Here is a 51,901-nt window from a genome sequence, read left to right as displayed (position 1 = left end):
GATCTACACGAGCCTTATCGTCGGCAGCGTCAGCTGTGTATAAGAGACAGCATGCGCAGCTGGTCCACCACGGCGGTGCGGGCGCCTCGGTCGAGTATCGACCGCCGAACCAGCGGCGCAAGTTTTCTCGGCTGCCTGCGAGAATGCGGGAGACCGATAAGGAGACGCTCATGGCCCGACCGCGGCGGCCGCTACTGACCCGCGATCGCATCATCGAGACCGCGCTCGCCCTCGTCGACGCCGAGGGCCTCGCCGCCGTCTCCACGCGGCGGCTGGCCACCGAACTCGGCGTGCAGGGACCGTCGCTGTACAACCATGTGCGCACCAAGGACGACCTCATCGACGCCGTGGTCGACGCCGTACTCGGCGAGGTCGACATCTCGATGTTCGACCGGCTCTCGGCGGAGAACCCGCGATGGCGCTCATCGCTGGGTGCTTGGGCACGCTCCTACCGGACCGCGATGGCCGCGCACCCGCACATCGTCCCCGCCCTGGCAGGCGGTCCCCGTCATCGGCCCAACGCGCTGCGCATGGCCGACGCCGTCTTCGGCGGCCTCGTCGCGGCGGGCTGGCCGCGGCGCGAGGCCACGACGGTCGGCACGACCATGCGGTACTTCCTCACCGGAGCGTCGCTGGGCTCGTTCGCCGGGGGCTTCCCCGCCGATGTCGCGGTGTACGCCGACGTCTATCCGCATCTGAACGAGGCGCACCTGCTGGCCGAGCGGCAGCAGCGGATCGATCGGGACGCCTTCGAAGTCGGCCTGGAATCGCTGCTCGACGGGCTGGAGAGCCGTTACCGGCTACTCGTCGGTGGCGTGTAGCTCGCGCGATCACCCGTCACGACCGGGCCGGGCGGGTCCGGCCTCCGTCAGCCGACACCGACCGTCCACACACGAACGCCGCAGCCGCCCTCGGGAGACGGTCTGCATCAGGCCGATCACCCAGCAGGTCGGGCACCCGCGCAGCGCGAGCAGGCCCGCCGGTGCGAGCAGCAAGCTGAACGCGCCGAGCACCGGCAGGAACGCGATCGCACCGATCAGCGCGCCGAAGCCGACGACGCCGCGGACCAGGTGCCGGGGCACCGAGGCGCTGGCGAAGCTCCGATCGTCAGTCATTGATTCCGTTCCTCTCCTGCGTCGGGCGCGGTGGATTGCGCAGCTGGTGCTGCACCGTCGCCCTGGCGCGGTGCAGCCGTGACTTCATCGCCGCCAGGCTGAGGCCGAGCCTGCCCGCGACCATCCGGCCGCTGTACCCCTGCACGTCGCGCATGATCAGCACCCGTCGCTGGTCGGCGGGCAGCGCGGCGATCACCGCCGCCACCCGGCTCGCTTCCAGCCGCAGCACGGCCTCGTCCTCGGCCGAGGCCACGGCGGAATCCGGTATCGGTTCGGGTCGCCGTGTCATCGTTCGCCACTGCCGCAGACACTCGTTGCGGACGATGCGGAACATCCACGACGCCAGCGCGCCGGAGGCCCGCAATGTCCCGATCTTGCGGTAGAGGATGATCAGCGCTTCCTGTGCGGCGTCCTCCGCGTCTTCGGCGGAGGCGCACAGTGTGTGCGCGAACCGGCGCACATGCGGGTAGGAGCCCGAGACCAGGGCGGTGATCGCCGCGGCGTCGCCTTCCCGCGCGGCGGTCACCAATTTCTCGTCCGGCCAGGTCCGGTCAGTCACGGGAGCGGCTCCGGCGGCGAAGCAGGGTCACGCTACACAAGCAGACCAGCACGGCGGCGACAGCCACGGCGGCAATGATCACAACGACCTCCTCGATACGTGCCGACCCGGTTGCCTGCACGACTATGAGAGGACCGAACATCATCAAAGGATTCACCGAATGACGGATTGTCGGCGCCGTACCGAATCCGGACGAGTGCTACCGCCGATCGACCCGAGTCCGCACAGCGACAGAGCGGCCGCGCCGGACCCGGCTCACCCTCGAACGCGCACCGCCGCCGCGCTGCGCAGCCGGCGTGCCGCGGAGATCCGCCGCCCGATCACGCCCTGCCGGGGCGCGAACAGGTACACGGCCGTGAAAGCAAGCCCTTGCACGACCACGACCATGCCGCCGGGCGCCGTGTCGAGGTGGTAGCTCAGGTACAAGCCCGTCACCGCGCAGGTCACCGATACGGCGGGGGCGACGATCAGCATCCGGCCGAACCGGTCGGTGAGCAGGTAGGCCGTCGCACCCGGGATGATCAGCATGGCGACCACGAGGACGACGCCCACCGCTTGCAGGGCGACTACGGCGGTGAGGGCCAGCAGGCCGAGCAATGCGGTGCCGAGTAAGCGGGGACTGAGACCTATCGCGTGCGCGTGGGTGGGGTCGAAGGCGTAGAGGGTGAAGTCGCGGCGCTTGAGGACGAGCGCGGCGAGGGTGATCGCGGCCAGGATCACGACCTGGACCAGCTCGCCTCGGCTGACGCCGAGCAGGTTGCCGAAGACGATGTGGTTGAGGTCGGTCTGGCTGGGTGTCACGGAGACCAGCACCAAGCCGAAGGCGAACAACGTCGTGAAGACGATGCCGATGGCGGCGTCCTCCTTGATCCGGCTGGTGTCCCGGACCACGCCGATCAGCGCCACCGCCAGGAACCCGAAGACGATCGCACCCACCGCGAACGGCAGCCCGACGATGTAGGCCAGCACCACACCGGGCAGCACCGCGTGCGAGACGGCGTCGCCCATCAGCGACCACCCGATCAGCACCAGCCAGCAGGACAGCACCGCGCACACCAGCGCCGCGGTCACGGTGGTGGCCAGCGCGCGCACCATGAACTCGTAACGCAGCGGGTCGACGAAGATTTCGATCAAGCTCATACGCCTGTCTCACACTCGGCCGGGGTTCACACCCGGTTCATCACGTCCAGGCCGAACGCCCTGGCCAGGTTCTCCGGCCGCAGGACCGCATCGGGATCGCCGTGGGCCAGCACCGTGCGCATCAGCAACACCGCCTCGTCGGCCAGGCCGGGCAAGGCGTGCAGATCGTGCGTCGAGACCAGGATCGTGGCGCCGTCCCCAGCCAGTTCACGCAGCAGCGCCGTGATCGTGGCCTCCGACCGCTTGTCGACGCCCGCGAACGGCTCGTCGAGCAGCAGGACGGTCGCGCCCTGCGCCAGCCCGCGCGCGACGAAGGCGCGTTTGCGTTGCCCGCCGGACAACTGGCCGATCTGCCGGTCGGCCAGGTCGGTCAGTTCCACGCGTTCCAAGGCGTGCGCGACCGCGTCGCGATCGGCCTTACGCGCGCGACGGGTGAAGCCGAGTCGGCCGTAGCGGCCGGTCATCACCACCTCGCGCACCGAGAGCGGGAAGCTCCAGTCGACGTCCTCGCTCTGCGGAACATAGCCGAGGATGCCCGCTTTGCGCGCCGCCACTGGTGCGCCGCCGTTGATCCGCACCGTGCCCCGCTCGGGCTGGGCCAGACCCATGATCGTCTTGAACAACGTCGACTTGCCCGAACCGTTCATCCCGATGAGACCGCAGACCCGTCCGGGGTGCACGGTCAGATCGACGTCCTCGAGCGCCGGTGTTTCGTCGTAGGCGACGGTGACCCCTCGCACCTCGATCGCGGGCGCGTTCACGGCCTGCGACCCGTCAGCGCGTTGCCGATCGTCCGGGCGTCGTGCCGGAGCAGGGCCAGGTAGGTCGGCACCGGTCCGTCGGCCTCCGACAGCGAATCGACGTACAGCACGCCGCCGAACGCCGCGCCGGTGGCCTCGACCACCTGGCGCATCGGCGCGTCCGACACCGTCGACTCGCAGAACACCGCAGGCACCCGTTGTTGACGCACGAAATCGATGGCCGAGGCGATCTGCTGGGGCGTGGCCTGCTGCTCGGCATTGACCGCCCAGATGTACTTCTCGGTGAGGCCGGCGTCTCGGGCCAGGTAAGAGAACGCGCCCTCGCAGGTCACCAAGGCGCGCTCGTTCGGCGGCAGCGCGTGCAAGGCGCGGGTCAGCTCGTCCTGCACCTGGCGCAGTTCGGTCTTGTACCGCTCCCCGTTGGCACGGAAATCGGCCGCGTGAGCGGGAGCGAGATCGCTGAACGCGCGGACCATGTTGTCCACGTAGATCTGCGCGTTCTGCGGCGACATCCACGCGTGCGGGTTCGGTTTGCCCTGGTAGGCGTCCTCGCGAATGGGCAAGGGGGCCACGCCCTCGCTGACCACGACGTGCGGCACCCGTACGTCGGAGACGAACTGGGCGAACCACGCCTCCAGGTTCAGGCCGTTGTCCACGATCAGATCGGCCTTGGCCGCTTTCTTGATGTCGCCGGGCGTCGGCTCGTAGCCGTGGATCTCCGCTCCGGCCTTGGTGATCGACTCCACGGTCAGATGCTCACCGGCTACGTTCCTGGCGATATCCGCCAGCACCGTGAACGTGGTGAGCACCACCGGGCGATCGCGGGATTCTGCCCCGCTTCCGGCGCAGGCGGTGAGGATGAATGCCAGCACGACCACGGCTATTGCCGCCGCCCATCGGCGTGGAGACAGGGCGAGCGCACGGTGGAGCCGAACCTTCATACATGGAGATGATAAGTTCGCCTACCCGAACTTTCAAGTTCGAGTCATTGAAGTAGGTGCCGTCCGCTACCTGCGGCCCGCGCGGGACGGCCGCGCCTTACAGCAGCGGCAGCGGCGGCGACTCCGGGAAGACCACCGGGAGGGCGGTCAGCGCTCGATGGAACGCGCCGGGACGCCAGGTCAATTCCTCGGCCGGTACCGCGAGGCGCAGTTCCGGAAGGGCGTCGAGCAGCTGGTCGATGGCGTCCTGCGCGATCAGGTAGGCCAGTGAACTCGCGGGGCACACGTGCGGCCCGCCGCCGAAGGCGAGATGGGCGCGGTTGCCCGCGTACTGGTCGGTGCTGATCGCGGGATCGGTGTTGCAGGCCGCGATGCTGATCACCACCGGCTGGTGGGCGGGCAACCAGACGTCATCGATCAGGATCGGCTGCTTCGGGAAGCTGAAGCAGAAATTCGCCATCGGCGGATCGTTGAACAGCACCTCGTCCAGCGCGTCCCGGGTGGACAAGCTGCCGCCGAGCACACTGCCGCCGAACCGCTCGTCGGTGAGGATCAGCAGCAGAGTGTTGACGATCAGATTCTGCTGCGGCTCGATCCCCGCGCCGTACAGCGTGCCCAGCTGGTGCACCATCTCGGTGTCGCTCAGCCCGGCCGGGTGCGCGAGCATCCGGCTCGCGATGTCCTCGCCCGGTTCGGCTCGCTTCAGCAGTGTCAGCTCTCCCAGCGAATCGATGAGCATCTTGTTCCCGCGTTCGGCGTCGACACCCTCGAAGATCGCCGCCATGCCGGTCGCGGCGCGCTGCGCGATCTCCGCCGGACAACCCAGCAGAGCGTTCAGCACCGCGAACGCGAGCGGAAAGGCGTACTGGCGCACCACATCCGCCGACCCGTCCGCGCAGAACGAGTTGATCAGCGGTACCGCCAGCTGCGCGACCGTATCGCGCAGGCGGTAAAGATCGACCTTCTCCAGACCCGCGACGTTGGCTTGCCGATAGCGGGCATGCTCGGCTCCGGCATTGCGCAACGCGTTCGGCCGCCACTGCATCATCGGCAGCACCGGGCAGTCGGCGGGAATGCTCTGCTGCCACGTGCGCGGATCGGCCGGAAAGTGGTCGGGATCGTTCACGATCCGCACGGCGGTGTGGTACCCGATCACCAGGGTGGCCGGGACGCCGGGCGCGAGTTCCACCGGCGCCAGCGAGCCGTACCTGGCACGCATCCGCCGATAGGCGCTGTGCGGATCCGCCGCGAATTCCGCTGCGTACAGCGGAATCCGCGGGCCGGCGGTATCGATCGGCGAACCGTGCGGTGCACGGCTGTGCGCGGAGGACGGGGTCGTCGTCATCGGAGCGGCTCCAGGCGGTCGGTAACAAGCTCCGTGAGCCTAGGCAGCTTGCCGAGCGTGCGTACCGGAAACGGCCGCAGCTGCCCGGCAAACGGTATTCGCTATAGAATTGCTGTTGATTCGACGCGTAGACCTGATCGAAGGTTGTCCGCACCCGCTGTGTCGAGGTGCGCCGATCGAGCGCAGGTCGCACGGCGGCCGTGCGCGGTACTGCAACACGAGGACGGCACGCTATGACAGACGTCGACTTTTGCGTAATCGGCGGGGGATTCGCGGGATTGACGGCGGCGCTGCGACTGAAACAAATGGGTCGATCCGTCGCACTGCTGGAAGCCAGAGACCGGCTCGGCGGGCGCACGTTCACCGAGATACGCGACGACGGATCGTGGATCGATCGGGGCGGCGCCTGGATCGGACCGGGTCAGGACCGGATCCAGGCACTCATGACCGAATTCGGGGTAACGAGTTACAAGCAGTACACCGACGGCGAAGCAATGATGGTGGTCGACGGCAAGCAGCACCGCTATACGGGCACGATCCCGTGGACCATGAGTCCCTGGGCGGCGATGAACCTCGGCGCGGTGTTCCTGGAGCTGGGACACATGTGCAAGTCGGTTCCGTTGGAAGCGCCGTGGGCGGCGAAGAAGGCCGACAAGTGGGATCAGGTCAGTCTGGCGCACTGGCTGGAGGGCAATATCCTGTCCAAGCCCGCGCACGATTTGCTCGAGACGGCCATCGCCGGTTGCTACACCAGCGCGGCTTCGGAGGTGTCGCTGCTGTTCGCGCTGTACCAGATGGCCTCCGGTGGCGGCCCGAGCTTCGTTCTCGGCGTCAGAGACGCCGCCCAGGATGCCCGGCCGGTCGGGGGCATGGGCGCGATCTACCGGCCGATGGCGGCCGAACTCGGCGACTCGATCCACCTCGACCAGCCGGTGCGGTGCATCCATCAGGACGCCGGCGGGGTGCGGGTCCGCGCGGCCGATCTGACGGTGCGCGCCCGGCGCGCGATCGTCGCCGTTCCCCTGGCGATCGCCGACAAGATCTCCTACATGCCGATGTTGCCGGTCGATCGCTCGTTTCTCCATCAGCGGATGCCGAGCGGGTCGGTCATCAAGATCTCCGTCGTCTACGACGAGCCGTTCTGGCGCGGCGACGGGCTGTCGGGCCAGTCGGCCGCCCCGGGTTCCCCGGCCACGATCACCATCGACGCGTGCACGGATACCGGGCGCCCCGGCGTGCTGTGCGTGATCATCGAGGGACCCATCGCACGGCGAGTAGGCCGACTCGACGACGCGGAGCGCCGAGAACTGGTTCTCGGCGCACTCGCCGAGCGATTCGGCCGAAAAGCGGGCTCGCCCGTCGATTTCGTCGAGCAGGACTGGAGCACCGAGCGGTATTCCGGCGGCGGGATGCTCAGCCACGCGCCGACCGGGGTGCTCACCCAATTCGGCCGTGCGCTGCGCGAGCCGTGCGGTCGCATCCATTGGGCGGGCACCGAGAGCTCCGCGGTGATGTGCGGCTGGATCGATGGGGCCATCCGCTCGGGCGAACGCGCGGCCAGCGAAGTGCTGGAGCACGAGACCGCCGTGGTGGGCTGAGCACGCGCGCGATGTGCCGACGGACCCTACATCTTGGCGCTGCGGGCCATGACGAAGCTGTAGAGCCCGTAGGTGATGATCCCCAGCCCGGCGACGAGCAACAGCGCCACGCCGAACGGTTGCGCGCCGAGCGTCTTCAAGGCGCCGTCGAGTCCGGCGGACTTGTTCGGATCGGATCGGGTGGCAGCCAGAATCACCAGCAGCCCGACGGCGGCGATCGCCAGCCCCTTCGCGAGGTATCCCACGGTGCCCAGGCGCCGCACGAAGGCACTCGGGCTCCCGCGCAGGTCGTCGAGGAAGTTCTGGCTCGCGCCCTTGTACATGTGGTAGCAGCCGACCGCGATGATGATCAGCCCGCCCACGACGAGGGCGATCGTTCCCGCCGTGTTCTGCATCAGGCGTGCGGTGAGCCCGACACTCTGGCTACTGCTCGACTGTCCGCTGCCCTGCGCGAAACGGAAGGCGGAGAAAGCCAGCGCGAGATAGACCGCGAACAGCGAGAACGCTTTGACGCGGTCGAACGCTTCGGACTTCTTGCTATCGGAATACGGTTTGGACGAGCTGCCCAGGATGGCTTCCACCAGCCGCCACAGCGCCATCAGCAGGAACGCGACCACGCCCACCCAGAGCGTGACCGCACCGCCCGGCTTGTCGGCCAGTTCCGCCATGGCGCCGGACTGATCGGCGCTGCCCCCGCCACCCAGTGCGAGGCGGATGGCGATGTAGCCGACGAGCAGATGCACGATGCCGGACATGACGAAGCCCGCGCGGGCGAATCGCTCGAACACACCGTTCTGGACGACTCGTCCCGCGGTGTCGGAAAGGTTCGTGTGAGCCATGCTGCTTCTCCATACGAGTACTGCGGCCCGGGGCGGCTCGCAGAGCAACGACCGGATACCCACGTCCGCGAGAAAAGCACGCTCGATCTCGGTATCTGTTCACGCCTGCCGCGCGGTGTGTGCCACCCGATCGCCGTCTGCCGTCCAGCGCGGTGCCCGGCGCCTTGCGTGGCATCAGGTGGGAGCGCGAGCCGGGCGTCGGCCCGATGGCTCTTCGGGGTGCGGGCGTACCCCGCCCTCAGCAGGCAGAACAGGCGGCAGCGGGCATTCGCGCTGGTTTTCTGCGAGGGTGTCTATGTGAAGGTACTGAGCAGACACCATGTGACCGTGCGTGGCGAAACCGGCGGACCGGTGGTGGTGCTGGCCCACGGGTTCGGTTGCGACCAGCACATGTGGCGCCTGGTGGTACCGATCCTGGAGCGGGATTTCACCGTCGTGCTGTTCGATCACGTGGGCGCGGGCCGGTCGGATCTGTCGGCGTGGAGTCCGCAGCGGCACTCCAGCATGGACGGCTATGTCGAGGACGTGCTGGCGGTCCTGCGGGAACTGGAGATGGGGCCGGTGATCTTCGTCGGGCACTCGGTGAGCGCGACGATGGGCGTGCTCGCCGCCGCTCGCGAGCCAGCCGCCTTCGCCGGGCTGGTGTTGCTGGCTCCCTCGCCGTGCTTCATCGATGATCCGTCCACCGGCTACCGGGGTGGTTTCAGCGCCGCCGACATCCAGGAACTCCTGGAGGCGCTCGATGCGAACTATCTGGGCTGGTCGGGTGCGATGGCGCCGGTCATCATGGGCAACCCGGACCGTCCGGAGCTGGCCGAGGAACTCACCACCAGTTTCTGCAGCACCGATCCGGAAATAGCGCGCGTCTTCGCCCGCGTCACGTTCCTGTCCGACAACCGGGCCGACCTCGGCGCGGTGTGCGTGCCCACGCTGGTGCTGCAGTGCTCCGACGACGCTATCGCCCCACCCGAGGTCGGAGCCTTCGTCCACGCACAGATCCCCGGCAGCCGACTGGTCACCCTCACGGCCACCGGCCACTGCCCCCAGCTCAGCGCTCCGGCGGAGACCGCGGCCGCCATCGCCGCCTTCGCCCGCGGGACCGGATGACGAGCGCGGCGGACGACCGCGACGCCGGTTGTGGCCTCGGAGCCGAGCCGGACGATCATGCGGCGTTCGCCGCGCTCCTCGAGGACAGTGCCGAGGACCTGTACGAGCACGCACCCTGCGGATACCTCTCCACTTCGCTCGACGGCCGCATCGCCAAGGTGAATGCCACGCTGCTCGACTGGCTCGGCTACCGGCGCGAAGAACTGGTCGGCCGCAAGCACTTCTCCGAACTGCTCACCGTGGGCGGCCGCCTCTATCACGAGACCCACTTCGCTCCCCTGCTCCGCATGCAGGGCGAAGTCCGCGGCATCGCCTTGGAGATGAAGACCACCGACGGTCGCCGACTACCCGTCCTGGTGACCTCCCTCGTCAAAACGGGCAGCCAGGGCCAACCACTACTGATCCGCACAACGGTCTTCGACGCCCGTGAACGCCGCGCCTACGAGACCGAGCTGCTACGGGCACGGCGGGAAGCCGAGCAGGAACGCGAACGCCTGCAACGCCTGAACGCCACGTTGCAGACCACCTTGCTACCCCCCGAACTACCCGAGGTCCCCGGGCTCGAGGTCGCCGCGCATTACCACATCGCCTCGGCCGACGAGGTCGGCGGCGACTTCTACGACCTGTTCCCCATCACCGGCGACACCTGGGGGATGTTCCTGGGCGACGTCTGCGGCAAAGGCGCTCCCGCCGCGGTACTCACTTCACTGGCCCGCTACACACTGCGTACGGCCACCGCCTACACCCGCGATCCCGCCGCCGTACTCGACACGCTCAACACCGCTCTCACGGAGCGCTATCACGGCCACAACCCACGGTTCTGCACGATCATCTTCGGGCTGATCACACCCACTCCCCTGCGCGGCGGCTGCGACATCATCCTGGCCGGGGGCGGCCACCCGCCGGCCCTGCTCTTACATCCCGACGGCAACGTCGAGGAGATGCACACCCGGGGTGGTCAGCTCATCGGGGCGATCCGGCACGCCCGAATCGTCACCACGAGCTTCCGGCTCGAGGCCGGGGACACCTTGCTCCTCTACACCGACGGACTCACCGAAGCTCGCACCACCGCGAACGGCGGTCGCTACGGCGACCGGGCCCTCCTCGATTTCGTTCGCGCCCTGGCTCCGGCCACGGCCGCCCACACCATCGAAGCCCTCCGAGAACTGCTCGACTCCTTCGGATCCGGGTTGGAAGACGACACGGCCATCCTCGCCCTCCACGCCTTGCCTCCCAACGGCACCACACGCTGAGCATCCACCTCAGGCGCCGGACCGCTGCGGACAGCGGTGACTCGCTGACCGCTGCTCGGCCACGCCGATGAAGCTACGTTGATTCGTACGGGACACCATGCCGCGACCAACGCATCCAGAGCACGCGATCGGATTGCCGGCTTGAAAACGCAGAGCGTGACGGAATCGAGGCCGGTGTGGGCGGCCGTGGTGGGTGATATTCGACCGATATTGACACGCTCACGATTCCGGTCGAAGCTGGAGGCTGGTTGTGAGCAGCAGTGCCGTACGACGCGGAGCGTTGTGCGCAGCGGATCCAACGACAGCGTGGCGCGATGGTTCGTGCCGAGGCGATTTTCCTCGGCTGGTTCACACGATGCGAAGCCTTGACGCCGAGGGCGAAGAATGCCGACGCGCTGCTATGGGCTCGGCATCGAAGCTGGTGAAACCCCTTCATTTCGGTTGCCTTGAAGCTGCCCGTCGGAAGGAGATTCATGAGCAAGCCGCCGATCGTGCTGATTTACGGGCTGTGGATGCCGCCCCCGCAGATCCCCGAATCCCCGACGACATCGCCCGCCTGATGCCGATCTCGACGGAATGGAAGTTGGTCGAATGATCGGTCGTCACGGGAAGGTCCATGGTTTGCGCGATATCGCCGAGGCCGGACCGGATCCGGCCTGATCGACATCGCATGCACACAGCGAAAGGTAGAGCACGCCATGAGCATTGTTCGATTCGTTCGAGCCGCACTGGTCGCGATCGCCCTCGTTGTCGCCCTGGCCGCGGCGCTGATCGGTCCGGCCGCCGCCCGACCACTGCCGACGGTGGTCTTGGTGCACGGCGCCTTCGCCGACACCACCAGCTGGGACGCGGTCGCCGCCGAGCTACGCGGCCGCGGTTACACCGTGGTCGTCCCCGCCAACCCGCTGCGCGGACCCGCCTACGACGCGGCCGCGATCGAGAAGACCCTCGCAGGCATTTCCGGCCCCGTGGTGCTTGTCGGCCATTCCTACGGCGGCGCGGTCATCACCAACACCCACAACTCGAACGTGGAGGCGCTCGTCTACGTCGCGGCCTTCGCCCCGGCGCAGGGCGAACCCGTCCAGCTGGGGCTGGATCCGATCCGATTCCCCGGCAGTCAGCTGCTCCCGCCCGTCCTACAGGTCGGGGTCGTCGACGACGCCCAAGGGATCGGCGGCAAGAACCTCGACGGCTACATCGCCGCCGACGCCTTCCACCGGGTGTTCGCACCGGATGTCGACGCCGCGACGGCCGCGATCATGCTCGCCCACCAACGCTCGATCGCCGTATGGGCGAACCTCGAACCGTCCGGGCCGCCCTCCTGGTCGAACACGCCGAGCTGGTCAGTGATCCCCACCGGCGACAACATCATCCCGCCCGCCTCCCAGCGCTTCATGGCCGGCCGCATCGGCGCGCAAACCACGGAGGTCACCGCCTCACACGCCGTGCTCGTCTCCCAGCCCGTCACCGTCGCCGACATCATCGCCGCCGCCGGCAGCTGACCCGGCGAGGTCGAACCCGTGAACCTGTCCACCCCGTACGGCCCCAGTCCCGCGTCGAGACGGCGACCGTCCGCGGAGGCATCGCAGCGCTCGGTCATTTCGCGGGAGGTTGCCGGCCTCCGGGTCGTGCATGGCGGCGCCTGCAAGCGGTGTGCCGGTGAAGCGGTCCGATCACTGGCGTTCCGCTGTTCCCGCGCCGCTGTCACGGGTTTCGATAGCCTTGACGGTCTTGTCGAGCGCCTGTCGCAGGACGCGTTTGCCGACGGTCCCGACCACGACGCCGAGCACCCGGCCCTTGAAGTTCTTGCCCTCGCGCACGATGACGACATCCAGATCGGTCTTCCCGTCCGGCCGGCGGTTGAAGGTGTAGGTGTGACCCGAGTGGCCGCCCCACACGTTCGAGTCGGTGGTCGTCATGACGACACGCTCCGGGTTCGACCAGTCGTAGTGCAGACGTTCCCAGATGCCGTGCGAGCCTTCCGTGACGTCGGCCTCACGGCGGCCTTGGTTGTGCACCTCGAGGTATCGGTCGGCGCTGTTGCCGAACACCTGCGAGCGGCCCGGCCCGAAATCGGTGAGCGCCGCTACGAACTGCTCCGGTGTCGAGTTCGTCGTCTCCTTGAAGTGGATGGTGGACATTGCTTGTTCCTTCAACGTTCGGATGATTACCTCAGGAATGATGGGGTCGCGGTTCGGGCGTTTCGCAGCTGTCGAGCCTTGCGCGGCTCGCAGGCCGGGTCGCTCCCGTCGGCATCGACGGCACCGGTTCACAACCAGGGGGTGAGAGCGATCCGAGCGAGGCCTCATCGAGTGTGAGCGCATCCATAGAATGCGCTGGTACCGTCCCACAGCAGCGTCGGCCCTGGACGTGCGGACCGTGTGATCGCCCTCGATCTGCGTCCCTTGGTGAAGCATGAGCGGTGGAAGCATGTCGGCGCAAGAGCGCAATCGTGATCTCCCCCCGGTTGTGGACTCGAAGATATTACGGAAGTTCCCCTGCCAGGGCGGCCGAGATCGCCATGGGCGAGGCTGAGCAATGACGTGGCTGCCGCGGGACAGCTGTGGCCCTCTCGGTCCGAAGAATTCATGAACGATTTAACTGAACTTCGTGCCGACATCAACGCGCGGCATTCTTATACATGCGTACGAAGAGACGGATTCACGGCTTCCCAGTCGTGGTCATAGCGTCCGATTTCCGCAGTTCGCCGGTCTTAGACTGGGTCAATGGTGCAGCCGACGCCTTGGCAAGGAAATACACCTCGAAATGGCCGCGATCCAACGAAGAAAGCCAGCGCTGCCGCGGCGCAAGGACAGAGGGGCTATCAGGTTGCGCTGCGCGGTTATTGGGGCTATGCCTGGGCCGCGGCCAGCAGTGTGGTGACGCTCGTGCTGCTGTTCCAGCCGTGGATCACCGCCTCCGGCGCAGACGGCAGTGTCCGCGCAAATGCGTTCGGCCGCATGCAGATAACGACGGTGTTCTTGAATGTTTGGTCGCAGTCGAAGCCGCGCACCGCACACATCACCGGCTTCTGGGCCCTGCTCGCGAGCGCGGCGATCGTTGTCACCGTCTTGGCCGTGGTGATCAATTTGCGGTTCCGCATCGAGGCACTTACCCGTCTTGCCACATTGTCAACTCTGGCCACTATGTTGTTGGTGCTCATCACGGCTGTCTACGTCAACAGCAAGGGTGGCCAGATGAAGGCAATGGTCTCGCGCACAACGGATTTGGGTGGTCATGTCGGATCGTTGCTGAATTGGGCATTCAACAACGGCAGACTTGCGATGCCGGGCTCCGGTCAGTACGCCTACGCCTCGGCGAGCCTCACACAGTGGGCGTTCCTGGCCATTGCGCTGTCGATCGGATCAGCTGTGGCGGCAGTCACCCAGTGGATGCGCAACGGTTCGACCAACCTCTTCCGCCTACCCGTGGCCATCAAATTCGCCAAGTCACAATCCGCATCCCCGGAAGCCGGCGACGCCGACCAACCGTGAACCAGCCCGACGGTGTCCGCTTCGGCGAGCGGCGCGTCGTAGTCTCATCACCACGACCGGAGAAGACCAAACCGTGGGTTTGTCGTGAGGTCGGGACAAACGAAACAGGTCAGGACCGGTGCAATACCGGTCCTGACCTGCCATTACTAGCCGGCCCGCGCCCGGTGCTCCTCGGCCTCGCGGCCTCGCGCTGCCGTTCGTTCTCCTGCGCGTCGTTTTCGCGCGGTTCTTACCGGGATACCGAACAGGATGATGAAGGGATCTGTCAGCGGGTGATGGTCTGGCCTGGACGCAGTACCCCTCCGCATTCACCCGTCTTCTGATAGTCGGGCAACAGGTTTGGCAGGACCCCACCCGAGTACTGGCGCAGTTGCTGGAGTTGCTGCTCGTCGCGCACGACGTCTTTGCGGACCCAGTCCTCGTCCGAGCCGGACGCTCCGTGGAATCCTTGGATCTGGTAGTAATCGCGGGTCATTCGGGGGTCGACGGTGAGTCCGTTGTGCCACCAGGCTCCGTGGGTGTGCACGAAAGTGGGTTTGCGTTCCTCGAATACGTAATCCTCGAGGGTGATGGTTTCCTTGCCCGCGTAAATGTCCGCGATCCGCGATTCGGTGAGCCCGGCCATGTCGATCAGGCGTAGTCGCGATGTCAGCGAGCTTCCGCCCATGTCGGGCGCCAGCAGACTGCCCTGCTGGAGGCCGATGATGTCGGCGTAGCCGTTGACGTAGTGCCCGAATCGAGTGGCGATCCAGCACAGGGGCACGTCCGAATCGGCGCGATAGGACTCGGCCGCGTCGGCCAATGCGGCACCGGACGGGATCAGCGCGCCGACCAGTGTCAGTGCGACCAGCGCCCGGCCGCGCGTGCGCAGCCTTGCCAGCAACTCCGCCGCGGAGACCACAACGACGAACGCGGCCAGCGCCCACACCGGAGTAGCGAACCGGAACTGCCCCATCCAATCCGGTTGCAGCACACAATAGGCGACCATCGCCAGCGCCAGCGGAACCAACAGTGCGGCAACACCGTCACGCCATTTACTCGGACCGGCGAGGGCGAGCCCGACCACTCCGACAGCCGCGATCACCGCGGGTGCTCCCACGTACTGCACCAACTCACCGACCCTGGTCAGGTCGTGCACGGTCGGCATCGCCTGATGCTTGGCTACCGCGGTGTTCGCGACGAGTCTGCCGAATTCGGTGATCCGCCATACCAGGTACGCCCCGAACGGAATCGCGAAGGCGATACCCAAATACAGCACATGCCGAAATGCGGTGAGCCACATGTCACGTCGAGCCAGTATCAGCGAAACCAGCGGATACGCGGCCAAGTAGATCAGGCCGTCGGGCCGCGTCAACGCCGCGAACGCCGCTATCGCACCGGCTGTCACCGCCACCGTCGGTGTCCAGAGCCGTTGGTCCAGCACCGCCAGGAACAGGTGAACGGCCAGCACGCACACCGCCAGCGCGAACAAGGAGTTCTCCAGCCCGGAGAAACACCAGATCACGAACGACGGAATCGCCGCGAGCACAACGCCTGTCGCGAACGTGACCAGCGCGGGCCACCGTGACACCCGGCGTGCGGCGACATAACTGGCGACGAGGATTCCGGCGCAGCACAGCAGCGCGATCGCCTTTGGATAGACGACGAAGTCCGGTACACCGAAGAGGGTGCCACGGTCGAACAGACCGAGCCATTCGCCCAGGACCAGCGCCAGGAGCCAAGTGGGATTGGAGAATCCCTCCACCGGTTCGGCACCGGGCTGCAACACCGGGCCCAAACCGTTGGCGACGCTGCGGGCATACGCGAAGGTGATTCCCGCGTCGTCCACCAGCCAGTTGCCGTATCGCGTGGCCTGCCATGCCAGTAACAGCACACCACCCAACACTGCCGCCACTGCTGCCCACCGCGATCGATCACGTCGTTGTCGCAAGCCCTCCCGCTCGGTGGAAGCTTGCGGGCGCGCGATCACTACCTCAACCACTCATCAAATCCCAAGTTTGAAACAATGTAGCCAAGAACGCCCAAAACCTTAGCGTCCGTCACAAATCCTGCTAGTCCTGCACCGACTTGGACGAAATGGGCGGCAAGCCCGCCGGTGAGAACGCCGCGGCTGATCGAGTACTGAGCCGCGGCAAGTGATCCGGTGGACTAGAGCCGTATCAGTCGCTCCGGCTCGTTGCATGCGCGACGGGCTACGAGAGCGGCACCGCCTCGGACGGCCGCGTCGGAACGCACCGGTGCGGCGAGGACGGTTGTCGGGCGGGAATCGGCGGCGAGGGTGCGGCGCTCGAGTTCCGCACCGAGGGCAGGAGCCAGCGTCTCGAAGATCTCCGCGTAGCAACCGCCGAGAACGACGGTGGCCAGATCGCAGAGATTGATCACGGACGCGAGCGCGACACCGAGGGCGGCACCTGCCCGGGCGACGGCGCCGCGAGCGTCTATGTAGGCCTCCGCCAACGCATTCGACAATGCCAGGAGTTGCCCAGTCCGGCGCCGCCGAGGATGGCGTCGAGCCCGGCGTACTGTTCGACACACCCCTGGCTGCCGCAGCGGCAACGGCGTCCTTCGCGCTCGATGGTGAGGTGACCGAGCTCGCCGGCGAAGCCGCTGACACCAGGGTAGAGTGCCGCCAGTCACCAGCCCGCCGCCGATCCCGACATCGCCCGACACGTAGAGAAAGTCGTCTCCCGCCAGTTTGTTCGGCCACAAATGCGCCAGGGCGGCGAGATTTGCTTCATTGTCGACTTCGACGAGATCGAGCCCGAGCCCGGTGCGCAGGTGATCGGCCAATCAGGCACCGGTCAGCCTCGGCACGTTCGGCGCCCGCACGACGGTGTCGCCGACGACAATGCCGGGAACTGCCAACCCGGCGCCGAAAACCCTGCGCCCGCGAGAGATGTCGTCCTGCTCGATGATCTCGATCAGGTGGCCGACGAGATCATCGGCGGGCCGGTGGCGGTTATCGACGTCGAGGTGACGAGCCGACAGGATCGTGCCGTCGATGCTCATCGCGGTAACGGCCAGGTAGCCGACATTGATCTCCGCGCCGAGCGCTATCGGTGCGTCGGGGTGGAAACGCAGCGGTTTCGACGGCCTCCCGCGGCCTGCGGTGGTGGCCGCGTCCTCGATGAGAATCCGCTGTTCGAGCAACGGCTCGATCAGACTGGCGACAGTGGCCTTGGTGAGCCCGCTGCGCTGGGCCAGATCGGCGCGGGAACCGGGTCGGTCGACCGAGCTGAGCAGCACGGTGGACAGATTGCCGAGCCGGACCTGTTGCAGGTGAACGGAATTGGTCGCGGGCCTCACGGCGGCAGGTAATGCGCGGTCGCGGCGCGATAGCGTTCCCGGACGTGCGTCGCGGCCGGAGCCCGGAACCAGCGCAGGGGTCCGGGGTGTTCGGCCCAGGTGGCAATTCGTGACTCCTCGACAGGGTCGTTATCGTGACGCCGACGTACCGGGTGCACGCCAGGCGCCTGCCCTGGGCAGGCTACGGCGCCGACCGCGTGCCATCTGGCGAAATCAGGCCCGGAGTGATCTTGTCGATGAGACTTTCGAACTCACCATCGGGATCGAACGGCCAACCGCAGTACCGATGGACCAGCACCAGAGCGTTCTGCACCGAACCAACAGCGAGCCTGACGAGCTTTTCCAATTCGGCCGAGGTAACCACGTTCTGCGTGCCGAAGTGGTCACCGTGGGCGATGAAACGCCGGCGGTCACGAATCGACGAGATCGTCGGATGAGTTTGATTCGACAGGTAGACGTAGAGCCCCTCGGCGACCACGCCGTCGATCGTTTCCAGCCCACTCCGGTGCAGGTAGTCGAAGAACCAGACCACCGTCTGCGTCAGGCCGAGGTTGCGCTGGCCGTTGATGGTCTTCGGCACTCGTGTCGTGGTCGATGTAGGCGCGCGCCAGACGATTCAACGCCGGATCAGAAGCCGGCTCGGTGTCGATCAACCAGCAGGCCCGCGCGCAGTTCTCGATCACCGTCCGTGCCAGCTGCGGCGGGGCGGCGATCCGGGAGTTCCATGCGGTCGTCGCCGAGATCAGGGCGACAGCCTGGTTGCTCCGCTGGACGTCGTCGATGGTCAACTTCACTACTCGAACCAGGGGCTGTGCGTAGAGGACTACGAGCGCTCCAGCGACTCGGTCGGCAGGGTTCATGGTGTCGTCGGCGACCAACCGGCGAGCGATGGCCCAACGCTGTTCGGAATCCGTCGGCGTACTGGGTTCGGCTCGGTAAGTGCGGGGCGGAGTAAGTTCCCTGAAGAGGTAGTCACGCCGCTGAGCCCAGGCCAGGAACGGTCGCATCCGGTGGCGGTGCGGGCCCGCACCAGCAAAACAGAATCCAGAGCGAAACGGGGGGTAAACGCGGGGCCTGACACAAAAACAGGTCAGGCCCGGCCTCAGACCGGGTCTGACCTGCTAATTCTGTGGAGCTAAGGGGACTCGAACCCCTGACCCCCACATAGTGCGTCATGCGCTCGTCGAGCTGGCGAGGATCGAAGCTCAGTCGAGATACAACGATGTGCCCAGATCGACCCCGCTCCCGATCATCGAATCAGGTTCAGTATCAGGGGATTACACGGCACATTGCCGACACTTCGGCTGGGACCGGGCGGTACGGCTTCCGGTCGGGTCGCCTTGGGAGACCCCGCCGAACACCTAACCCCAATGACCAGTAGTCAGGACGTCAATTTCGCTGACAACGACATCACAATGCTCCAGCCCTACGACTGTGATAGGCAGCGATGCCTAGAAGAACCATTGAGCAGCAAAAACGCAACCGTCACCAAAGTCGCTCAGATCTGTAGGCAGTTGCCCATCGGTAGCACAAGACACCATCTCGGCGACGAAAGCGCGGGGTAACCGGGGGCAGTTCAAGTGTCCACCGGGACTGGCCGGTCCCCGATAACGCGACCACCCGGAAGTGGAGCCCGGGTTGTTTCGTCGGTTTCAATCGATCCCGCAGGGTGTGGGTGCAGGCCGCAGCGTACTCGGCCGGTGTCCGGTAGCCCAGGGCTGAATGCCGGTGCCGCAGGTTGTGCTCGGTTTTGAAGTCACCGATGACCACGCGGGCCTCGAGCAAGCTCGTCCAGTGGTTGCGGTTGAGGCACTCGGAACGGAGCCGGCGGTTGAACGATTCGATATAGCCGTTGTTCCAGGGCGTGCCGGGCGGGATATAGGTGATCCCTATCCTGTTGGGGCAAAAGCGTTGCAGTGCTGTGGATATCATTTCCGAGCCGTTGTCGCACCGCAGCACCTTCGGCACACCCCGGGTGGTGAACACCCGGGCGAGTTCGGCGACGAGTTTCTCGCCGGTGATGGAGCGTTCCACCAGATGCAGCAGCGACTCCCGGGTGTGTTCATCGACCATCGACGCGATCTTCACCGCCCGACCATCGACAGTGGAGTCGAACTGGAAATCCACGCCCACACCGTCTTCGGTGCATCCGCGGCGACCGCCGGCACCGACGAGGACCCGAGGCGTTTGCGTCGGTGATGCGCCCGCACCTGCAGGCCCTCCTGCTTCCACAACCGATGCACCCGTTTGCGGTTGACCCGATGCCCTTCGTCGAACCGCAACGCCGCCCACGCCCGACGGAACCCATGACAAGGATTCTTACGCGCGTACTCGCGCAGCCAAGCCCTGGCGCCGGCATCAGGATCGTTCGGGGTCTGGTCGGCCGGCAGCCGCCGGAACGTGGACCGATGCACCCCGACGACCTTGCAAGCCAACCGCTCCGACATGCCCTTGACCTGCAAGAGCATGCCCACAGCCCGCCGCTTGGCCGCCGGGCCTAGAAGTTTCCCCGAGCGATCTCCCGCAACGCGTCCTTCTCCAGCTCGGCATCAGCCAGCAACCGCTTGAGCCGGGCGTTCTGCTCGCGCAACTGCTTGAGCTCTTTGGCGGCGTCGGTGTCCATCCCGCCGTACTGGCGCCGCCAGTTATACAACGTGGCCGCAGAGATCCCCAGCTCAGCGGCGATCTCCTCACCCGAAGCCCCCGCAGCGGCCAACTCGTCGGCACGGCGCAGCTTCCGCACGACCTCTTCCGCGGAATGCCGCTTACGTCCTGCCATGGTTCTCAGTGTCCCTTCCGGCCCCTCACCAGGGCCAACAGGACTCTAAATCCGGGCGGTCTCATTCACCGGGGACAGGCCACGACGATTCCAGGGTGCCGAGCGGGCGCTGCCACCTTGTGTTGAAGAAGGCGGGCATCTTCGCGCCGGGTTCGTCCTCCCGCGAGGACTCCGGCGGCGCGAAGCGCCTGGGCATCATTAATACTCCCGCAGCGACTTTCGACCTTGCGTCACTGCGGCGCGTCGGAGCAATTGACGCCGTTGATCTATCGCCGCGGATTCGGCCGTGGGTTCCTTGATCACCCGGAGGGCTGAATCGACTACGAGCAAGCGCAGTTCGCATAGAGCTGACGCGCATCACCAGCCTGGCCACTGCGGTACTCGATCCGCACCGGTAGCGGCAGCCTGCTGACGGTAGTCCAGGTGACGAGTGGATCAGTCTGGTGCTCAAGCAGGTCGGTGGAGTGCAGGTCACGTTGGAAACGGTGGTGAAGCTGAAGGTTGGGCGGTGATCCATCCGCCAGAGGGCAACGGTCCAGTCCCGGCCGGGGGTGACAGGCCCCGGAGATCGGTCACATCACCCGAGCCGAAATCATGGGGTCAGGTCAGCGGCACCTGGCCGGGACTGGACGATGGTCTGCGCCTGGATCGATCTCGGCTTCAATGCCGGGAGGGGGCTATGGATGTTCGTAGCCCAGCCTTCGCAGCTGTGCAGCTAGGCGTGATGACGCCTGCTCTCGACGGTGTTCGAGTTGCTTGAGCGATGTCTTGTACCGGTCGCCGAAGGCCAGGTAGATATCCACCAGCTGGTTTCGCTCCTGCGCCACCAGCCTCTTGGCACGACCAACAAGGTCAGCACCGATCCTGTCGAAGATACGGGATCGCATCCCCTCTTCATGGGAGTTGGGGCTCCTGGCGGGCCTGCGCAGCTGATTAAGATCCTCCTTATTTGTTGTCCACCAGTCGATAAACAGGCCCACCAGGTTCTCATCACTCAGGATCGTCCAGTCGGCAAGTGCGTGCTGGAACGATCCGGCGAAGTATTCACGCACGACTGCGGGTGGGCGATCGGTGCGCAGACCCTCCTGCTGCCGAAACGCTTCAAACCATTCTGCGACCGCGGTCACGAATGCGGACTCCGTCGGCATGGTGAGCGTAGTGATCGTTGCTGCGGTGGTCTCGTAGCCGTTTGGGGGGAAGTTGAAGTATCCAGGATCGCCAGGCAGGAAAAGTTCGGCAAGGTTGATACCGAATGCCGCGAACCTGTCCAGCTGCGCGTAGACCTCGTCAGCGGGTACTCCACCATCTAGCAGGGCGTTGATGCTCAGTCTCGCCTGAGAGGCCGACTGCGGATCGATGTAATTGCTTACGCTGAGGTTGAATTCGTTAGCCGCGATCTCCTCGATCGAGACCATTCGCGCAAAGCCGGGGATCTCCATGCGCTTTCGAAAGGCGACCGCGATTTTTTCTACATGGCGAGGTGCAAGGTAGTTCTTCGAACGCCTCGTCTCGAATTCGTGCTCAGCGTTGATGAATAGCACGTGGTGGTCGCTGGAATCGGCAGCTCCGCGGAGGACGAGAAGGCAAATCGGGACTGAGGTGCCATAGAACAGATTGCGTCCGAGTTCGATAACAGCGGCGATTCTGCCTTCCCTGGCAATCCTGGAGCGGATGTTTCCCTCGTCCCCGCCTCGGAACAGCACGCCGTAGGGGACAGCCACAACCCCCACTCCGTCAGAGGCCAGTGAGGCTAAGACATGCTGGACGAACATCAGGTCCGCTGTTCGGCTTTGGCCGTACCACGCTTGCTCGGGGAACCTCATCATCTCCGGTCGAAACTTCAGACCGACAGGCGGAGTGGTCACCACTCGTTTGAAGCGCCGCAGGTCCCCGTTGGTACCGCGGTAACTCGGTTTGATGAGCGCATCCCCATGCAGGACAGAGGCATTGGTAACGCCGTGCATCATCAAGTTGAGCCTCGCGATAGGAGGCGCTTCGAAGGACGCGTCTTGTCCGAAAAGAGCGAGCACGTCGCTCTGACCGGTGTGGTCCCGGACGTATGCCTCGGCTGCGATCAGCAGTCCACCGGTCCCGGTGCACGGGTCGTAGACAGAATCGCAGGGCCGCGGGTCCGCGAGCCGAGCCATAAGCTCAGCGACCGCGGGGGGCGTGCTGAGGCCCGAGCGCTTGTCCGCATGTCCGAAAACAGCGAGAATCTCGTCAAAAACCTGGCCACTCACCTCGTCCGCGTCAAGAGTGTCTGCCCCCATGGGAATATCGTCGATGATCGAAATCAGCTGCCAGGCTTCGGTTTCGCTCAACCGCAGATTGGAAACCATCTGCGTGAATGAGTCGCCGAAAACGTCTGGATTGTCGTGAACCAGGTCGGTCAAAGCCCTATGCAAAGCGCTCCACGGAGAGTTGGCAGCAACCAACCTTTCCCACCGCGCATTTTCCGGAACCAAGAGCTGACTGGGGTGGCCGGAGGCCCACCTGAGTGCGAGGATCATCGCAATGACGCGCAGGTAGCTGGGGGTGTCCATCGGGCCCCTGAGAACGTCAGCGGCTTTAAAGATCCGTTGTGCGAGATCTCCAGTGCGCATTACCTAGCCTCGTTCAGAAAGTCGTCAAGCAGGGTTCGCTTGAGAACGTCGAGATGATCAGCAGTCTCCCGATGGACGAGGGCGAGTTGGTCAATATCGCCGATGACAGAGACCATGTCGTGCTGCCGATCCAATGGAGGGGATACGACCGGAAGACCGCCCAAGATCTTGGCATTTACGGAGGGGACGGTCCCTCCGCGTGCACGCCTTAACATCTCGTCCTGCATTGAAATTGAGGAAAGGTACAAAGCTAAGTATTCGGGAGTTACCTGGTGGTCACGTGTGCGCACTCGTACACACGAGGAGTTGTAAAGCGCACCTTCCAACTCCTGGCCGATGAGCGCCAGCTTGCCCAGTGAGCCTTGGCGAACGATCACGATGTCACCCTGCCGGAGTTTGAACCGATCGAGTCGGTCGCCCTCCTCGTAGCTCAACCGGCGGAGGTTCCTTGTGTCCACTCGGTTCCAGCTGACGATATCGATGGGGGTGACGACGGGTACCCCGTCGGGCTCATCGCCGAGCTTGTCCAGAAGCGAGCCGGAAGGGCCGGCTGTTATCACCGCCAGCTGGTCGAGCGGGATCCGCTCATCATCAGTCACGACCCTTACCTGCCTTCGTCAGCGTCTAAGGTGCGGTGGGCATGGCCAATTCGCAGCCATGCCCACCGCATTTTGGTTATGCGGTGCGTGGCGGCTTACTCCGCAGGCTCGTTTTGAGTACCTCGGTCATTGCGGCGCCAACAACTGCCGTTGCGAACGCACCCAGTACCGCCTCTCCGTACCCGGCAGCGAAGCCGGTCATCATGACGATCACTACAACGATGACGCCGCACCACGCTGCACGTCTCTCACTGCGGGGCCGGTACCATGTGCTGTTAAAGTGGGCGGATCTCATTCGTCTGCCTTTTCTTCCTGCTTGCCTCGCGGCGAAGCGGGTAGGACCGCACCGCCCCGCGCTGACGCCAATCCGAACGGGGTGGTGCGGTGTTTCCTCTCGTACGAGATAACCGTAGCACTAATCTGCGAACGACGCTTCGCGGATTGCGGACGACGCTTCGCAGAGTGCTTGCCGCTGGTGGGTGACCGCAGACAGTCATGGAATCGACACAGCTTGAGACGCGAACATTCCCCGTCGCCATCATCGCTGCCTGCCGTGGGTGTCGCGCCGGGCGACGGCGCGGCGCGGGAGTGCCGCGCGAACGGTGGTATGGGCAACGCCGAGGCGGGGCCCGATTCGATGCAGCGATTCGCCGTGGTGATAACTGACGACCGCGTGATCGATCTCGCCATCGGTGAGACGCCGCTGTTGGACCGCAACACCGCCAGTGCGGAGGATTTGCAGGATCCTGGCTTTGGCGATCTGCCATCGGGCGGAGAGCTGCTTGACGGACAATCCGGCTCCGTAGGCCTCGATGATCTCTGCTCGGTCGGCGGGCGGCGAGCCGCCGCTTGAGTTGGTGTGTGCGCGTCGGCGCAGGGCGATCTACCCGCGGTGGAGCGGGTGCAGTCGGGCCCGGCAGCTTGGCCAGCAGCTTTCCAACGCTTCTACCTGCATATTCCCGCAAGCACAGGCATCATCAGCCCGTCAGTCACATCGGCCAAACAGAATCAGGACCAAAACGGGGGGTAAACGGGGGGCTGGTACCCAAAACAGGTCAGGCCCGGTCTATGACCGGGCCTGACCTGCTATTTCTGTGGAGCTAAGGGGACTCGAACCCCTGACCCCCACACTGCCAGTGTGGTGCGCTACCAGCTGCGCCATAGCCCCTGGTTGTTCGCGCTTCGGGCTTGCCCGCCGCGCTTGAATGAAGTTACACCAACGGTGTGTCGGCCACCAAATCGCCTCGATTCGGGGGTGACAGCGGGGTGGGGTGTGGTTATTATCGAACATGTGTTCGAAGTCGGTTCGATAACGGCGACGTCGGCGGAAGCCGGTTGGACGCCCGGAAGGGGTAGAGCGGATGGGGTTGCCGGTTTGCCCATTCCGGGCGGCAGCGGGTGGGCGTTGAGCGTGCGTCGGCGTTGGCGCCGAGCTGGGCGGCCCTGATCGGCCGTACCGCCGATCAGCCGTACCGGCGACGGAATACACAGCGCTCGAAGAGGTTTCGCGCAGGGAATGGTGAGACATCTCGAGGCGCGGTCTAGGGACAGGGGGCCGGATCGCGTTGTCGAGTGCGCGGGCCGGGCGGCGGCAGGTGGAGCCGTTGCCCGGCCCCAGGCCAACTGAAAACTCGGTGGGCGGCGATCTCGGGGGCTGGGGATGTCGGGTCGCGCCGTCGAGTCGGGCCGGGGCCGTCGATTTGGTGGAGTCGGCGTTCCGGGCCCTTCCGTTGGTTGGGGCTGGACCACAGAGAGCCGAATCACACGCTCGGCGGCGCGAACGCGTCCGTACCGGTGAGCGCGACCACGAAAAGGCGCGGCGTCGGTCCGCTGATCAATCGGTGAGCGAGGCCACCCAGTTCTCGTCATTGGTGTCGACCTTGCTCGTGCCATCGAAGACCGCGGGTGTGGCCGCCGAGCCGCCCAGTGCCGCACCGAGCGCTGCCGTCTGCGCCATGGCGGTGGTGCGTGCGGAGTCGACCTTGGCGCCGGTCGCGATGCACTGCCGCACGGGCTCGGCGGCTCCGGCGTCGCGAGCGATCGTGGCGAGCTCTTCGTTGCTCAGGTCGGCGCCGCCCTCACCGGGACGCTTGGTGGTGAACAGCTCGGTGTGGAACTTCGAGTAGACCGGCCCCGAACCCGCCTCCGCCACACACTGGTTCGCCGCGACGGCGCGGGTCGAGTAGTCCTTGCTCCGCGAACGGCCGTCCAGGAAATTCACCAGGCGATAGCGCACCGCCAACGTGCCCTCATCGATCTCCTGCGCGATCTCCTGGCCGTAGATGCGCTCGAGGCTGCCACAACCGGGGCACAGCGGGTCCTCGAAGACGTCGACGGTCTTCTTCGCGTCCGGGCGGCCGAGCAGAATCGAACCGTTCTGCTCGAGCACCGAGTGCACGGCCGGGTCCCGCACCGATCCGTAGCCGTCGTTGCGGACGGTCGCATCGTCTCGGCCCCACCGGATCGCCGCGATGACGATCAGCACGATCAGCGCGAGAGCGACCGCACCCAGCGCATAGGTGGTGGTACTGGACATCGGTCGTGGTGTGTAGTTCGAACGCGATTCGCTCACATCGCCACTTTGCCGCAGCCGCCCCCCGCGCCCACCGCCGGGCCGCGCTTCCGCGATTCAGCGGCCACCTGAACCCGACACGACCTGTTCAGCCACCGGGCGGGGCCGGGCGGCAGAACCGCGGACACGGGTAAAGCGAAAAAGCACGGATGACGCTTCATTCGCAAGTGGACGGATGACGCCGACCGGACGCGACCGCCCCGACACCCATCGCCGTCGGTTCAGCGCGTGCGGCGGATACGTCGCTCCGGTCGCCTGGGTTTGCGGCGGGACATCGGTCGCCCCGCAGGGCTGGAGGGTCCCTCTTCGTTCGAGTCGACAACTGCGGCGTTGCCCGGCGCGGCCCGCATCGGCCTGGAATCGGCGGCCGTACCGCAGCGATCACCTGCCACGGCCGAGGGACGGCCTGTCAGCCCGTCGGACGCCACCGCTGCTCTGACGGCACTACCCGCCACCGATTCCCGCTGATCAGCCATCACACGCGAACCTGCGGCGCCCGCATGACGATCGCCCGCCACCACACCGGACTCGACCACCGCAGGCGCCGAGCTGTCGGCCACGGGCGCGGCGGACACCTCGCTCACCGCACGGTCGATCCGAGCCGGTTGCTCGGCAAGGTCCGCACCGCCGAGACGTTCGGACGGGGGACTCCCACGCCGCAGCGGTTCGGGAACGACCGCCCACACGAGCGCGGCCACAGCGAGCAGAGCGCCGGTCACACCGAGCGCCAGCCCGTAGGACGCCTGCTGGGCCAAGGCCCCCACAGCGATCGGCCCGATGACGGTGCCGAGGTCGGCGGCCATCTGGAAACCGGCCAGCACCGGCCCGCCGCGTGCCCTCGGCCCGATGATGTCGGCGACGGCCGCCTGCTGGGTGGGCGTGAACATGCCGGAACCGAGCCCGGCCACGAAGGAGGTGACGAGCAGCCAGGGCAGGCCGCTCGCCAGGCCGAGCCCCGCGGTCCCCGCCGCACACACCAGTGATCCGATGATTACGAAGGGTTTCCGCCCCCACCGGTCGGACAATCGGCCGGAGACGAACAGCACCGCGACGTTGCCCGCGGCGAACACCGTCAACGCCACACCCGCCATGCCGGGCGCTTGGTGCAGCACCTCGACGACCAGCAGCGGCACCAGCGCCATCCGGACACCGAACACGGCCGCGCCGTTGGCGAAGTTCGACAGCAGCACCGCCCGGTACTCCGGCCGCGCCCAGCCCTCCCGGAAGGACATCATGCGCACGCCGCCGACCGGCTCCGGCGCGGCCAGTTCCGAATTCCGCAGACTCAAATACACCACGACGCTGACGACCAGCAAGGCGACCGCGTAGATCACGAACGGCCAGCGCAGTCCGAGTCCGGACAGCCCGCCGCCCACCAGCGGCCCGCTCACCGAGCCCACCAGGAAGCTGGTCGACCACAATCCGGAGACCCGGCCGCGCTGTTCGGGCGGTGACATCCGGATGACCAGCGCCAGCGACGACACGGTGAACATAGTGGATCCGATGCCGCCGAGCGACCGCAACACCATGAGCTGCCAGTAGCTCTGGGCAAGGGCGCTTGCGCCGGTGGACAGCGCGACGATCAGCAGCCCGCCGAGATAGACCGAACGCTCCCCCAGCCGCTGCACCAGCCGCCCGCTCACCGGCGCGAACAGCAGACGCATCAGGGCGAACGCGGAGACGATCGCCGAAGCGGCCGCCACGCCGACGCCGAAGCCGCGCGCGAACTGCGGGAGCACCGGGGCGACCAGACCGAACCCGATGGCGATGACGAACGCGCCCCCGACCAGCACCCAGATCTCGGTGGGCAGGGGCTTGGCTCTACCGGTCACCGCTCAGCGCCTGTCCCACCAATTCCTCCGCGGCCGCCTGCACCTCGGCGAGGTGCTCGGCGCCGTGGAACGACTCCGCGTAGATCTTGTACTTGTCCTCGGTGCCGGAGGGGCGGGCGGCGAACCACGCGTTCTCCGTGGTCACCTTGAGGCCGCCCAGCGGCGCCCCGTTGCCGCGCGCCCTGGTGAGCACGGCGGTGACCGGCTCTCCGGCGACCTCCTTCGTGGTGATCATGTCCGGAGTCAACTTCGCGAGCAGCTGTTTCTGTTCCCCGGTGGCGGGTGCGTCGATCCGCGCGTAGGCGGGACTGCCGTAGCGGCGTTCGAGTTCGACGTAGCGCGCCGATGGGCTCTGGCCGGTGACCGCGGCGATCTCGCCGGCGAGCAGCGCGAGCAGGATGCCGTCCTTGTCGGTGGTCCAGACGGTGCCGTCCATCCGCAGGAACGACGCGCCCGCGCTCTCCTCACCGCCGAACGCCAGGCTGCCGCTGAACAAGCCGGGGACGAAGAACTTGAAACCCACGGGCACCTCGTGCACGTCGCGACCGAGCACGGAGACCACCCGGTCGATCATCGACGACGTGACCGCGGTCTTGCCGATCTTGGTCAGCGCGTCCCATCCCATCCGGTTGGCCACCAGGTACTCGATGGCGACCGCCAGGAAGTGGTTCGGATTCATCAGCCCGCCGTCGGGCGTGACGATACCGTGCCGGTCGGCGTCGGCGTCGTTGCCGGTGGAGATGTCGTAGTCGTCCTTGATCGCGACCAGCGACGCCATGGCGTAGCGGGAGGACGGGTCCATCCGGATCTTGCCGTCGCCGTCGAGCGTCATGAACCGCCAGGTGGGATCCACGAACGGATTGACCACCTCGAGCTCGAGATCGTAGCGCTGACCGATCTCCTCCCAGTAGTCGACGCTGGCGCCGCCCATCGGGTCGGCGCCGAGCCGGATGCCCGCGCCGCGGATCGCGTCCAGATTCAGCACGTTGGGCAGGTCGTCGATGTAGTGGTCGAGGTAGTCGTAGCGTTCCACGCCGGTGGCCAGGGCACGCTCCAGCGTGGTGCGCTTGACCTCGGTGAGCCCGTCGCTCAGCAGTTCGTTGGCGCGGGCGGCGATGGCGTCGGTGGCCGTGTTGTCGGCCGGGCCGCCGTGCGGCGGATTGTATTTGAAGCCCCCGTCGCGGGGCGGGTTGTGCGACGGGGTGACCACGATGCCGTCGGCCTGGTGCTTGGCGCCGCCCCGATTGTGGCGCAGCACAGCGTGACTGAGGGCGGGCGTGGGGGTGTAGCGGTCGCGCGCGTCGATCACCGCGGTCACGTCGTTGGCGGCGAGCACCTCGAGCGCGGTGGTCCAGGCGGGCTCGGAGAGGGCGTGGGTGTCCCTGGCCAGGTAGACCGGTCCGGTGATGCCCCGGGTGGCGCGGTACTCCACGATCGACTGGGTGATCGCCAGGATGTGCGCCTCGTTGAAGGCGCCGTCCAGGCTGGAGCCGCGGTGGCCCGACGTTCCGAACGCCACCCGCTGGGCCGGATCCCGCGCATCCGGGACGCGGCTGTAGTACGCCGTCACCAGGTGTGCGATGTCTTCCAGATCGGTGGGACGTGCGGGACGCCCGGCTCGATCGTGGGCCATGCTCGGGTCTCCCTTCCGTATCGGCTGCGCCCGGCTCGTCATCAGGATCATGTCCCCGACCGCCCGGTCACCGCCGACCCCACGGCCACGTCGTTCACGTCGGCCACCCGCCGGAACCTCTCGTCGCCGCACATGCTGAACGTGGTCGGCACGGTGCGGAAGCCTGCTCCCGCGGCGGCGAGCGGCAGATCGCCCGCCGACGCGCCGCTCAGATCGCCGAGCCGCGCCGAACCGACAATGGTAACGGCCGCCGTGCGCGGTGGCATCGGCGAGGCGAAATCGCCTGGCGCCGCTCGGCCTACGGGGGATCCGGCGAGTGCGTCGCGCCGGCCACGCGGTCTTCTCATCGCTCACCTTCCTGCCACTGGCCCACCTGCGCCGACGTGACGTCGGCCGAACCACTCATTGCCCGACCCCCTTCCGTCGTGCCGTTCCCGTCGATCGCCGAGCCGAACCAGGTGTCCACCGTGCCATGCCCGCGCCGGGCCCCGACGTCCCGGCCACACCACCGCCACTCCCCGAGGCGGACGAGCGCGGGGAGCACCGCGCCCGGTCCGAGGAGTCTACGAACCTCGCGGGTGGGGTGGAGAAGGTGGTGCGACCGCCGGATACGCCGATGCCGAAAACGATATTCAGCAGCCTCTTGGCTACCCATACCGCAGGGCGGCCGGAATCATCAGCCCGCCATATCCGACCACGTCGTATCTTGCACCACGAGCGAGGATAAGGGAGGGCTCTTGGCAATCACACAGCCACAGGGCCGACGGTCCGACGCCGCCCACTCGGCGAGTGCGCGGGCCGGCGCGGGCGAATGGAATTGCGCGCGCGGCGATTCGACGACGACGGCCGCCGCTCCCGCGACGAGGCGCGGGAGCGGCGGCCGCTGGGTCCGCAACCGGATCGACGGTGCCGCTGCCGGGTCAGTGGGCGAGGACCGGCTCTCCCTCGGCAGGCTCCGGCGTCGCGCTCGGCATGAGCACCGCGGTGAGGAGGCCGCCCGCCACGAAGATCGCCGTGGCCCACCAGAAGCTGGTCGTGTAGCTCTCGATCGCGGACTGGGCGATGGTGAGCGGGTCCGGCTTGCGGGTGGCCAGGTAGTCGGTCGCCGCCGAGGCCGCGATGGTGCTGAGCAGCGCCGTGCCGATCGAACCGCCGACCTGCTGACTGGTGTTGATCATGGCCGAGGCCACACCCGCGTCCTCGTGCCGCACGCCGGAGGTCGCGCCCTGGAAGGCGGTCGACATCGCACCACCGAGGCCGAGACCGAGCAGGATCAGGGCGGGCAGGATGTGGGTGACGTAGCCGGTGTCCGAGCCGATCCTGGTCAGCCAGGCCATGCCCACCGCCGCGATCAGGAAACCGCCGCTGACCACGATCTTCGGGCCGAGCTTCGGCAGCAGCAGCGACGGGGCGGTGGTCGAGGAGACCACCATGGCCGCGACCATCGGCAGGAACGCCACGCCGGTCATGATCGGCGAGTAGCGCAGGGTGAGCTGCATGTAGTAGGTGAGGAACAGGAAGATCGCGAACATCCCGATGCCCAGGACGAAGACCGTCAGGTAGGAGGTGCCGCGCATCCGGTCGAGCACGATCCGCATCGGAAGCAGCGGGTGCGCGACCCGGGTCTCCAGCCAGGCGAACACCGCGATCAGCGCCGCGCCGCCGAGCAGGAACGCGAGGGTGACGCCGTTGGTCCACCCGTCCGATTCCGCGTGCGAGAACCCGTAGACGATGCCGAACAGGCCCGCGGTGACCACGACCGTGCCGGGGATGTCCAGCTTGGGCCGCTCGGTGCTCGTGTGCTTCGCCAGCAGCAGCACCGCGCCGACCAAGGCGACCGCCGCGAAGGCCAGGTTCACGAACATCACCCAGCGCCACGACGCCCATTCGGTGAGCGCCCCGCCGAGCAGCAGGCCGATCGCGCCACCGGTGCCCGCGACGGCGCCGAAGATGCCGAACGCCTTCGCCCGCTCGGACGGTTCGGTGAAGGTGACGGTGAGCAGCGAGAGGGCGGCGGGCGCCAGCAGCGCGCCGAAGACGCCCTGCCCGACCCGGGCCGCGACGAGCATCTCGAAGCTGGTGGCCGCGCCACCGATGGCGGAGGCGACCGCGAAGCCGACCAGACCGACGATGAAGGTGTTGCGCCTGCCGAACAGGTCGCTGAGGCGTCCGCCGAGCAGCAGCAGGCTGCCGAACGCCAGTGCGTAGCCGGTGACCACCCAGGAGCGATCGCCGTCGCCGAAGCCGAGGTCCTGCTGCGCCGCGGGCAGCGCGATGTTCACCACGGTCGCGTCGAGCACGACCATCAATTGGGCGACGCCGAGAACGGCGAGCACCCACCAGCGCAGCGCGTGCGAGCCGCGCCTGCCGCTTCCCGTCTGTTCGGGAGCCGCAGCCCCACGGTCGATCGCGGTAGTCATGTGTCCCCTTTGTCTGAAGCTTTGATCCGGAGGCATCATCTCCGCTTAGTTGATGAAGCTACCACCATAACGGAGATAACGCCTCCGGTTAATCCCGAAGGTTGGTAGAATGACGCTGTGAATCACGCCACGGTCGCCTCTCCACCCCGGCGCCTGCGGGCCGATGCCGCGCGTAACCAGCAGCGGATCATCGCCGCGGCCCGGGAACTGTTCGCCGACCACGGACTCGAGATCACCCTCGACGACGTGGCCGAGCGCGCGGGTGTGGGGGTCGGGACGGTCTACCGCCGCTTCGCGAACAAGAAGGAACTGATCGTCGAGGTCTTCGACCAGAACCTGAACGAATTCGCCGACGCGGCCGATGCCGCCTACCGGCACCCGGATCCCTGGTTCGGACTCGTCGAGTTCTTCGAATACGCGTGTCGGCACATGGCCACCAATCGAGGGTTCAGCGAAGTGATGCTCGAACTCGAAGACGACGAGACCGACCGGTTCACCGTGGTGCGCGACCGCATCAAGCCCACCGTGACCGCCATCTGCGCCCGGGCGCGCGACGCGGGCGTGCTCGCCGACGGCATCGAGCCATCGGACTTCTTCGCGCTCGTGCACATGGTCGACGGCCTCGCCGAGTTCGCCAGGCCGGTCAATCCCGATGTGTGGCAGCGATATATGGCCATCATGCTCAACGGCGTGCGCGGCGACGGCACGCCGCGCCAGCAGCTGGTAGTGCCGCCGCTGACCGACGACGAGGTCGAGCACGCCAAGCAGCACCTGACCTGCGGCTGGCGCAAGCGGTAGCGAAATCGAACCGTAAGTAGCGCAGGTCACGTGCGCTCCCGTAAATTGGTCACATGACCAACTCGTGGGTGAACTGGGCAGGCGATCAACAGTGTGCGCCCGCGATCCTCGCTACGCCGCGCTCCGTCGAGGAAGTGGCTGATCTGCTCGCCGACGCGGAAGCCGACGGCCGGACCGTCCGCGTCGCGGGCGCGGGCCATTCGTTCACCGACGCCGTCCTGACCGACGGCACACTGCTGAGCTTGGCGAAGCTGAACCGCGTACTCGACGTCGACCGGGCCGCCGGTCTGGTCCGGGTGGAGGCGGGCATCAGCCTGAACGCCGCAAGCACCGCCCTGCACCGACACGGCCTTGCCTTCCCCAATCTCGGCGACATCGACGTGCAGACCGTCGCGGGTGCCACCGCGACCGCCACCCACGGCACCGGCGCGGCCTTGCAGAACCTCTCCGCCGCGGTGCACTCGATCGAGCTGCTGCTGGCCGACGGAAGCCGGGTCGAAGTGAACGAGGACACCGATCCGGATGGCTGGCGGGCCGCGCGGGTGGGCATCGGCGCGCTGGGCGTCGTCACCGCCGTGACACTGCGCATGGTGCCGTCGTTCGTACTGGAGGGCGTCGAACGACCGATTCCGGTGGAAAAGGTGCTCGCCGACTTGGATTCGTTCGTCGACGGCAACGAGCACTTCGAGTTCTATATGTTCGCGCACAGCCCACTGGCCCTGACCAAGCGCAACAACCGCGTTGCCCTGCCCGAGCAACCGCGCGCCAAGGTGGTGGACTGGTTCGCCGACATCCTCATGTCGAACTACCTGTTCGACGCGCTGTGCCGAGCGAGTCGCAGGCAGCCCCGCCTGGTGCCGTTGATCCACCGCAGCGCCGCCTACGCGGGCAGCTACCGGCGTCAGGTGGACCGTTCCTACCGGGTCTTCGCGTCGCCGCGCCTGCTCCGCTTCACCGAGATGGAGTACGCCATCCCGCGCGAGCACTCCGCCGACGCGATCCGCGAGATCAAGGAATTGGCGGTCCATTTCGACACGCCGATGCCCATCGAGGTGCGCTGGGTCGCGCGGGACGACGCCTTCCTCTCCCCCTCCTGCGGCCGCGACACCTGCTACATCGCGGTGCACCAATACCGCGGCATGGACTTCGAGCCCTACTTCCGGGCCTGCGAAGCGGTTTTCGACCGCTACCAGGGGCGTCCGCACTGGGGCAAACGCCACTTCCAGACCGCCGCGACGCTGCGTGAGCGCTACCCCGACTGGGATCGGTTCGCCGAGGTGCGCCGCCGCTTCGACCCGAAAGGGCGTTTCGCCAACCCCTACCTCGACCGGGTGCTGGGTCCGGTCGGCTGAACGCGGTCCACCGGCGCCGGCACGCCGCTCCGGGTCACTCGGCGAGCAGCTCCGCGACCAGGCGGGGCACCGCCGTGCCGATGGGTTCGCGGATGATCTCGGTGGCCATCGCGTCGTACGGCGTCGGCTCGGCGTTGACGATCACCAGGTCGGCGCCGCCGCGCACCGCGATCGAGCACATCGACGCGGCGGGCTCCACCTGCAACGACGTTCCGATGGCCAAGAAGATGTCGCTGGTCTCCGCGACCAGCGCGGCCTTGGTTACGGTGCGACGGTCCAGCTGCTGACCGAACATGATGGTGGCGGATTTGAGGATGCCACCGCAGCCGGGACACGGCGGGTCGGGTTCGCCCGCGGCCACCCGCTCCAGGGTGGCCGCCATGGAGGTCTGATAGTCGCATTCGACGCAGACCACTTCGAACATGTTGCCGTGGATCTCGATCACCCGCTCCGGCGCGGACCCCGCCCGCTGATGGAGCCGGTCGATGTTCTGGGTGATGATGGTGACCGCCCGCCCGGCCCGCTCCAGGTCGGCGAGGGCGTTGTGGGCGGCATTGGGCACGGCCTGCCAGGCCGGGTTGTCCCGCCGCGCGAGCCAGGCGCGTTCCCGGAGGGCCGCGTCGGCCACATAATTCTGGTAGGTCGACAGCAGTTCGGCGATCGGATCTTTGGTCCACACTCCCCGCGGGCCGCGGAAATCGGGAATGCCGGAATCGGTGGAGATACCCGCGCCCGTGAGCACTCCGATCCGGCCGGTGCGACTGCGCCACTCGGTCGTCATATCCGCACAGCCTAGGCGGCGGCGCGCCCGCCAGCACGGATAGACGATGAGAGATTTGTAGGGTTATCATCTCATTGTATTGAGTTCGGCCGATCAAGGGAGATCACGATGACCGCGTCCGTCGCACGCGAATCCACCGGCGCGCGAACGCTGCCGCCCCGCCGCCCGATCGAACCGGGCACGCAGATGTGGGAACAGACCGGACTGGTCACCTTCTCCCTCACCGCGGGCTCGGCCTTCCTTTTGCAGACCATGGAGCCGACCATCTCCGCCGTGGTGGACGAGTACTCCACCTTCCGCACCGACCCGATGGGCCGCGCCATGCGCAGCCTGGCGTCGGTGATGATGTGGGTCTACGGCGGCGATGAAGCGCTCGCCGAGGCCGACCGGCTGCGCGAACTGCACGCGTCGCTCAACACCACCGACGCCAACGGGGTCCGGCACACCGCACTGTCCAGCGGTCCGTGGGCCTGGGTGCTGCACACCGGGACATTCGCCTTCACCGAGAGCGCCAAGTACTTCGCCAAGCGCCCGCTCACCGAAGCGGACAAGGAGGCGTACTTCCAGGAGACGCTGCAGTTGTTGCGCAATTTCTCGGTAGCGCCCAAGGAAATTCCCGCGAACTACGCCGAGTTCGAGAAGTTCTTCGATGAGACCGTCGCGAACCATCTGGTCGCCACCGACACCGCCCGCGACTACCTGCGGGTGATCCGCTCGGTCGCGCCGCCGAAGCATCTGCCGCGCGCGCTGCATCCGGCCTGGAAGGCGGCCGTGGCGCCGATCGGCTGGCTGCAGTACTTCGTGACGGTCGGCACCACGCCCGAGGTCGCCCGGCAGAAGCTGGGCCTGACCTGGACCGAGGCCGACGAGCGCAAGCTCCGCGTGATCGGCTGGCTCATCGCGCGACTGGTTCCGCTGCTGCCGGAGCGGTTGCGCTACTTCCCGATCGCCTACGAAGCCCGCCGCCTCGAACGCGACCGGCAGCGGCTGCGCAAGATGATCGACCTGCGTCCGATCTGATCTCTGCGCGCAAGCCGCCGCGAAAGTTCCGTCCCGCCGTCACATCCGCTGAGCCCCGCCGCACCCCGGTCGACCCGAGTCGACCGGGGTTGCTCGGGTTGTACGCCGAAAGGCGAAAGGACCGGCGTCCGCGGGTTGTCTCGCGACGCCGAATCACCGCGACGGGCCATCGCTGAGCCGAGCACGGCTGCGCCTCCGACGGTTCGCTCCCGTATGTTCCGATAGGCGAGCGCTCCGGAACTACCGTCCGGTCCGCTCCGCCGTCGCGGCGGACGCCGGGGCCGTAATAGCTGTGTCACAACGGATTCGAGCCGCTGACCTGCGATGCGCGTTCGCGCGCGCACCCGAAGGCACGGCGCGCCGTAACGATTCACGGCGCGCTGGTATACGTATCTCGTACCCTACGACAGCGTTTCGGCTCACCTCAGCCGGACGGCCAGCACACTCATGCTCCACCTTGCACATCGAAAGGCGCTCTCCATGTCCCACAAGCCCAGTGTGCTGTTCGTCTGCGTGCACAACGCGGGCCGCTCGCAAATGGCCGCCGGGTTCCTCACCGCCCTCGCGGGCGACCGGTTCGACGTGCGGTCGGCGGGCAGCGCGCCTGCCGAGACGCTCAACGCCACGGTGGTGGACGCGATGGCCGAAATCGGCATCGACATCTCCGGCCGCACCCCCAAACCGCTCACCATGGACGCGATCGGCATCTCCGACGTGGTGGTCACCATGGGCGCGGGCGACGCCTGCCCGTTCTTCCCCGGCATCAGCTACCGCGACTGGATGCTGCCCGATCCCGCGGATCAGACCATCGACGTGGTGCGCACCATTCGCGACCGCATCCGCATCCTGGTGGAGAACCTGATCGCCGAACTCGTCCCGGCTCCCGCGCGCTGAGCGCTGTCCGATTCGTTCAAGACGGCGGTGCGCAGCGCTGCCTACGCTGCCGGTATGACTCCTCAACTCGACGTCATCGGCATCGTCGTCAGTGACATGGCCGCCTCGATCGCCTTCTATCGCCGCCTCGGGCTCGATTTCCCGCCGGGCTCCGAGCAGGAAGGGCATGCCGAGGCGGCCCTGCCCAACGGTCTGCGGCTCGCCCTCGACACCGAAGCCGTCATCGCGTCGTTCCACAGCGGATGGACGCCCCCGACCGCGGCGGGCCGGCTCGGGATCGCCTTCCGGTGCGCCGATCCCGCCGAGGTCGACGCCGTGTACACCGAACTCGTGGACGCCGGATACCACGGCGAGCTGAAGCCGTGGGACGCCTTCTGGGGTCAGCGCTACGCGGTGGTACTCGACCCTGACGGCAACGGCATCGACCTGTACGCCGCGCTGCCCTCCGCCGCCGGGTAACACCTCAGGCATCGCTCACCTGCGCGCGGGACATCGGAAACTCCGCTCGAGGCCGGACTTGCCGAGGTGGAAGCGCCTGGGATCGAGTTCGGTGACTCGCGCTTCGGATCATCTAGGAGTGCGCGAGCAACTCGCCCAGCGGGATTCCCGCCAGGGCGCGCACCTCCCGGGACAAGTGGGCTTGGTCGGCGAACCCGGCCTGGGCCGCGGTGTCGGCGAGCGGCACACCGCCGCGGGCCGAGGCGAGCGCGCGTTGCATGCGCAGCACCCTCGCCAGAGTCTTGGGGCCGTAGCCGAAAGCGTCCAGGGAGCGCCGGTGCAGGGTGCGCTCGCCGAGCCCCGCCGCCTCGGCGACCGCCGCCACCGGCCAACCGGCCGCCAGCGCGCCGACCACCCGCCGCAGGAGCGGATCGGCCGGTTCGGCGTCGGCCGCGCGCCGCAGCACGATCCCTTCGAGCACTGCCGCCGGGTTGTCGGCGTCCGCGAGCCGTCCGACCAGCGACCGGACCGCCGCAGACGGCCATAGTTCGGCGAGATCGACCCGCTGATCGCGGATCTCGCGTGCGGGGACGCCGAGCAACGCGGGCGCGGTACCCGGGAAGAACCGGACGCCGACGTACCGGCCGCCTGCCGACACCCGGGGATGGTGGGCGCGGGTATCCGGCCCCGCGACGATGAGCCGACCGGCCATCCAGATCAGATCCATGCACCCATCGGGCAGCACCGGCAGCGCCGGGCCACGGCCGTCGACGGTCTTGGTCCACAACACCGCGCCCTCGTACCGCGACGGCCGCTCACGATAGGCGGCGACCTCGTACACGCCGCCGACGCTACTCCGAACCACCGACAGGCCCCGCTGCGCGCCGCCCGAGCAGGCCGGGCGCTCGTCCGGACCGGGGAATCAGCGCTGCGGCGGGGCGATCGGGACGATCCCGCGCGGCACCACCCGCAGGTAGGGATCACGGTGCGCCGCAGCGATCTTCGATTCCGGATCTTTGCACGCGACGGTGACGTCACCGTTCGGCGCGGAGGAGAACGTCCACACCGTCACCCATTCCGCTCCGCCGATGGTCTCGGGCTTCTTCGCATCCGACGAACGCAGATCTTCGTTCCGACCGGAACTATCGGTCACCGTGCAGCGAATGCTGTTCGCGTCCGGCCCCCACGCCACGGGCGCCTTGATATCGAGCACCGCGTCTGCGGGCACCGGCACTTTCTTCGATTCGCCCAGCAAAATACGGACCCCGCTGTCCGCCGCCTCCTCGTCACGCGCCTCGCTCGTCGTCGCCGAAGCGCTCGGCGCAGCGGCCGCACTCGTCGACGTCGGTTCCCCGCTCGCCGACGGTTCGTCGGAACATCCGGACACGGAGGCGACGACCAGCGCGGGAATCGCCATCCAGCTCATTTTCACAGTCAGACCTCTCGTCGCGCCCGCACGCCAGGCGATTGATTCGGATCAGCCAGGCACTGAGCATGACAACGGCGCAGCGGAAAATCTCGGATACACGCCGAGAAACTCGGCAATCCGACCGCAATCTCCCGAAACCGCACCGCTGAGAATGAAATCGGATCGAATTATCGATCCCCTCGTTACGCTCACTGATCAGATCCGGGCAATCGGTGTGCGGCCGAATGGTTCTCGTATCTCGCCGAGCGGTCCCGCACCGGTTGCCGGGATCGCACGCATGGCCGTTCGGCCCGCCCGCTGGGAGACCCGATCACTTCGCTCCGGCCACCGGTCGGCCGAGCCGGGCATTTCCCGTCGAACCGCTGGTCCGCATAGTGTGGCGATAGCGATCATCTGGAGGACCACCATGGCGAGACCGTCGCTGAAGTTCGCCCCGCACCGCGTCCAGTACCGAGCCGCCGCATGGAACTGACCCACAGCGACGTGAAGGCCGCCGCCGAACGGATAGCCGGGCTCGTCCGGCCGGTCGCCGTGGCGCGAGCCGACCAGAAAGGCGAACTGTGGTTCGCGCTGGAATTCCTCCAGCACACCGGAAGCTTCAAAGCCCGCGGCGCGCTGAACTTCCTGCTCACGCATCGGGAGAACGGCACCCTCCCGCCGGTGGGCGTGACGATCGCCTCCGGCGGCAATGCGGGACTCGCCTGTGCGTGGGCGGCCCGCAGTCAGGGCGTGCCCGCCACAGTGTTCCTTCCGACCACCGCACCGCGCGTCAAAGTCGACCGCCTCGCCTCCTATGGCGCAGACGTCCGTCTGGTGGGCACCCAATACGCCGACGCGCTGGCGGCCAGCCGCGATTTCGCCGAGGCCACCGGCGCCCTGCTCTCGCACGCCTACGACAACCCCCTCATCGCGGCGGGCGCCGGCACCCTGATGACCGAGATCCACGAGCGAATCCCGGACCTCGACGCCGTCGTGGTCGCCGTCGGCGGAGGCGGATTGTTCTCCGGCGTGGCCACTGCCGCCGCCGGCTACGGCATCCGGACCGTCGCGGTGGAGCCCGCCCGCTGCCGCGCGCTGCACGCCGCGATCGCGGCAGGCGAGGTCGTCGACGTGGAGGTCGATTCGGTCGCCGCCGACTCGCTGGGCGCCCGCCGGGCCTCGGAACTGGCGCTGACGGCCGCGCGGCGCTACCGGGTGGACTCGGTGCTCGTCGAGGACGCCGCGATCGTCGCGGCGCGCCGCGGTCTGTGGGCCGAACGCCGCATCGCCGTCGAGCACGCCGCGGCGACCGCCTTGGCCGCGGTACTCGGCGACGAGCCCGCGTTCCGGTCCGCGCCGGGCGAGCGGGTGTGCGTGGTGCTGTGCGGAGCGAACACCGATCCGTCGGATCTGGCCAGGTAGGACCGTCCGCCACGCCGTGTGACGGTTCCTCGGCGTATTTCCGACGAATCGGACGACACGGCGTTAGGCTCGCTGTCGTCTTCGATCCCGACGGAAGGCACAGCATGGCGCATACCTCACATATGGTTCCCATCGGCACCCCGCTACCCGACTTCTCCCTCCCCGATCTCGACCAGCGGATCTACTCCCGGGCGGACTTCGCGGACGGGCCGGGTCTGCTGGTCGTGTTCGCCTGCAACCACTGCCCGTACGTCAAGCACATCGAGGCGGCGCTCGGCGAACTGGTCGACTCGCTGCCGTCCATGCCGACCGTGGCGATCTGCACCAACGACGCGGCCGCCTACCCGGACGACGCGCCGTTGCGGCTGCGCGACCAGGCGATCCGGGCGGGGTGGACCTTTCCCTACCTCGTCGACGAGGCCCAGGACGTCGGGCGGGCTTTCCGCGCCGCCTGCACCCCCGACTTCTTCCTCTACGACGCGAATCTCAGACTGGCCTACCGCGGCGCCTTCGACGAATCGACGCCCGGGAACGGGAAGCCTCTCACCGGAGACGACTTGCGCACGGCCGTCGAAGCCGTACTCGCGGGCGCGCCCGCCCCGGAACCGCACCGGCCGAGCATGGGTTGCTCGATCAAATGGCGAGACGCCTGAGCCCCTTTCCGCGTTCGCGCACGCGCCGCAGCGCGGTGCGCCAGGCCAGCTGCGGCACCGCGGCCGACAATCGGGCGAACTCCCCGAAGTTGTCCGGCTCCACCACGGTACGGGCCTGCTGAGCGGTGGCGGCCCGCCGGACCGCGCGCGACGCCTTGCTGACGTGGCCGGCGTCGTACGGCGGTTGCGGGTCGTACTCGATGATCAACTGAGCCGTCTGCGCCTGCTCCGTACCGAAGGTCTCGCCGACCAGCCACAGGGCCAGATCGATGCCCGCGGAGACCCCGGCGGCCGTGACGATCTTCCCGTCGCGCACGATCCGTTCGTCCGGCCTGGCGTCCGCTCCGAGCCCGCGCAGCGCGGACTGGGCCAGCCAGTGCGTCGTGGCGGGCCGTCCGTGCAACAGTCCGGCCGCGGCCAGCACCAGCGACCCCGTGCACACCGAAGTCGTCCAGCGGGTGCCCCGGTGCGCGGTGCGCAGCCAGGCCAGCAGGGCGTCGTCGATCGCGGCCGCCGCCGAGCCCGGACCTCCGGGCACGAGCAGGATGTCCGGCGCGGGCGTCTCCTGGAACGAATGCGTGGCGCCCAGCACGAGCACGCCGCTGTCGGTCGTGATCGGCCCCGGCTCGTGCCAGACGAAGCGGACCTCAACGCCCGGCGCGAAGCGCAGCACCTCGTAAGGGCCGATCGCGTCGAGCGCGGTCATCCCCGGATAGGTCACGATCGCGATCCGCACCGGCTTGCCCGGCACGCGCTTTTCGGATTCGGTCATCGTCGACCCCGTTCGCCGAAACGCTATGAAACGAGAAGAGAATAAGCGTTTCACTGTGCCGAACCGGTGTCAATCGCCGCCGGTAGCGCCATGGTGGGCGCGGCGGAACAACCGAAGCGATCCGCGCGCGAAACCCGTTCCGGGCGATGATCCGGTGCTGCCGAACCGGCCGCGGTGCGGAAGACTGTTCGGCGACAACGGGGATCGAAAGGGGTGGACGTGGCGACGATCGTCCTCGTACACGGCATCGCGCAGGAACAAGAATCGGCCGACACCTTGGAGGCGCGCTGGTTGCCCGGCCTCGCGGGCGGGGTGCGCAATCACGGCGCCCCCGAACTCGCGGATCGCCTGTGGCGCAACGGTTCGCCCGGTGACCTGACAACCCGCATGGCGTTCTACGGCAATCGGTTCCTGGTCGAAGGCGCGCAAGGTACGGGCGCCGAACTCGACGACGCGCAAATGGACCTGATGGAGCAGCTCGCCGCCGAATGGCTGGCGACCGCCACGGTGCACGCGGGCGACGAGCGTGACCGGGCGACCGCCCGCCGCCTCGGCATCGCGCCGCCGCCGGACGCGGTGGCGCAGGGACCGCAGGCGCGGCTGCGGCCCGCGCTCAACGCGCTGATGCGGTTGCGGTGGTTCGCGCCGTTCGGTTTCGGGTTGGCGCAGAAGTTCGTCATCGGCGCCCTGTCACAGGTCGCCCGCTACTTCACCGACGACGACGTGCGCGAGTACGCCCAGCGGCAGGTGCTCGACCAGATCGGCCCCGACACCCGCCTGGTCGTCGCGCACTCGCTCGGCAGCGTGGTGGCCTACGAGGCCCTGCACCGCACCGCCCACCCGGTGACCCTGCTGACCATGGGTTCGCCGCTGGGCCTGCGCACGGTCGTCTACGACCGGCTGCGCCCGCAGCCTTGCACCGTGCCGCGATCGGTGACGTGCTGGCACAACCTGGTGGACGAGGACGATCTCGTGGCAGCGCACCTGGACCTCACGCCGTTCTTCCCGCCCTGTCCCGGCGGCGCCGTCGTTCCGGTCACCGAACAGCACTTCGACAACGGCGCGTCGCCGCACGACTCGACCAGCTATCTGATCAAGGCGGTCACCGGCGGCATCGTCGCGAAAGCGCTCGGACCCTAGCCGAGTCCCGCCCGGCGCACGGCTACCGAACGCTCTGCGACAGATGGGCTTTCGCGTCCTCGTAGTCCCCGGCGGGCGCCGCCTCGTCGCGGGTGTAGACCAGGTGCAGCACGCCGGTGTCGAAAGTCTCCGAGGACAGCAGCCGCAGCGCGACCGTGGGCGCGCCGTCCTGGAACAAGCGCTCGCCCTTGCCGACCGCGATCGGGTGCACCAGCAGGTGCAGCTCGTCCAACAGTCCGGCGGCCAGCAGCTGACGGACGACCGAGACCGACCCGCTCATGCCGATGTCCCCGCCCGGTTCGTTCTTCAACGCCGTCACCGCTTCGATCAGATCGCCGCGAAGCACTTCGGAGTTGCGCCAGGCGAAGTCGAGATCCTGGCGCGTCACCACGATCTTGCGCGCGTCACCCAACTTCTTCGCGAACGCCGCGTCCGCACCGCCCGCCGCCTCGCGCTCCGGCCAGGCGCCCGCGAAGCTGTCATAGGTCACGCGGCCCAGCAGCAGGGTTTCGGCGGCGCCGAGCTGGGCATCGACCGCCGCGCCCATGGCGTCGTCGAAGTACGGGAAGTGCCAGTCCTGCGGGTCTTCCACGACGCCGTCGAGCGCGATGAACAGACCGGCGGTGATTTTCCTCATGTGCGTTGCTCCTGGATCGGGGGGCGATGTCGTCGCTTGATCCGACGGGACGACGCGCGAGAACTCATCGGTCGGCCCGCGCGATTCGGCTTCGCCCGGTACGAACGCGTGCTACCCGGCTCGGTGCGCACCCGAGCCGTGGAAGGCCGCCCGGTAGCTGTGCGGACTCGTCCCGACCACCCGTTTGAAACGATCGCGGAACGCGGTCGGCGAACCGAACCCGACCTGGCCGGCGATCCGGTCGACGGGATGGCTGGTGGCTTCGAGCAAATGCTGGGCCTGCCGGATTCGCGCGCGCAGCAACCACTGCAACGGCGTTGTCCCGGTGTGCTCGCGAAAGCGCCGGTTGAGCGTGCGGGTGCTCATTCCGGCATGGGCGGCGATGTCGTCGAGGGAGAGATCCCGCGCGCAGTTGTCCTGGATCCACCGCAACACCGGCTCCAGGGCCGAGCCGCGCGGCGTCGGCGGCTGGTCGTGCACGATGAACTGCGCCTGCCCGCCTTCCCGCTCCAGCGGGACGACGGATTTCCTGGCCGCGTCGGCCGCGACCGCCGAGCCGTAGTCCTTGCGGATCATGTGCAGGCACATGTCGATACCTGCCGCCGCGCCCGCGGAGGTGAGCAGCGCGCCGTTGTCCACGTACAGCACGTCGGGGTCCACGTCGATGTCCGGGTGCCGGGCCGCGAGCGCCGCGGCGGCGAGCCAGTGCGTGGTCGCGCGGTAGCCGTCCAGCAATCCGGTCGCGGCCAAAATGAAGGCGCCGGAACAGATCGACGCGATGCGGGTGCCCGCGGCCGCCGCCCGGCGCAACGCATCGAGCACTTCGTCCGGCACCGGCAGGCCCGGGTCGGCGCAGCCCGGCAGGACGATCGTGTCCGCCTCGGCCAGCGCGTCGAGCCCGCGCGGCGCTCGCAGCGTGAACACACCGGCGTCGACCGCGGGCGCGCACGCGCAGACCAGCACGCGGTAGGCGGGCCTGCCGTCGGGCAGCCGCGTGCGGCCGAAAACCTCTACCGGCGTGGCCAGATCGAAGGCGATCACCTGGTCCAGGGCGAGTACGACCACGGTGTGCATGGCCATAGCGTAGTAGGACGGTCGATTCCAGCCAACGGCGAGCACTTGCATGTCTGTCCCGTATTCGCAGTTCAGGAGAATGGCGAGAATTGATCGGTATATGGCACTTTCGCCAATTCCTCCTGCGTCCCATCCTGGCTAGTGTCGCCGCCGTGACGAAGTTCCTGCTCTCGGTCCATGTGCTCGCCGCGATCATCGCCGTCGGCCCCGTAACGGTGGCGGCCAGCATGTTTCCCGCCACCACCCGCCGCGCCCTCGCCGAGCCCGCCACCGGCCACAGTCCCGCCGTCCTCGGCACACTGCATCGCATCTGCCGGGTCTACGCCCTGCTCGGCCTCGTCGTCCCGGTCTTCGGTCTGCTCACCGCGCTCAGCCTCGGCGTGCTCGGCGACACCTGGCTGGTGGTGTCGATCGGATTGACCGCCGCCGCGGCGGGTGTGCTCGCACTGCTCGTGCTGCCCGGGCAGCAGAAGGTGCTGGCCGACCTCACCGGGACCACACCGACGGCGATCCGCCGCCTCGCCATGGACGCCGGTGTGTTCAACCTGCTGTGGGCGGTGGTCACCGTCCTGATGATCGTCCGGCCGGGCTCGACGACCGGAGCGTGAGGCTCACTCGGGCAGGTAGCGGACCTCCATGGTGCGGTCCAGAACGATCATGATCGGGCAGGCCACCGACAGCAGCAGCGCCTGGCTGGTCGAGCCGAACAGCATCCCGGCGAACCCGCCGCGGCCCCGGCTGCCGACCACGAGCAGCTGGGCCTGCTCGGAGCGTTCGAGCAGGCAGCGCTCGGGCCGGTCGGTCACGATCTCGCGCCGGATCTCCACTTCGGGAAAACGCTCCTGCCAGCCGGCCAGGCTTTCCGCGAGCACGATCTGCTTCTCGGCGTCGTCGGTGCGTTCGGCACTGTCCGAGACGACCGCGACGCCGGTCCACACATGCAGCGCCAGCAGGCGCACATCCCGCGCCGAGGCTTCCTGCAGCGCCGCTTCGATGGCGGGCTCGCTGATCTCGGTACCGTCCACGCCCACGATGATCGGCTGTTTCCTGGCTGCCTCGGTGAGCGGCGCCCCCTCCCGGACCACGACCACCGGGCAGCGCGCCCGCCGCGCCAGCGCCGCGCTCACCGATCCGAGCAGGGCACGCCGCACGGTGCCGCGCTCGCGGGTGCCGACGACCATCATCCGCGCCGCGCCGGTGCGATCCAGCAGCGCCGGACCGACCGGCTCGTGCACCAGTTCGGTGCTGATCTCGATGTCGGACAAGGCTCTGACCGCGATGCGGGCCTCCTCGCGCGCGGTGTCCAGCACCCAGCGGCCGTGGCCCTCCAGCCGCGCGTAGTCGGTGCTGGTGAGCGGTTCGGTCACGCCGGGGCCGTAGTCGGCGACCGGATCGAGGACGTGCACCAGACGCAGCGGCGCCCGGTGCTGCGCGGCGGCCTGCGCTCCCCACGCGACCGCCGCCGCGGAGCCGGCGGACCCGTCCACACCGACGACGATCGGGCGGTTGCTTCGCATGCTCACTTCCTCTCCGGACGAAAGACCGAGCTCGGCCCGGCCGATCACTACGGGCGCCGCGGACCCGCGGACGGCGGCGTCAACCGCCGAGAACGGCGCACGCGTAGCCCAGGTGGACGCCTTCACCGACCCGGAGGTCGATGGCGGCCACGTAGGGTGCGTAAGGCTCCTGCACGGCGCTGATCGTGTGCGGTCCTTCCGTGGCGGGCACCCAGTCGATCAGGGCGACCCCGCCGGAGGGCCGGACCACGCCGAACGGAACACCGTTGTCGTAGAACACCACCGGGGCGAGCACGTCGGTCACGGTGGCCCGCGCGGTGTAGCGGCAGCCCGTCCCGTAGTTCGTCGCCAAACCGAAGTTCAGGCCGGGATACATGCCGACCTGGGTCACCGTCGCTCCGGCCGAGGGCGGTTCGCCCATCGTGATCGCCGCGACGGCTCCGATCGCCGCCACTGCCGCACCAACTCGTCTGCGCATTCGGGTAGGTCCTAACGGTCGTGAGTCGCTCTTCGTCGAACGGACGCCGGCCACGCGCACCGGCGCGACCATTAGATCCTCACTCCCGCCCGGCCTCGACGGGGCGCGAACCGCCGAATCTCGATCGCATCGGCACATCCGGCGCCGCCTGACCGGTCTGGTGTCGTCCGCACGTGATTGTGTGTCCGGAGGTCTTCCCGAGAACGACGGAGGTGCGGCTTGGTAGCGATCGATTTCGAGCGGAGTGTGCGCGGAACGAGGCCGGTGTCCGTCTGGCGTTCGGTCGCGGCGCAGGGGCTCGGTGGCGTGCCGCCGACGGCGCTGGTGCTGGCGGGCATCGTCAGCGTGCAGGTGGGCGCGGCGGTGGCGAAACAACTCTTCGCGACGACCGGCGCGGCCGGGGCGGTCATGCTGCGGCTGGTCTTCGCCGGAATCGTCCTGCTGGTGATCTGGCGCTCGTCGCTGCGGGTCGCGCGGGGTGCGCTGCCGGTGGTGCTCGGCTACGGGGCGGTGCTCGCGCTGATGAACCTCTCGTTCTACGAGGCGATCGACCGGATTCCGCTCGGCATGGCGGTGACCATCGAATTCCTCGGACCGCTGACCGTCGCCCTGGCCGGATCGCGGCGCTGGATCGATCCGCTGTGGGCGGTGCTGGCCGGAGCCGGGGTACTGCTGCTGACCCGAGCCGACGGCGACGTGGACTGGGCCGGGGTGCTGTTCGCGCTGGCCGCCGCGGTGTGCTGGGCGGGCTACATCCTGCTCAGCGCCGCGCTCGGCGAGCAGACCAGCGGCGGCGGCGGGCTGGCGCTGGCCATGGCCTTCGGCGGGCTGGTCATGCTGCCGGTCGGCGTCATCGACGCGGGCGCCGCGCTGTTGCAGCCCGCCGTGCTCGCCACCGGATTCACGGTGGCGTTGCTGTCGTCGGTGCTGCCGTATTCGGTGGAACTGGAAGCGCTGCGCCGGATCCCGCCCCGCGTCTTCGGGGTGCTGATGAGTCTGGAGCCCGCGGTGGCGGCGATCGCGGGATTGTTCGTCCTCGGCCAGGTCATGAACCTGGGGCAGTGGTCGGGCGTGGCGTGCGTGGTCGCGGCCTCGGCGGGCGCCACGCGGACCGCGGCGAAGGATTGAACCGCCGGTCGGGCGCGGACTTCCCGCTCAGCGCTGCTGCCGGGACACCCCTGGCTGCCCGCTGTCCCGGTGCTCGGCACGAGCGGCCTCGGGGTTGTCGGCGATCAGGCTGCCGAGCAGGGCGAGGGAGCGCTCCGAGGGCGAACCCGGTTCCGCGTGGTAAGCGATGAGCAACTGGCCCGGCGCGCCGTTGACGCTGAACGTCTCGTAGGACAGCGTCAAGTCTCCGACCATGGGGTTGCGGAACTGTTTGACGCCCGCCGTCTTCGCTCGGACGTCGTGGCGTGCCCACAACTGCCGGAACTCCTCGCTCTTCAGCGACAGCTCCCCGACCAGTTCGGTCAAGCGAGGATCGTCCAGATCGGCACCCGCGGTCGCCCGCAGGCTCGCCACGGTGTCGGCCGCGATCGTCGGCCAGTCCGCGTAGAGATCGCGCGCCTCGGGGTCGAGGAAGACCATGCGCACCTGGTTGACGCCCGGAACGGAGCACGAGTTGACCGCCGCCGCCAGCGGATTCGCCGCCAGGACGTCCAGGTATCTGCCGAGCACCAGCGCGGGCGTATTCGTCCACGCGTTCATCAGGCGCACCAGTCCCGGCGCTGCCCGTTCCGGCCGTCGCGGCGCACGCGATCGCTTGACCGTGGGCCGCGCCAGCTCTCGCAGATGCGCCGTGCCCTCCTCGTCCAGTGCGAACACCCGCGCCAGCGCGGCTATGACCTGCTCGGAGGGATGCCGGTCACGCCCCTGTTCCAGGCGCACGTAATAGTCGGCGCTCACCCCGGCCAGCAGGGCGATCTCCTCCCGGCGCAGTCCGGCGACCCGCCGCTGACCGCCACCGGACAACCCGAAATCTTCCGGCCGGACCAGCTGGCGGCGCGCACGCAGGAACGCGCCCAGTCGATTGTCGGACTCCATGATCCGAGCCTAAATGAGCGGCCGGGCGCCTGGGTGGCCCCGCGACTACCAGGAAGTCCGCAGCCTGTCAGGCAGGCGCGCGGGGGCGCAACGTAGTGGACATGACGAACAACAACCTCACCGGCCGCGTCGCGGTCGTCACCGGAGCTTCGAGTGGAATCGGCGCCGCGACCGCGCGGCAGCTCGCCTTGGGCGGCGCCAAGGTCGCCCTGCTGGGCAGGCGCAAGGATCGCATCGAAGAACTCGCCGCCGAGATCGGCGGGGACGCGCTCGCGGTGGTCGCCGACGTCGCCGACCAGCAGTCCGCGCGGGACGCCGCCGCCACGGTGCGGGCCGCGTTCGGGCCCGTCGACCTGGTCGTCGCGAACGCGGGCGTGATGCTCGCCGCACCGTTCGAGTCCGCGCTCACCGACGAGTGGGACCAGATGGTCGGCACCAACATCAACGGTCTGCTCTACACCGCGCGAGCGTTCATCGATGACCTGCTCGCGGCCGCGACCGAGGGCGGGCAGGCGGATCTGGTGCTGGTCGGCTCGATCGGCGGGCACACGGTCTTCCCCAACTACGCCGTGTACACCGCCACCAAGGCCGCGGTCGCGCACCTCACCCGCAACCTGCGGGCCGAGTTCGGGCCGCGCGGCGTGCGGGTCAAGAACATCGAGCCGGGCTTCGTCGGCACCGAACTCGGCGCCGGGATGCAGGACGAGCAGCAGCGCGCCGGGCTGGAACAGTGGCGCACGGCGATCAAGATCCTCGAACCCGGCGACATCGCCGCCGCGATCGCCTACGCGGTCGGGGTACCCGAGCACGTGAACATCGCCGAACTCGTCGTCGTCCCGACCCAGCAGGGCTGAACACCGGCTCGTCCGCCGCTGCCGTCCGGCGGATGACCGACGTTGTCCCCCGTGTTGCGCCGCGCCCGGCTCGAGGACGCCTCGGCATCGCCGAAGCCGAGAGCCGGGTCGGCGCGACGCGGGCTGGGCAGCCCCGCCGACACGCAGCAAGCCGGATCGACGCCACGCACACCTGGGGCAACGCCCCCGACACCCAGCTAGCCGGGCCAGCGCGACACACCTGCTCAACGCCCCGACACCCAGCTAGCCGCACCAGCGCGGCACATGCCTGGGGCAATGCCCCGAGACCCCCGTCGGTTGTCCGACGCCGGACGCGCGGAGTAGGCGATGGGCTCGGCGACGCGACGGTCCGACCTCCTTGTCGCAGCGAACTCATCAGCAGGCTCGCTTCCACCGGCTCTCGTTCCACCCCGCGCTCTGCACAGTGGCTGGCGCTCGTCCAAGATGACGCCGCCCGGCTGCCGACCGCGGGGCGCCTAGTCGGCCCACCCGGGCCAGGGCCGCATGCCCTCGTCGCCGCGGATGTAGGCGAGGCGGCGCAGCGCCTGCGGCTGCTGAGCGGGGTCCTCGGCGGCGGCCCGCATCGACCGCAGGGCCATCCGGAACTCCTGGATGTCGCGCAACAGATAGAAGCCGTCCCAGCGCATCACGTCGCGCCCGTACCCGCCGCAGAATTCGGCGTACTGCTCGACAGTGATCCGGGCGGCGGTCCAGCACTCGATCGCCGCCTGCACCAGATCCCACTCCGGCGGGCCGATCATCGCCCCTGCCATGCCGACCAGGATCACGTCCCCGTCGTCGCCGACCACCACACTCCGGTCCCAGTCGGCGCCTTGGACCACCGACCAGGGCAGGCCCGCCGGGAGCGTCTTCCAGCGGCCGCGCAGTTCCTCCAGGTGTTTGTGCAGCCATCGCCGGTCGTCCTCGGACACGGTCCGCGCGGCGGCGATCTCCTCCTCCACCCGCGCCAGAGGCGCCATCCGGCGCAGCTCGAACCCGGGCAGCGGCAACCGGTGCAGCTGCTCCAGCGCCCTGGCCACTTCGGCGGGCGTGCCGGGATGGTGCGGCGGCAGGTCCTGCCAGAACGTCACCGGGCGGCCGTCGACCACCACCGGCTGCGGAATGTCCGCGACCACACGCGCCGCCGACACTCCGCAGGTCTCGAGCCATCGAGCCACGGCGACTTCCCGCCCGGTCACCAGCTTTTGCCCACGCTCGCCGATCCGCACGACGATGCCGTCGCGCAGCCGGTAGACGCCCTGCGTCCCCGCCGCCTCGGCATCACTGGCGTCGATGCCGACACTCACACACGCGGCACGCAGAATCGACCGCATCCCGTTACCCGCGATCCCTGCGGTCATGTCAGCCTCCCAAGCCCCGCGCTCCCCTCTCGGGAGCGAGAACGCATCTCGGCTTCGAGCTTCATGGCAGCCATCCAGACACCGTGGGGCTAACACCCCATTTTCCCTGCTCAGTGCACATTACTCAGGCAATTCCACGGCAGTCAGCAACCAAACAGAATCCGCCCGCTTCGCCCGAATTGCCGCTTTCCCGACAGAGGCGATCGCCCTTGGCGCACTCAAGAACGCTTCGTTGCCCCAGCGGCCCCGCCACCCGGAACGCCGCGCTGAGAATCGGGGAGAACCACATACCGGAACCGGGGCGGGGAGACCGATCAGTCCTGCGCCCGACAACGCAACCACAGACACGGGGGCGGAAGCCCGCCGGGCGGGGCGTGGGATTGCACCCCACACAACCCGCAGCACCTTGCTGTATGTCGTGGACGACATATCGTTGGTGCGTGAGCGAAATGTTCACCATCGAGATCGAGATCGAGGTGCGGGACTGGCTAGAAGCGCTGCCGGCCAGACACTTCCTCGAGGCCGAGGAATACTTCGGCCTGCTCGCCGAATAAGCAGAGTCGCTGGGAGAACCCTATGCCCGGTATCTCGGCGACGGGGTGCGCGAGCTACGCCCAACACTGGATGGCGCGGCCATCCGCATCAGCTACTGGCTCGCACCGGGACGACGAGTCATCCTGCTGACAATGTTCCGCAAGACTCGTATGCGAGAAGATGCCGACGTCAAACGCGCGAAACTCGCCCAACAAACCTGCCAGGCCGAACATGAGGCGGCCCATCAAGAATTCATCCGCACAATCGAGAAGGGAGAACTGGACCGATGAGCCACGCACGTTGGAAAACGCTCCGGGAACGCAAACTCGCCGAGAACTACACCGAACCCGACGATGTCACCGAGGCCCGCCGCGAAATTCGGCTCTCCATGGCACTGGCCCAAGCTGTCTACGACCGCCGGACCGAACTCGGCCTCACCCAGGGGGACCTCGCCGAACGTGCTGGCCTGACCCAAGCCAAAATCTCGCGCATCGAAGGCTCCGACACCGTGCCAACCCTCCCCCTACTCGCCAAACTCGCCGACGCCCTCGACGCCACCCTCAACATCGCCCTCGATGCCGACGACACCCGAGTGAACTTCACCGGTCACCACACCGACGCTGCCTGAGCACAAGTAGCCGCTCCGATGAGGTTCGGCATCGCCAGCACACTCGACTGTGAGCGGCCGTCAAGGCGGACACGTCGTGAGAATCGAACCGAACGAACACAGACAAGACCAGCTCAGCGATACATGCGCTTTGTGGACCTTGCGGGAACTTACTCGAGCCATGACCACCAAACGCAACCACAAGCCCGGGGGTCCGGGGGC

At 67.8% G+C, this 51,901-nt stretch carries 52 protein-coding genes, 1 tRNA gene and 2 pseudogenes; 23 read left to right on the top strand and 32 right to left on the bottom strand.

Features of this window, described 5'->3' with window-relative positions:
- Window positions 1–170 precede the first annotated feature (170 nt).
- Window positions 171–821, top strand: coding sequence for a TetR/AcrR family transcriptional regulator (locus HOV91_RS22695; RefSeq protein WP_174187435.1), 651 nt, complete (start codon window positions 171–173; stop codon window positions 819–821).
- 9 nt (window positions 822–830) lie between these two features.
- Here the strand turns inward: HOV91_RS22695 and HOV91_RS22690 are convergent, their stop codons facing one another.
- The 6 genes from HOV91_RS22690 to HOV91_RS22665 form a co-directional block, all read right to left on the bottom strand.
- Window positions 831–1,115, bottom strand: coding sequence for a hypothetical protein (locus tag HOV91_RS22690; RefSeq protein WP_174187434.1), 285 nt, complete (start codon window positions 1,113–1,115; stop codon window positions 831–833).
- Window positions 1,108–1,674, bottom strand: coding sequence for an RNA polymerase sigma factor (locus HOV91_RS22685; protein WP_174187433.1), 567 nt, complete (start codon window positions 1,672–1,674; stop codon window positions 1,108–1,110). Before HOV91_RS22685 ends, HOV91_RS22690 begins: the two co-directional genes overlap by 8 nt.
- Before the next feature lie 255 nt (window positions 1,675–1,929).
- Entirely contained in the window at window positions 1,930–2,814 is an 885-nt protein-coding gene (locus tag HOV91_RS22680; RefSeq protein WP_174187432.1) for a metal ABC transporter permease, read from the bottom strand.
- A 26-nt stretch (window positions 2,815–2,840) separates the two neighbouring features.
- Window positions 2,841–3,575, bottom strand: coding sequence for a metal ABC transporter ATP-binding protein (locus HOV91_RS22675; protein WP_174187431.1), 735 nt, complete (start codon window positions 3,573–3,575; stop codon window positions 2,841–2,843).
- Complete coding sequence (locus HOV91_RS22670; protein ID WP_174187430.1) at window positions 3,572–4,516, bottom strand: metal ABC transporter substrate-binding protein; 945 nt, start codon at window positions 4,514–4,516, stop codon at window positions 3,572–3,574. The genes HOV91_RS22675 and HOV91_RS22670 overlap by 4 nt, the downstream gene beginning before the upstream one ends.
- Window positions 4,517–4,613: 97 nt before the next feature.
- Window positions 4,614–5,861 (bottom strand): cytochrome P450, encoded by a 1,248-nt coding sequence (locus tag HOV91_RS22665; protein WP_174187429.1) that lies wholly within the window; start codon window positions 5,859–5,861, stop codon window positions 4,614–4,616.
- 233 nt (window positions 5,862–6,094) lie between these two features.
- Between HOV91_RS22665 and HOV91_RS22660 the strand changes: the two genes are divergently transcribed.
- Complete coding sequence (locus HOV91_RS22660; RefSeq protein ID WP_174187428.1) at window positions 6,095–7,459, top strand: flavin monoamine oxidase family protein; 1,365 nt, start codon at window positions 6,095–6,097, stop codon at window positions 7,457–7,459.
- A gap of 26 nt (window positions 7,460–7,485) precedes the next feature.
- Here the strand turns inward: HOV91_RS22660 and HOV91_RS22655 are convergent, their stop codons facing one another.
- Window positions 7,486–8,298, bottom strand: coding sequence for a DUF1206 domain-containing protein (locus HOV91_RS22655; RefSeq protein WP_174187427.1), 813 nt, complete (start codon window positions 8,296–8,298; stop codon window positions 7,486–7,488).
- Window positions 8,299–8,595: 297 nt separating this feature from the next.
- On the opposite strand from HOV91_RS22655, the gene HOV91_RS22650 reads away from it, so the two are divergent.
- The 4 genes from HOV91_RS22650 to HOV91_RS22635 all read left to right on the top strand — a co-directional run bounded on the left by HOV91_RS22650 (window position 8,596) and on the right by HOV91_RS22635 (window position 12,160).
- The gene (locus tag HOV91_RS22650; protein WP_174187426.1) at window positions 8,596–9,405 is read left to right on the top strand and encodes an alpha/beta fold hydrolase; all 810 of its coding nucleotides are present in this window, start codon (window positions 8,596–8,598) and stop codon (window positions 9,403–9,405) included.
- Window positions 9,402–10,658, top strand: coding sequence for a PP2C family protein-serine/threonine phosphatase (locus HOV91_RS22645; protein ID WP_174187425.1), 1,257 nt, complete (start codon window positions 9,402–9,404; stop codon window positions 10,656–10,658). The genes HOV91_RS22650 and HOV91_RS22645 overlap by 4 nt, the downstream gene beginning before the upstream one ends.
- A 355-nt stretch (window positions 10,659–11,013) precedes the next feature.
- Window positions 11,014–11,253: a hypothetical protein gene (locus tag HOV91_RS22640; protein WP_174187424.1), complete on the top strand. Its 240-nt coding sequence runs from the start codon at window positions 11,014–11,016 to the stop codon at window positions 11,251–11,253.
- Window positions 11,254–11,356: 103 nt separating this feature from the next.
- The gene (locus HOV91_RS22635) at window positions 11,357–12,160 is read left to right on the top strand and encodes an alpha/beta fold hydrolase (protein ID WP_174187423.1); all 804 of its coding nucleotides are present in this window, start codon (window positions 11,357–11,359) and stop codon (window positions 12,158–12,160) included.
- Window positions 12,161–12,331: 171 nt separating this feature from the next.
- On the opposite strand, the gene HOV91_RS22630 is transcribed toward HOV91_RS22635, so the two are convergent.
- Window positions 12,332–12,799 carry a hypothetical protein gene (locus HOV91_RS22630; RefSeq protein WP_174187422.1) on the bottom strand — a complete coding sequence of 156 codons (468 nt, stop codon included), beginning with the start codon at window positions 12,797–12,799 and terminating at the stop codon, window positions 12,332–12,334.
- A gap of 585 nt (window positions 12,800–13,384) precedes the next feature.
- Between HOV91_RS22630 and HOV91_RS22625 the strand changes: the two genes are divergently transcribed.
- On the top strand, window positions 13,385–14,152 hold the full coding sequence (locus HOV91_RS22625) for a hypothetical protein (RefSeq protein ID WP_174187421.1): 768 nt from the start codon (window positions 13,385–13,387) through the stop codon (window positions 14,150–14,152).
- Between the two features lie 265 nt (window positions 14,153–14,417).
- On the opposite strand, the gene HOV91_RS22620 is transcribed toward HOV91_RS22625, so the two are convergent.
- The 5 genes from HOV91_RS22620 to HOV91_RS22600 all read right to left on the bottom strand — a co-directional run bounded on the left by HOV91_RS22620 (window position 14,418) and on the right by HOV91_RS22600 (window position 18,038).
- Entirely contained in the window at window positions 14,418–16,046 is a 1,629-nt protein-coding gene (locus HOV91_RS22620; RefSeq protein WP_174187420.1) for a hypothetical protein, read from the bottom strand.
- A gap of 254 nt (window positions 16,047–16,300) precedes the next feature.
- Window positions 16,301–16,621, bottom strand: coding sequence for an ROK family protein (locus HOV91_RS22615; RefSeq protein WP_174187419.1), 321 nt, complete (start codon window positions 16,619–16,621; stop codon window positions 16,301–16,303).
- Entirely contained in the window at window positions 16,591–16,785 is a 195-nt protein-coding gene (locus HOV91_RS41110) for an ROK family protein (protein WP_174187437.1), read from the bottom strand. Before HOV91_RS41110 ends, HOV91_RS22615 begins: the two co-directional genes overlap by 31 nt.
- A gap of 157 nt (window positions 16,786–16,942) precedes the next feature.
- Window positions 16,943–17,458 carry an ROK family protein gene (locus tag HOV91_RS22605; RefSeq protein WP_174187418.1) on the bottom strand — a complete coding sequence of 172 codons (516 nt, stop codon included), beginning with the start codon at window positions 17,456–17,458 and terminating at the stop codon, window positions 16,943–16,945.
- A gap of 181 nt (window positions 17,459–17,639) precedes the next feature.
- Complete coding sequence (locus HOV91_RS22600; RefSeq protein ID WP_174187417.1) at window positions 17,640–18,038, bottom strand: hypothetical protein; 399 nt, start codon at window positions 18,036–18,038, stop codon at window positions 17,640–17,642.
- A 62-nt stretch (window positions 18,039–18,100) separates the two neighbouring features.
- Here HOV91_RS22600 and HOV91_RS22595 point away from each other — a divergent pair, with 62 nt between their 5' ends.
- Complete coding sequence (locus tag HOV91_RS22595) at window positions 18,101–18,277, top strand: hypothetical protein (RefSeq protein ID WP_174187416.1); 177 nt, start codon at window positions 18,101–18,103, stop codon at window positions 18,275–18,277.
- A gap of 852 nt (window positions 18,278–19,129) precedes the next feature.
- On the opposite strand, the pseudogene HOV91_RS22590 reads toward HOV91_RS22595, so the two are convergent.
- From HOV91_RS22590 to HOV91_RS22580, 3 genes and pseudogenes are all read right to left on the bottom strand, one after another.
- A pseudogene (locus HOV91_RS22590) lies at window positions 19,130–20,237 on the bottom strand (IS3 family transposase); the annotation flags it as partial.
- 677 nt (window positions 20,238–20,914) lie between these two features.
- Window positions 20,915–22,780, bottom strand: a complete 1,866-nt coding sequence (locus tag HOV91_RS22585) for an N-6 DNA methylase (protein WP_174187415.1) — start codon at window positions 22,778–22,780, stop codon at window positions 20,915–20,917.
- 59 nt (window positions 22,781–22,839) lie between these two features.
- Window positions 22,840–23,439, bottom strand: a complete 600-nt coding sequence (locus tag HOV91_RS22580; RefSeq protein WP_174187414.1) for a restriction endonuclease subunit S — start codon at window positions 23,437–23,439, stop codon at window positions 22,840–22,842.
- A 553-nt stretch (window positions 23,440–23,992) separates the two neighbouring features.
- Between HOV91_RS22580 and HOV91_RS22575 the strand changes: the two genes are divergently transcribed.
- Complete coding sequence (locus HOV91_RS22575; RefSeq protein WP_174187413.1) at window positions 23,993–24,292, top strand: hypothetical protein; 300 nt, start codon at window positions 23,993–23,995, stop codon at window positions 24,290–24,292.
- A 242-nt stretch (window positions 24,293–24,534) separates the two neighbouring features.
- Here HOV91_RS22575 and HOV91_RS22570 read toward each other — a convergent pair.
- The 6 genes and pseudogenes from HOV91_RS22570 to HOV91_RS22545 form a co-directional block, all read right to left on the bottom strand.
- A tRNA-Ala gene (locus tag HOV91_RS22570) sits at window positions 24,535–24,607 on the bottom strand.
- A 666-nt stretch (window positions 24,608–25,273) separates the two neighbouring features.
- A complete protein-coding gene (locus HOV91_RS22565; RefSeq protein WP_174187412.1) occupies window positions 25,274–25,975 on the bottom strand; it encodes a DsbA family protein in 702 nt (233 codons plus the stop codon).
- Window positions 25,976–26,664: 689 nt separating this feature from the next.
- Window positions 26,665–27,843: pseudogene (locus HOV91_RS22560) on the bottom strand (MFS transporter); the annotation flags it as partial.
- Window positions 27,833–29,476 carry a phosphoglucomutase (alpha-D-glucose-1,6-bisphosphate-dependent) gene (pgm, locus tag HOV91_RS22555; protein ID WP_174187411.1) on the bottom strand — a complete coding sequence of 548 codons (1,644 nt, stop codon included), beginning with the start codon at window positions 29,474–29,476 and terminating at the stop codon, window positions 27,833–27,835. The gene pgm and the pseudogene HOV91_RS22560, both read right to left, overlap by 11 nt.
- A 47-nt stretch (window positions 29,477–29,523) precedes the next feature.
- Window positions 29,524–29,823 (bottom strand): hypothetical protein, encoded by a 300-nt coding sequence (locus tag HOV91_RS22550; protein WP_174187410.1) that lies wholly within the window; start codon window positions 29,821–29,823, stop codon window positions 29,524–29,526.
- A 573-nt stretch (window positions 29,824–30,396) separates the two neighbouring features.
- Window positions 30,397–31,896, bottom strand: coding sequence for an MFS transporter (locus HOV91_RS22545; protein WP_174187409.1), 1,500 nt, complete (start codon window positions 31,894–31,896; stop codon window positions 30,397–30,399).
- Between the two features lie 117 nt (window positions 31,897–32,013).
- Between HOV91_RS22545 and HOV91_RS22540 the strand changes: the two genes are divergently transcribed.
- Together HOV91_RS22540 and HOV91_RS22535 are read left to right on the top strand one after the other, a co-directional pair.
- The gene (locus HOV91_RS22540; RefSeq protein ID WP_174187408.1) at window positions 32,014–32,694 is read left to right on the top strand and encodes a TetR/AcrR family transcriptional regulator; all 681 of its coding nucleotides are present in this window, start codon (window positions 32,014–32,016) and stop codon (window positions 32,692–32,694) included.
- Between the two features lie 53 nt (window positions 32,695–32,747).
- Window positions 32,748–34,046 carry a D-arabinono-1,4-lactone oxidase gene (locus tag HOV91_RS22535; RefSeq protein ID WP_174187407.1) on the top strand — a complete coding sequence of 433 codons (1,299 nt, stop codon included), beginning with the start codon at window positions 32,748–32,750 and terminating at the stop codon, window positions 34,044–34,046.
- Between the two features lie 34 nt (window positions 34,047–34,080).
- On the opposite strand, the gene HOV91_RS22530 is transcribed toward HOV91_RS22535, so the two are convergent.
- Window positions 34,081–34,827 carry an SIR2 family NAD-dependent protein deacylase gene (locus HOV91_RS22530; RefSeq protein ID WP_174187406.1) on the bottom strand — a complete coding sequence of 249 codons (747 nt, stop codon included), beginning with the start codon at window positions 34,825–34,827 and terminating at the stop codon, window positions 34,081–34,083.
- A gap of 108 nt (window positions 34,828–34,935) precedes the next feature.
- Here HOV91_RS22530 and HOV91_RS22525 point away from each other — a divergent pair, with 108 nt between their 5' ends.
- The 3 genes from HOV91_RS22525 (at window position 34,936) to HOV91_RS22515 (ending at window position 37,200) form a co-directional block, all read left to right on the top strand.
- Window positions 34,936–35,847 (top strand): oxygenase MpaB family protein, encoded by a 912-nt coding sequence (locus HOV91_RS22525; protein ID WP_174187405.1) that lies wholly within the window; start codon window positions 34,936–34,938, stop codon window positions 35,845–35,847.
- A gap of 480 nt (window positions 35,848–36,327) precedes the next feature.
- Window positions 36,328–36,741, top strand: coding sequence for an arsenate reductase ArsC (locus tag HOV91_RS22520; protein WP_174187404.1), 414 nt, complete (start codon window positions 36,328–36,330; stop codon window positions 36,739–36,741).
- A 54-nt stretch (window positions 36,742–36,795) separates the two neighbouring features.
- Window positions 36,796–37,200 (top strand): VOC family protein, encoded by a 405-nt coding sequence (locus HOV91_RS22515; RefSeq protein ID WP_174187403.1) that lies wholly within the window; start codon window positions 36,796–36,798, stop codon window positions 37,198–37,200.
- A gap of 112 nt (window positions 37,201–37,312) precedes the next feature.
- Here HOV91_RS22515 and HOV91_RS22510 read toward each other — a convergent pair whose 3' ends face one another.
- Together HOV91_RS22510 and HOV91_RS22505 are read right to left on the bottom strand one after the other, a co-directional pair.
- Window positions 37,313–38,020, bottom strand: coding sequence for a helix-turn-helix domain-containing protein (locus tag HOV91_RS22510; protein ID WP_174187402.1), 708 nt, complete (start codon window positions 38,018–38,020; stop codon window positions 37,313–37,315).
- An 81-nt stretch (window positions 38,021–38,101) separates the two neighbouring features.
- On the bottom strand, window positions 38,102–38,332 hold the full coding sequence (locus tag HOV91_RS22505) for a hypothetical protein (protein WP_174187401.1): 231 nt from the start codon (window positions 38,330–38,332) through the stop codon (window positions 38,102–38,104).
- A 10-nt stretch (window positions 38,333–38,342) separates the two neighbouring features.
- Between HOV91_RS22505 and HOV91_RS22500 the strand changes: the two genes are divergently transcribed.
- The 3 genes from HOV91_RS22500 to HOV91_RS22490 all read left to right on the top strand — a co-directional run bounded on the left by HOV91_RS22500 (window position 38,343) and on the right by HOV91_RS22490 (window position 40,662).
- Window positions 38,343–39,080, top strand: coding sequence for a hypothetical protein (locus tag HOV91_RS22500; protein WP_174187400.1), 738 nt, complete (start codon window positions 38,343–38,345; stop codon window positions 39,078–39,080).
- Window positions 39,071–40,009, top strand: coding sequence for a threonine/serine dehydratase (locus HOV91_RS22495; protein ID WP_174187399.1), 939 nt, complete (start codon window positions 39,071–39,073; stop codon window positions 40,007–40,009). The genes HOV91_RS22500 and HOV91_RS22495 overlap by 10 nt, the downstream gene beginning before the upstream one ends.
- 122 nt (window positions 40,010–40,131) lie before the next feature.
- On the top strand, window positions 40,132–40,662 hold the full coding sequence (locus tag HOV91_RS22490; protein WP_246350567.1) for a thioredoxin family protein: 531 nt from the start codon (window positions 40,132–40,134) through the stop codon (window positions 40,660–40,662).
- Here the strand turns inward: HOV91_RS22490 and HOV91_RS22485 are convergent.
- Window positions 40,643–41,434: a DJ-1/PfpI family protein gene (locus HOV91_RS22485; RefSeq protein ID WP_174187397.1), complete on the bottom strand. Its 792-nt coding sequence runs from the start codon at window positions 41,432–41,434 to the stop codon at window positions 40,643–40,645. The two genes, HOV91_RS22490 and HOV91_RS22485, sit on opposite strands and share 20 nt — an antisense overlap.
- A 219-nt stretch (window positions 41,435–41,653) precedes the next feature.
- Between HOV91_RS22485 and HOV91_RS22480 the strand changes: the two genes are divergently transcribed.
- Window positions 41,654–42,574: a hypothetical protein gene (locus HOV91_RS22480; protein ID WP_174187396.1), complete on the top strand. Its 921-nt coding sequence runs from the start codon at window positions 41,654–41,656 to the stop codon at window positions 42,572–42,574.
- A 22-nt stretch (window positions 42,575–42,596) separates the two neighbouring features.
- Here HOV91_RS22480 and HOV91_RS22475 read toward each other — a convergent pair whose 3' ends face one another.
- Together HOV91_RS22475 and HOV91_RS22470 are read right to left on the bottom strand one after the other, a co-directional pair.
- A complete protein-coding gene (locus HOV91_RS22475) occupies window positions 42,597–43,211 on the bottom strand; it encodes a dihydrofolate reductase family protein (RefSeq protein ID WP_174187395.1) in 615 nt (204 codons plus the stop codon).
- Window positions 43,212–43,322: 111 nt separating this feature from the next.
- The gene (locus HOV91_RS22470) at window positions 43,323–44,285 is read right to left on the bottom strand and encodes a GlxA family transcriptional regulator (RefSeq protein ID WP_174187394.1); all 963 of its coding nucleotides are present in this window, start codon (window positions 44,283–44,285) and stop codon (window positions 43,323–43,325) included.
- Between the two features lie 152 nt (window positions 44,286–44,437).
- Here HOV91_RS22470 and HOV91_RS22465 point away from each other — a divergent pair, with 152 nt between their 5' ends.
- A complete protein-coding gene (locus tag HOV91_RS22465) occupies window positions 44,438–44,893 on the top strand; it encodes a hypothetical protein (protein WP_174187393.1) in 456 nt (151 codons plus the stop codon).
- 3 nt (window positions 44,894–44,896) lie between these two features.
- On the opposite strand, the gene HOV91_RS22460 is transcribed toward HOV91_RS22465, so the two are convergent.
- Window positions 44,897–45,802 carry a universal stress protein gene (locus HOV91_RS22460; RefSeq protein ID WP_174187392.1) on the bottom strand — a complete coding sequence of 302 codons (906 nt, stop codon included), beginning with the start codon at window positions 45,800–45,802 and terminating at the stop codon, window positions 44,897–44,899.
- Window positions 45,803–45,881: 79 nt separating this feature from the next.
- Window positions 45,882–46,280 (bottom strand): Ig-like domain repeat protein, encoded by a 399-nt coding sequence (locus tag HOV91_RS22455; RefSeq protein ID WP_174187391.1) that lies wholly within the window; start codon window positions 46,278–46,280, stop codon window positions 45,882–45,884.
- 264 nt (window positions 46,281–46,544) lie between these two features.
- On the opposite strand from HOV91_RS22455, the gene HOV91_RS22450 reads away from it, so the two are divergent.
- Window positions 46,545–47,408 carry an EamA family transporter gene (locus tag HOV91_RS22450; protein ID WP_312884734.1) on the top strand — a complete coding sequence of 288 codons (864 nt, stop codon included), beginning with the start codon at window positions 46,545–46,547 and terminating at the stop codon, window positions 47,406–47,408.
- Between the two features lie 27 nt (window positions 47,409–47,435).
- Here the strand turns inward: HOV91_RS22450 and HOV91_RS22445 are convergent, their stop codons facing one another.
- Complete coding sequence (locus HOV91_RS22445) at window positions 47,436–48,323, bottom strand: helix-turn-helix transcriptional regulator (RefSeq protein WP_174187389.1); 888 nt, start codon at window positions 48,321–48,323, stop codon at window positions 47,436–47,438.
- Window positions 48,324–48,424: 101 nt separating this feature from the next.
- Between HOV91_RS22445 and HOV91_RS22440 the strand changes: the two genes are divergently transcribed.
- Window positions 48,425–49,177 (top strand): SDR family oxidoreductase, encoded by a 753-nt coding sequence (locus HOV91_RS22440; protein ID WP_174187388.1) that lies wholly within the window; start codon window positions 48,425–48,427, stop codon window positions 49,175–49,177.
- Window positions 49,178–49,653: 476 nt separating this feature from the next.
- On the opposite strand, the gene HOV91_RS22435 is transcribed toward HOV91_RS22440, so the two are convergent.
- Window positions 49,654–50,538 carry a phosphotransferase family protein gene (locus HOV91_RS22435; protein WP_246350565.1) on the bottom strand — a complete coding sequence of 295 codons (885 nt, stop codon included), beginning with the start codon at window positions 50,536–50,538 and terminating at the stop codon, window positions 49,654–49,656.
- 563 nt (window positions 50,539–51,101) lie between these two features.
- Between HOV91_RS22435 and HOV91_RS39520 the strand changes: the two genes are divergently transcribed.
- Together HOV91_RS39520 and HOV91_RS22425 are read left to right on the top strand one after the other, a co-directional pair.
- On the top strand, window positions 51,102–51,362 hold the full coding sequence (locus HOV91_RS39520; protein WP_281370924.1) for a type II toxin-antitoxin system RelE/ParE family toxin: 261 nt from the start codon (window positions 51,102–51,104) through the stop codon (window positions 51,360–51,362).
- Entirely contained in the window at window positions 51,359–51,700 is a 342-nt protein-coding gene (locus HOV91_RS22425) for a helix-turn-helix domain-containing protein (protein ID WP_174187387.1), read from the top strand. The genes HOV91_RS39520 and HOV91_RS22425 overlap by 4 nt, the downstream gene beginning before the upstream one ends.
- The last annotated feature ends 201 nt before the right edge of the window (window positions 51,701–51,901 follow it).

The sequence above is a fragment of the Nocardia barduliensis genome, from assembly GCF_013315795.1.
GTDB lineage: Bacteria > Actinomycetota > Actinomycetes > Mycobacteriales > Mycobacteriaceae > Nocardia > Nocardia barduliensis.
The sequence above is the reverse complement of the archived record's forward strand: the minus strand, read 5'-3'. Positions and strand labels throughout refer to the sequence as shown.

Bases quoted from the DNA above. Each gene is read 5' to 3' on its own strand.
- HOV91_RS22550 (WP_174187410.1), bottom strand. From the start codon at position 29,823: ATGAGAAGACCGCGTGGCCGGCGCGACGCACTCGCCGGATCCCCCGTA.
- HOV91_RS22660 (WP_174187428.1), top strand. From the start codon at position 6,095: ATGACAGACGTCGACTTTTGCGTAATCGGCGGGGGATTCGCGGGATTG.
- HOV91_RS22665 (WP_174187429.1), bottom strand. From the start codon at position 5,861: ATGACGACGACCCCGTCCTCCGCGCACAGCCGTGCACCGCACGGTTCG.
- HOV91_RS22565 (WP_174187412.1), bottom strand. From the start codon at position 25,975: ATGTCCAGTACCACCACCTATGCGCTGGGTGCGGTCGCTCTCGCGCTG.
- HOV91_RS22695 (WP_174187435.1), top strand. From the start codon at position 171: ATGGCCCGACCGCGGCGGCCGCTACTGACCCGCGATCGCATCATCGAG.
- HOV91_RS22520 (WP_174187404.1), top strand. From the start codon at position 36,328: ATGTCCCACAAGCCCAGTGTGCTGTTCGTCTGCGTGCACAACGCGGGC.
- HOV91_RS22475 (WP_174187395.1), bottom strand. From the start codon at position 43,211: ATGAGGAAAATCACCGCCGGTCTGTTCATCGCGCTCGACGGCGTCGTG.
- HOV91_RS22625 (WP_174187421.1), top strand. From the start codon at position 13,385: ATGGTGCAGCCGACGCCTTGGCAAGGAAATACACCTCGAAATGGCCGC.
- HOV91_RS22440 (WP_174187388.1), top strand. From the start codon at position 48,425: ATGACGAACAACAACCTCACCGGCCGCGTCGCGGTCGTCACCGGAGCT.
- HOV91_RS22640 (WP_174187424.1), top strand. From the start codon at position 11,014: ATGCGAAGCCTTGACGCCGAGGGCGAAGAATGCCGACGCGCTGCTATG.
- HOV91_RS22545 (WP_174187409.1), bottom strand. From the start codon at position 31,896: ATGACTACCGCGATCGACCGTGGGGCTGCGGCTCCCGAACAGACGGGA.
- HOV91_RS22485 (WP_174187397.1), bottom strand. From the start codon at position 41,434: ATGACCGAATCCGAAAAGCGCGTGCCGGGCAAGCCGGTGCGGATCGCG.
- HOV91_RS22535 (WP_174187407.1), top strand. From the start codon at position 32,748: ATGACCAACTCGTGGGTGAACTGGGCAGGCGATCAACAGTGTGCGCCC.
- HOV91_RS22445 (WP_174187389.1), bottom strand. From the start codon at position 48,323: ATGGAGTCCGACAATCGACTGGGCGCGTTCCTGCGTGCGCGCCGCCAG.
- HOV91_RS22490 (WP_246350567.1), top strand. From the start codon at position 40,132: ATGGTTCCCATCGGCACCCCGCTACCCGACTTCTCCCTCCCCGATCTC.
- HOV91_RS22645 (WP_174187425.1), top strand. From the start codon at position 9,402: ATGACGAGCGCGGCGGACGACCGCGACGCCGGTTGTGGCCTCGGAGCC.
- HOV91_RS22585 (WP_174187415.1), bottom strand. From the start codon at position 22,780: ATGGACACCCCCAGCTACCTGCGCGTCATTGCGATGATCCTCGCACTC.
- HOV91_RS22630 (WP_174187422.1), bottom strand. From the start codon at position 12,799: ATGTCCACCATCCACTTCAAGGAGACGACGAACTCGACACCGGAGCAG.
- HOV91_RS22635 (WP_174187423.1), top strand. From the start codon at position 11,357: ATGAGCATTGTTCGATTCGTTCGAGCCGCACTGGTCGCGATCGCCCTC.
- HOV91_RS22435 (WP_246350565.1), bottom strand. From the start codon at position 50,538: ATGACCGCAGGGATCGCGGGTAACGGGATGCGGTCGATTCTGCGTGCC.
- HOV91_RS22515 (WP_174187403.1), top strand. From the start codon at position 36,796: ATGACTCCTCAACTCGACGTCATCGGCATCGTCGTCAGTGACATGGCC.
- HOV91_RS22670 (WP_174187430.1), bottom strand. From the start codon at position 4,516: ATGAAGGTTCGGCTCCACCGTGCGCTCGCCCTGTCTCCACGCCGATGG.
- HOV91_RS22500 (WP_174187400.1), top strand. From the start codon at position 38,343: ATGCTGTTCGCGTCCGGCCCCCACGCCACGGGCGCCTTGATATCGAGC.
- HOV91_RS22525 (WP_174187405.1), top strand. From the start codon at position 34,936: ATGACCGCGTCCGTCGCACGCGAATCCACCGGCGCGCGAACGCTGCCG.
- HOV91_RS22655 (WP_174187427.1), bottom strand. From the start codon at position 8,298: ATGGCTCACACGAACCTTTCCGACACCGCGGGACGAGTCGTCCAGAAC.
- HOV91_RS22680 (WP_174187432.1), bottom strand. From the start codon at position 2,814: ATGAGCTTGATCGAAATCTTCGTCGACCCGCTGCGTTACGAGTTCATG.
- HOV91_RS22495 (WP_174187399.1), top strand. From the start codon at position 39,071: ATGGAACTGACCCACAGCGACGTGAAGGCCGCCGCCGAACGGATAGCC.
- HOV91_RS22530 (WP_174187406.1), bottom strand. From the start codon at position 34,827: ATGACGACCGAGTGGCGCAGTCGCACCGGCCGGATCGGAGTGCTCACG.
- HOV91_RS22690 (WP_174187434.1), bottom strand. From the start codon at position 1,115: ATGACTGACGATCGGAGCTTCGCCAGCGCCTCGGTGCCCCGGCACCTG.
- pgm (WP_174187411.1), bottom strand. From the start codon at position 29,476: ATGGCCCACGATCGAGCCGGGCGTCCCGCACGTCCCACCGATCTGGAA.
- HOV91_RS22455 (WP_174187391.1), bottom strand. From the start codon at position 46,280: ATGCGCAGACGAGTTGGTGCGGCAGTGGCGGCGATCGGAGCCGTCGCG.
- HOV91_RS22460 (WP_174187392.1), bottom strand. From the start codon at position 45,802: ATGCGAAGCAACCGCCCGATCGTCGTCGGTGTGGACGGGTCCGCCGGC.
- HOV91_RS22470 (WP_174187394.1), bottom strand. From the start codon at position 44,285: ATGCACACCGTGGTCGTACTCGCCCTGGACCAGGTGATCGCCTTCGAT.
- HOV91_RS22425 (WP_174187387.1), top strand. From the start codon at position 51,359: ATGAGCCACGCACGTTGGAAAACGCTCCGGGAACGCAAACTCGCCGAG.